The following is a 53,740-nucleotide window of genomic DNA, read 5'->3' as shown; positions in this document are numbered from 1 at the left end:
CTGCGCGCCTTGCGGGATCTCAAGGCCATGCTTGTCCCGCAGGAGTCGGCCCCTGAACTCCAAGCAACAGCCAGGCAGGCGGACAGAAATCGATGAGCTTTCCCAACGGAATCAATAGAAAAAATCGCTTCCTTTAGTAGAATGAAGTTACCACAACAACATCCAAAGGAGCGATTTTTTATGTGCAATTCGAAGACTGAAGAGGATGCCACACATGGCTTTTCCGATAAAGATGGAAGAGATAGCCTGTGAACGGCCGAAACGCAATCAGACGATAAAGTTGCGCAATTCTCAACAAAGTAACGCAATCCCGCCCAAAAGTTGCGCATTGCAGTTTAATCGCATCTGCGGCACTGATTTTAATGCTAGACTAGACGATAAACACAAAAAAAGAGATCCTACCTTCACAAGTAAGATCTCTCCCGAGTTTGTGTTCAATTTCTTTTACTCATCCTGCTGCTTCATTGCTTTCATGTAAAACATAATTTCCTCTAATGATGCTTCTTCTATCATGACATGGTCACCAAATATCTTTTTCACTTCCTCCACCTTATCAGTTAAGGCTTGAAATCCAGTTGAGGAACGATCTATTTTAATAAAGCTCTCTTCCGTATCTCGATCAAGCAAATCGGTGCTTCCTTTCACCAACGCATACTGCTCCCGCAGTTCATAAATTGGTTTATGAAAGAGGATTTCTCCCTGATCAATTAGGACAATATAATCAGCAATCCGTTCTAAATCACTGGTAATATGTGTAGAAAAGAAAATTGTTCTTTTCCCATCTACCATTACTTCTTGAAAAATATCTAATAGCTCCCTGCGAGAAGTCGGGTCCAATCCTGCTGTCGGCTCATCCATCATAATAAACTCTGCATCATGGGATAGGGCAATTGCAAGAGAAGCTTTCATCTGCATTCCTTTGGAGAATTTTTTAATTGGCTTATTGGAGGGTAATTCAAATTGATCTAAATAGGCTTTGAATTGCTTGTGATCCCAGCGTTTATATGCTGGGGCGACAATTCTGCTAATATCCTTCAAGTTCAGCGATCCATATAATACATTGCTATCATAAACAAAGCCGATCCGATCTTTAATCTCTTTTTCATGGTTGGCATAATCCAATCCAAATACACTTATTTCTCCAGCATCTGCTTGTAAGAGGTTCATCATCAGCTTCATCGTTGTCGACTTTCCCGCTCCATTAGCTCCGATAAACCCGGTGACAAAGCCTTGTTTTATCTGTAAATCGATATTATCAATAGAGAATGCCTTTAACTCTTTAGAAACGCCGCGGAGTTCTATCACATTTTCCATCCCCATCACTCCTCGTACAACAACTTCAGTAACTCTTGCAGTTCTTCATAGGATAGGCCAATTTCTCGACTATTTGAGATCACCGCACTTAACTGCTCTTCAATCACTGTTAGTTTTTTCTCGCGAATAACCTCTAAATTTTGCTCTGCCACAAATGATCCCTTTCCAACAATCGAATAGATAAATCCCGACTTCTCTAGTTCTTCGTATGCCCTCTTGGTGGTGATCACACTTATTTTTAACTCCTTAGCCAGCTGTCTAATGGATGGAAGTGCGGTTCCTTCTGCTAACTCACCTGACAAAATAGCCGTTTGAATCTGTTTCATAATTTGTACATAAATGGGCTCTTTCGAACTGTTAGATATAATAATTTGCATTCGAATACCTCTTTTTCATTGTATATCCTCATTATACACATAATAGAAACCGTGAATAACTCTATTCAATAGCCAATTGCTATTACTTTTCTTCATTGTGTATATAACACATAAACATTATATACAACAGTTAAACATCATTATCTCTATATATCAAGTAATTTCCAATAAGAAAAAACAGTGATTACTAGATCACTGAAAAATTAGTCTGGCGGCCTAAATATCACCTCACTGCAAGATATAGTTAAAATATATGGATAGATGGAAATTAATGTAGAACAAAATATCGCTTTAAAATCCCACAATGGAATATGCTCCCCTTACACGGACGGCTAATAAACTTTGCACTCTTGAGTCTGGCATATTCCATTTGCTAGACTTACTTTTCATTTCATATTCCCCCACGATAATCCGAATACCCAAATTTATTAAATAATGAACTAGCAGTATCCCCCTACTTATCATTCGCATTTCATTGGTGATAAACACTCGAAGCTTTTCGGATTGTTAACCAAGGGCGATTTTCTTCCCAACGGATTTTCACTGGCATTTTATATGCTTTTGATAATAATTCGTCTGTCAAAACTTCTTTCTTTGGTCCTGAACCCACTATTTTTCCATCACGAATTAATAATACATGTGATATAACATCAGCAATTTCTTCAATATGGTGAGTCACATAAAGCAAGTGACAATTTTTTTGGTCAATTTTGTTCATTAAATTTAACACTTCTTCACGTGAGAACACATCTAAGCCTGTACAAGGTTCATCAAGTATAAGAATTTCAGGATCACTCATTAACGCTCGAGCAATAAGTACTCTTCTTCTTTCTCCCTGAGACAACATATTATACGTCTTCCCACTCAAATAAGTTAAACGTAATGTAGAAAGTAAAAAATCTGCTTTCTCCCAATCTTCAGCAGAAACATGTTCATATAAACCAAATGAAGCAAATTTACCACTTACAACAACTTCCTCTACAGTTTCTTGTTCTAGAACATTTAAAAATCTCTCTAATGAACTACTGACATATCCAATTTTTCTTCTTAGATCAGGTAAGCTTGTCTTACCAAATTCATTTCCCAACACAGTAACCTTTCCTGTAGTTGGAAAATTATACCCGTTGACAATATTTAATAATGATGTTTTTCCCGACCCATTTAGCCCTAGGATGCACCAATGCTCATATTTCTTTACATTCCAATTAATTTGGTCTAAAATTTCCTGCTTGTTTCTTCTCCATGATACATCCTCAAAGCTAATAACTTTGTCCATGGTTAACCACTCCAATATTCGTATTTGTACAAATCAGCGATTCACAGTTTAAATTGAGATTGTTCATTAATCTTGTTCCCTGCTTCAATTAGTATGTCAAACTCTGTTTTTAACATAGGCAATTGTTCCTCAAAAGAGGACGAGCCTCTGAAATTTTTTAACCCATGAAAAAGAAGTAACAATATCAAAACATCTTATCATCAGATGTTTGTTTATAAAAAAATTTGTTATAATTCAGCGATGGTACCTTCCAAAATAAGAAGCGTATATTTTACAGCAAGTTCAGGATTTTTCTCTTTAATAGACTCATACAATTTTTCATGATGATGTGATTGTGGATCATGTGAACGATATTCTTTATTTAATTTGTGCATAGCGTCAGATACTACTTGAGAAAATGTACGAAATAAATCAATAATAACACCATTTTTACAAGCTATAGCTATGGACATATGAAATTCAATATCTGACTTTGTATATAGTTCTCGATCATCTTTTTCCAATGCTAATTTGCGTGTATCCAAATGAATACGCATAGTCTCTAAATCCTTTGCATCCCGGCGAAGAGCAGCTAATCTCGACATTTCTAACTCCAGCATCTTCCTTGCATCATACACCTCTATTAGTTCCGCACGGTGCAATCGATGTGAAAGAGGTTCTTGAATAATTGGATGTGCTTTTAAATATGTGCCAAATCCTTGTTTTTTCTCAAGTAGGCCTGCGTGCACCAAAACCCGTATGGCTTCCCTAATAGTTGAACGTCCTACTCCAAATAGCTCCATTAATTTTGGTTCAGTAGGAATTTTTTCACCAGGTCGAATCTCCCCAGTAGATATTTTATGTTGTAACTGCTGAACCACATCGTCCACAAGCTTATGTGGTCTTAAAGTTTGAAACGTTAATTTATCATTCATCTGATCATCTCCTGTTTCACCAAGACTAGCATTTCTACTAAAAAATTACAAGACCAATTTTAAGCTACTTCGGGAAAAGCTGTGAAACACAAAAACTCAACCGAGTAAAAGTCAGCTGAGCAGTTGATTATCTAGTCTAATTATCTTACTTAGCAATGAATCATGTCACTTGATACCGTTTCATTCGTAAATACACAACTACATCGAAACCAATTTTCATCACCATTAATACGATCATCGTCAGCACGATATTTTGTGTAAAGGATTGAAGGATAAATTCTTGCTTTGCGGTCATTAGTGTTAAAAAATCCTCAATACGATAATGATTGATCGGAAACAAGTTTAATAGTTTATATACGATACCCCTTTTAATTAGTTGAGTAATGGCTTTGGGCAAAAGGAATAAGCCTAATGCAATGGTTAGAGCACTGAACGGTGAACGGGTAGTAGAGGAAACATATAATGTGATCCCTACAATCGCTAGCAACCCAATAAATTGAAGAGCCTCCGCTAACAAGAATACTTGTAACTGATTGATTTCATCAGGAAAACGAAACAATTCTAATGAAAAATTTGTTTGAATACTCGTATCCCAACCAGTAAAGCCACTATTATACACATAGAAAGCGAACAGTAAAACCCCTTGAACCATGAGAAAGACAAAAGTGGAAATCAGTGTTGCCGCAATGATTTTTGCGATCGTTAATTTGTTTCTGCCAAACCTTGTAGACAATAACAACTGATTCATATTTCTTGAAGTATCACTAGAGAAAACAAGAGAACAGACAAGAATAGTCACAATACTAGTAAGGATGAATAATTGACCCATAACTTTAAATAGGTCATACCATGTTACATAACTGCCAATTTTCAAAGGAATTTCAAATTGGGTAAACCCTATATCTTTGATCGTTTTAGGGTTAATTTGATCAATTGTCATTTTTTTACCTTGTTCCATGGCGTTATTCAATTTTAAATAGTTATCTTCACCTTTTGGAAAAAATGTATCAGCTATTTCATATGAGAACATATCAAAAATTCTATTATTCACATCAACACTTTGATATCGATCGATATAATCTGCAAGAATCTCCCTTACGTTTTGATCTGTAAATTCTCCAGTGCTTTTTTCAACGACCTGATGATAAAGTTCAAGGCCATCGCCTTGCTTCGTGTTGACCTGTGAATAATGAAAACCAATAAGTAATATACTTGCTAAAACAAAACACGATACAATTAGTGCGCCAATAAACGTTTTGTTTTTTCGGATTTTTTCCATTTCATACTTTACTATTGTTCTCATTTCCGGGCGTCCTCTCTAAAATAGTATAGATATAAATCTTCCAATGTTGGTTGCACTTGTTCGGCATTATCAGTAGGTTTTTCTTTTGAAATCATCCTTAATACTGTCCCTCTTGTTTCATGCTTTTGGTTGCTAATGATATGCTTTGCTAGCATTTCATCCAATTTAGCTGGTTTAACAACAGACTCCCATACATAGCCTTGAATGGTATTGACTAGTTCAGAGGAAGCACCTCTGTTTTCAAGTTTTCCTTGATTCAGCACAAGTATTTCGTCTGCAATATACTCAACATCAGAAACAATATGAGTAGAAAGAATGACAATTTTATTTTCGGAAAAAGAGCTTATTAAATTCCTAAATCGAACCCGTTCCTTTGGATCTAACCCAACTGTCGGTTCATCCAAAATTAATATTTCCGGGTCATTAATCATGGCTTGAGCAATCCCCAACCGCTGTTTCATTCCACCAGAGTACTTTTTAATCTTTTTATTCCTCACATCTTCTAATCCAACTAATTTTAACAGCTCAAGGCATCTTTTTTTAGCAACATTTTTATTGAGTCCTTTGAGAGCGGCGATATATAACATAAACTTCATTGCGGTGAAATCAGGATAATAACTGAAATCCTGTGGTAAAAAGCCCAATACTGAGCGAAAAGCATCTGGATTGCTTCGTACATTGTCATGATTATATGTAATTGTGCCCGCAGTTTGTTTCATCACTCCACAGATGATTCTAAATAAAGTCGTTTTTCCTGATCCATTTGAACCTAAAAGGCCGTACACTCCCGGTTTTAAGCGAAATGAAACACGGTCAAGGACAACTGTATCATCATATTTTTTTGTAATATTATCTAGCTCTAATAGCATGAGCAAAACACCTCCCATTTTTTTACATTAAGCATATTCTTGACAATCAAAAGTAAAAAGATGATTGAAAAAATAAACCCTGCTCCCCAATACTTGATCTCGATCTCATAAACATTGAAAAAATTAGCTACAAGTATCCCCCCCATCAGAATGAGCCCTGAGCTTATCCAAAAAACAACAGATGAGAGCGTGTTTCTCCAAATCGTGAAAAGAGAAAATAGCACAATACAAGTAAAATTAAAGGGTACAAGTAAATATAAAATGATCTGCCAAAAGGAAATGGCCATCACGCCCTGAGAAATAAAGGCGAGACAAGTAATGAGTGCTAAATCAGCTAAGCCAAAAATCAGCAATTTGACTACAATATGCTGACGCAGATCATATTTGAGTGTTTGCTCCAATTCCCACATTCCCGATGTAAAACTACGAAATAATTCATCAATAAAGAAAATAACAGAGAAGATCACTGTCACGGTTAAGCATTGCAGGATGAAGCTGGCCGGGTCATCGTTTATCACCTTCGTAATTAAAAAAGTCGTCAAGATCAGGAGAGCAAATTGAATCAGCCACGTTTGAATTCTGGTGAATCGAATGGACGAACGAAAGAGGTCAAAGAGCGAATATTTGCCAAGTTGATGTTTCATGATCTTTTGCTTTCCTAAATCAATGATCGCTTGTCTCTGCATCTCATCACTTTTAATTTCATAATTCCTCATTTTTTTGATCGTTTCATTATCCATTCATAAACTCCTCTTTATCCAATAATCTACTAAGTTTTTTTAAACCTTGTTGAATCCTTGATTGCGTTGTAGGAACGCTTGTCCCAGTAATTTTGGCAATGTCCTTTACTTTTAAATCATAGTAATATTTTAAAATTAGCGCTTCTCTTTGAATATCAGGAAGCTTGTTTAATGCTATTTGGATTTGGTTTACACTCTCTTCCATGATTAAATTCGTCATAATGGTTTCAGCGCTACTATGGATAACATTCTCATCTAATTCCGACTGGGTGAATTTCTTTTTGTTATAGTAGTTGTTACATATATTTACAGTAATCGTGAATAAATAATTAAAGAACTTCCCCGTAAATTTATATGTAGCGATGTTTTCAATGACTTTGAGAAAGATATCCTGGGTTAAATCTGCAGCTAAAACCCGATCGCCGAAACATCTTCGTACACAAAATGAAAAGATTTGATCATAGTACTTATCAACTAGTTTCTCCCAAGCATCCGTATCACCAGATTTAATTTTTCGAATTAAGCTATAGTCTTCGATCGTCCTCACCTATTCATCACAAAAATACTTCTCACTATAAATTAACAAAGATCTTGTAGAAATCATTTAAATAAATCAATTTCGTTAATTCTTTTTTATAGTAAACATCCTGTGCAAAATTGTCATATAGTCTGTAAAACACAATATGCAAGTCTATACACTGCTGATTTCCGTTCTCCAGGGGTGGTAATATTCCTCTTCGCCAGTACTTAACAAATAGGACAAACTATATAAATAGCTTCGGCTTGCACTCAAGGGGAATGGAGGCGTCTGCTCCTCCTTTACATTTGCTCAATATGGCAATTCCCCATCAATAAGCTACTTTTTAATAGGTAATTCATAAAAAGATGACCCTAATTTCAATTTTTGAAATCGGGGTCATCTTTTTTCATAACTATTTAGCTTTGTATTTTCTTTGAAACACACGATTGTGTTTCTCTATCCAATCGAAATCAATTCAGATGGTTTCCCACTATACATAATCGATAAGTGATGGAGCGCTCTTGTGCAACCGACATATAATAATTTTGTTGTTTGCTCTGTGTTTGGATAATCTATCTCATCGACATCGACCATTAGCACGGAATCAAATTCTAATCCTTTTGATACATACACTGGTAATAAGGAGATCCCTCCTTCGTATGTTTGATCTTCGGTTGTCATCATATTTAATTCTGGAAGTTCATTTTTTAGTTGGGAACAAATTTGGTCACATGCCGATTCAGTTCGTAAAATAACGGCAATGGTATTCATGCCTTGCTGTTTCATTTCATTCACCCAGCTTACGATTTTCTCCGCTTTATCTTCTGGTTGTATTTGTTGAATCCGCACATCATCCCCGCTCCGGAATACTGGTTCTGCATATGCAGGTGGGCTTGCGAGATGACTTAGAATCTTATTAGAAAATGCAATAATCTCATAGGTTGAACGATAGCTTTTTGTCATTTGGAAGAATTTCGCACGGGATCGATCGAAAAGTTCAATAAAACGTTCCCATTGGTCAATTCCTTCATCTCTATGAATACCTTGTGCCAAATCTCCTAATATCGTAAATGATGCTTTTTTTGTACGGGCATTTAATACAGAAACTTGATAGGGGGAGAAGTCTTGCGCCTCGTCAATGACAACATGATCAAACCGATCTTCTTTCTCGATACCAAACCAATAATCGTGGATATCCAATAAAGGAGCTAAATCATCCAGAGCTATATTTTTCTTTGGCGGTAAAATGTCTTCTTTTCCCATTCTTTTTAAGATTTCTGCATATAGCTCATAGGGTTTTCTTTTCTTCCATTTACGTAAGTATTTTCTTAGTTGCGCCTTTCCCTCTTTTCGAGCTTGCGCTTGTTCTTTTTTCTCTTCATACATTTTCGCCTCAATTTCAACCCAACGTGTTAATTTTGCTTTAAGCCTGTCGTATTTCTTTGTCACAGGGCTGTCTTTAAAATCGTTTGCTACCCAATGTTTTATTTTCTCTAGGGAAACGCCTTGTTTATTTTCCCAGGGAATAAAATCTTCTTCTGGAAGCCAGTCTTGCTCTAATTGTGATAATTGCTCTTTTATTTTCTGTTGAAATACTAATGTTCCTTTCAAGTTATCCCGCTCAACACAATCTGACTCAAAAAAGGTCTTTCTTCTTTTACTAAGAGATTCCAATTGGAAACTCGGATCATCAATAACCCTCATTGCCCATTTTGGAAAGGTTGTTTGCACAATATCTCCCACGCCCAATTCAGGCAGTACTTGAGAAATATAATCCAGAAAGATCGTGTTAGGGGCAAAGATAATCATGCGATGTGCGCTTAATTGTTCACGGTATTCATATAAAAGGTAAGCAAGCCGATGAAGGGCTACGGTTGTTTTTCCACTCCCAGCAACTCCTTGTATAATGACGGCTTGATTTAAAGGGTAACGAATGATTTCATTTTGCTCGCCCTGAATGGTGGCGACAATATCACGAAGTCGATTATCTTTTTGATCACCTAGTCTATATAATAGAAATTCATCTCCTCCAGATGATTCCTGTTCTCCGCGAATATAGCGGTCTACTACTCTTTGCAGCTCCTGCTCATATGTGACGATATTTCTTTTTAAATTGATTTCACCCTCAACAATGCCATCAGGTGATTGATAATATACAGCATCTTCACTTCCACTAAAACCATAGAATAAACTGGAAATCGGCGCACGCCAGTCGGTAATGACAGCATTCCCATTCTCCTCATCGAAAACACCCGCTTTTCCAATATAAACAACTCTTACCTTATCTTCTTGTGTAAAATCAAGTCGAGCAAAATAAGGGTCTTTTTTAGCACTGATTAATGATTCTAGCATTCTCTTCCTACTGTCATCTAAGGCTATTTCGGTAATATCATCACCAAAATATCCAGATTTTGCGGCTACCTCCTCATATTGTTTGTTAATAATAGCTAATTTTTTGTTTAATTCCTTCTTTTCTTCTTCAAATGGCACACTGACCCCTCCTTATATGAATGTCTCGTTATTTTAGCAAGTAAATATCGAAAAATATAGACTTATAAATATATTTGATGTATACTACTAAATAGAGTATTGCCAAAAATTCACTTAATATAAAATAGTAAAACACATATGAAAAAACCAACATCATTGTTGGCTTTTCATGTGTGTTTTTTAAATTTATGCTGGTCCAAGGTTAGCTTTCTACCACTCTGCAATACTGCCATCTTTATGACGCCAAATAGGATTTTTCCAATCATGCCCAAGCTTTGCTCGTTCCCTTACATAGTCCTCATCTATTTCAATTCCTAATCCTGGACCATCGGGAATTTTCACATAACCATCTTTATAATCAAAAACAGTACGATCCTTAATATAATCAAGAATATCGTTTCCTTTATTATAATGAATACCCAAGCTTTGCTCTTGGATAAAGGCATTATGTGAGGTTGCATCTACTTGCAGGCAAGCCGCTAAAGCGATTGGGCCCAGTGGGCAATGTGGTGCAAGAGCGACATCATAGGCTTCTGCCATCGAAGCAATTTTCTTCACTTCTGTAATTCCTCCAGCATGTGATAAATCTGGCTGAATGATATCAACATATCCCTCTTCGAGTATCGGTTTAAAATCCCATCTTGAGAACATTCTCTCTCCTGTTGCAATGGGAATATGTGTGTGATTAGCGATCTCTTTTAATGCTTCGTTATTTTCAGGCAAAACCGGTTCTTCAATGAACATAGGACGATAAGGCTCGAGTTCTTTCACTAAAGCTTTTGCCATTGGTTTATGTACGCGACCATGGAAGTCAACCCCAATCCCTATATCAGATCCAACAGCCTCTCTAATTGCAGCAATACGCTCGACTGCTTCATCTACCTTCTTATAAGAATCAATATATTGTAGCTCCTCAGTACCGTTCATTTTTACAGCAGTAAATCCGACCTCTACAGCTTTTTTTGCTGCTTCTCCTACATCAGACGGTCGATCACCGCCTATCCATGAATACACCCGAATCGAATCGCGACAAGCTCCGCCCATCAACTGGTAAATAGGTGAATGGAGATACTTACCTTTTATATCCCATAAGGCCTGGTCAATTCCGGCAAGCGCACTCATTAATATCGGTCCTCCGCGATAAAAACCAGATCGGTACAGCATATTCCAGTGATCTTCGATACGTAATGGATCTTTTCCAATTAAATATGTCATTAATTCTTCCACTGCCGCTTTTACAGAGTGTGCTCTTCCCTCAACAACAGGTTCTCCCCATCCAACAATGCCTTCGTCCGTTTCTATTTTCAAAAAATTCCATCTTGGTGGAACGATAAAGCATTCAAAACCTGTAATTTTCATGTGTCAATCTCCTTCACACTTAAATTTTCACTTCATTTTTTTTCAGCAATTTTCTTATCACCCATAATCGCCTTTTTTAAATATGGGCTAAAATCCGCCTTGTTATTTACCGATTATAACCCCCTACAATCTTCACCATTTCTTCAGCTCTTCGTTGGATCTCAGCAAAGTTTTTCTGTTTGACTAGATTTTTATCAACAATCGGTGATCCCACACCTAAGGCAAAACTCCCTGCTTCTAGAAAATCAATGGCCGTATCAGTTGTCACTCCCCCAACAGGAATCATCTCGATTTGTGCGAGTGGTCCTTTTAAGTCCTTTATATATGTTGGACCTAATGTACTGACTGGGAAGATTTTTACCACCTTTGCCCCTAATTCAGAGGCTCTTACCACTTCTGTTGGCGTTAATACACCTGGAATGATCGGTACATTATAACGATTAGCCGTGATAATTGCTGCTTCATTTAGGGTGGGGGCTAATAAAAATGACGCACCCGCAAGAATCGCTAACCTTACCGTTTCCGAATCTAAAACAGTTCCCGCACCTACCAATATATCTGGATAACGCTGTTTTACAGTCTTAATGGCATCCAATGCACCTGGTGTGTTCATCGTAATCTCTAAAATGCGAACGCCTCCTGCATAAAGGCTATCAATAACCTGTTGCAAATCCGCATCAGCATCTGCTCTAATGATTGAGATAATTTTGTGTTCATTTATCGCTTGTAAAACAGAATCCATATGTATATTCTCCTTTTCCTTATATATATCTAAGTTTTTACTTTTTTCTGTAAATGAACCGCTCTCCAGCGACCATCATATGAAATTTTTGAGAGGGGTAATGATGAAAAATATAATCTACAAAATAAGCAGGGTTTTCACTATTATTTGGGAACATATCATAATGCATAGGAATAATTAAATCCGCTCCCACTTCAATACCAAAATCCACAGCTTCACGATAATTCATATTTCCAATTATTCCTCTTGATATTCTTGAATAGTCTGTTCCATTAATAGGAACAAACACAATATCAGGCTGTAATCCAGCGACTTTATCGATTATTTCTTTCGTTGCAATGGTGTCGCCACTATGAAATACTTTAACACCGTTTACTTCAATAAAATAACCAAAATAGTATGGATTTCCATTTTGATCTCTTTCATATTGTGTATGAGCAACTTCAATGGGAATAATGGTAAAGCTCTCAATATGGAAGCTTGAATCATTCGCAACCTGGATTATATTATGAATTCCGATATTGCTAAGCCAAGATGAATGGGAAGCTGGTGCTACAAAGCTAGTCTTTTTAGAGACCTGGGATATTTGTTGTAATGTCTCTAAATTCATATGATCATCATGAAAATGTGTAATAAGCACTCCGTCAATTCCCGCTAATTGTTCAGGTGATAACGGAGGTGGTAGGGCTCTTTTGAATTCAGTATCTGGATTATCCAACTCTATCGAATAGGTCAGATAGGGGTCTATACAGATGAAGCCGTTTCCGCTTTTGAGAATAATTCCCGATTGGCCCAAGCTCCAAATAACAACTTCATCCTTATATGTATTTGTGTTTTTTATTTCGTTTATTAGCTCTTCATCCTGTTTATAGAGCATCGCTTCATCACCACCTACTATTTATTCTGATATTTCTATTCTCATCCCCGAATGAAAGGATTTGATTGCAGCATAAGCAATTTTAAGAGCACGATACCCTGCTTCAGCATGTACAGGAGCTGACTTTCCAGATCCAATCACAGCCACTTTTATTTGATTATTTTCAGGCATGCTCAATAATCACCTTTCCTGTGTTTCCCATAAAAAACAATTCAAAAGCATGCTGTATATCTTTAACATTAAAACAATGTGTGATGATTTGTTGCATGTATGCTAAATTTTCTTTCAGGAGTCTATTATTCCTTTCCAATTCATTATATTGAAAGTATTCACTTCCTAAAACGGCCCGTTCAGTCGCAATTAAATCATGAGAAACTTCTAAATGTAATTCTTGGCCATGTCCGATACAAACGAGTACACCGCGTTGATTAAGTGCATTTAACACAGACTTTCTAGCTACGGTTTTACCACTTGTATCGAAAGCCGCATCTACTCCCATACAATTGACTCGTTTCAGCGCATCCTCCAAAGATGACTCATTTAAATCAATCGGAATCGCACCTAACTTTTCCGCCAAATCAAGACGATAGGATACATAATCCATGATATATACTGGAACCTTTTTACCGAGAAGCAGCTGACACATAGCCAGCACACCGAGACCAATTGGACCCGCTCCAGCAATAAGTACAGACCTAATATCTGAATGTACAAGCTCTGCACGTTTTATTGCATGTCCCCCTGTCCCCATGATATCTAACAGCATCGTTGCTTCAGTCAATGGGATTGATGGATCAATCGGGAAGAAAACACTTTCATTCACAACTATATAAGGGCTATATCCTCCCTCTTTATTAAAGCCATAGTCCCCACGTTTTTCTTGACATTGATTTGTATTACCAGATTTACAGTTTCGACACGCATCACAGTAATCCATCAAAAATATAACTCCAGGAGTTCCAACCACTGTTTTTGTATCTTCTCCGACTGCCATTACCATTCCAGATGCTTCATGCCCCGGGGTCACTTTACTTCCTTCAAAAAATTGATTGCGTTCTGAACCACATAAGGCATTCGCTTTCACCTGAATCAATAATTGTCCTGGACCGGGAACTGGCACTTCTTTTTCTCTAAAATCCACTCTAGAATTACCGATAAATCCAGGGATTTCCATTACTTAGCTAACTTCATCACAAGTCCCCCCCCCAATAGTGTTTATGGATTTTAATATTTTCCCCTCTTTCCCTACTCAGTGCCCTTGCGATGGGGGAAAATTCAGAAAAATTGTTAAAGTACTATAAAATTCCCCTTTAATGTTACTATAAACGTTAACATAAAATGTAGTTTTTTCAATTAAATATTAATATGTTTGTAGAAAGAATCTTTCCATATTGTATGTTTATGAATGATGCAAGTTAAAATTGAGGTAAGAACCGTTGGATTGCTGGATTTTTATAACGCCAATATTACTTTATCTTAGGGAAATAAGAAGTACCGTTAAGACATGCGATAGTAGCTTAGAGGAGGCCTGAACTTCATACAAGGGAAAGCAAATTTCTGAAGCGGCGATACGCACCCTTATCGTTCGTTTTGTGTCCCATACTCATCAGTTACCACAAAAGCTAGCGGCTCGCTAACACTTGGTTCTGGATAGACAGAGTCTATCTTAACTAGATCCTCTTTTGTAAGTTGAATATCTGCAGCCTTTACATTATTGATAACATGTTCCGAATTACTAGATTTGGGGATCGCAATGGTATGCTCATTTCGAATACACCATGCCAATAAAATTTGAAAAATCTCAGCATGATGCTTTTTCGAAATATCTAATAAAACTTTTTGTTTCGTTAAATCAGTCCCTAAACGATCCTCTCTTGCTACGGGAGCATATGCCATTATTGGTATGTTTTTTTCCTTCATCGTAGGGACTAAATCGAAATCAATTCCACGATCTCCTAAATTATAACGAACTTGGTTCGTAGCACAGTAATGACCTTCAGGCAAATTTAATAATTTCATCATATCATTGATATCAAAATTAGAAACTCCCCAGGCTTTGATTTTCCCCTGTATTTTAGCTTTTTCCATTGCTTCTATTGTTTCTTCTATCGGAATACGCCTTTCCAATGGAGTAAGTAAAGATCTACATAATCTGTTTTCAACCGTTTTAAGGAATTTTCTAAGCTGAGGGGAATTTGCTTTTTGGAAGCATTATTAGGAAGAACCTTTGAAACCAGAAATAGATTTTCCCTGTCAAAAGGTTCAATTGCATGACCAACCAAACGTTCAGCATTGCCATTACCATACATTTCAGCAGTATCAATCACCTGAACACCGTGTTCAAGGCCCGCTCTTATTGCTTCTACTTCTTGAGAAAATTTACCTGCTTTGTCTCCCACATTCGAAGTACCTAAGCCTATGGGAAAAACTTCTCTTCCGGCTATTTTTACCTTTTTCAAATTCTTCACTCCCTGTGAATAAAAATTTGGTAGTCACTGCGCACTGGAGCCTATAATAATAACTACCTTATCTTTAATTGCCATACACTATCGTATAGTTGCACTATAAACCCTGAATTCAGCTCTAGAGCAATACTGGGCACTCTTTTAGAGAACAACAGCATTTGTAAATTTGTTTACAGTTGGTGAAAATGATTCTTACACTTCTATTGTTCATCTAATTCCGAAAGCGAAATTTTATATAGCCTATCATCATTCCCTTGAGAAATACCTCGTCCATCTTTATTATTACTAATAAAATAAAGCTCACCATCCTCAATCCGTACGTCTCGAATTCTTCCAAGGTCAGTTACGACTTCACGGTATAAGTTGAATCTCACTATCCATACTTTACGTTATTACGATCGAGAGGGACTCATCCCTTTTGTAGAACGGACTGCTAGTGGAACTAGGATATTTAAAGATTCAGATTTGGACTTATTAAAAATAATTCAATGCCTGAAATCTAGCGGAATGACCATTAAAGATATTAAGCAATTTATTCAATGGTGTTCTGATGGAGATGCCAGCCTGCAACAAAGAGATGATCTTTTTATAAAACAAAAAGCTGTTGTCGAGAAATAAATGGAAGAACTAAAAAAGACATTAGGGATTATTGAACATAAATGTCAATATTACAGGACGGCACTTGATGCAGGAACAGAAGATGTTCATAAAAACAATAAAATCGGAAACACCGTTTTTGAGTAATGTAAAATGAGGGGCTGGGACACAACTAAAATGCTAAACTTCAAAGACGAGCATGGGAGAAAGTATTTGTAGACTCTGTCCGGGAGTATGAGTCGGCAAAGGCCTGGCCATCACTGTATTTCCTGTCCCAATCCACTTTCGCTAAACTAAAGTAGATTAGTGGAACCCAATGATTGATGTTAATATTAAAGGGGTACTAAATGGTATAGTTGCTGTCTTGCCTACTTTTTTAGTACAAAATTCTGGACAGGAAGTGGTGTGTATAACGGGACAAAACTTAGGAGCAGTTCATTTCACATGAACGGGTTGTAGACTTGATTAAAATTACGATCGATTTACCTGAAGGGACAGTAGTTAGTGATATTCTTATAACATCTATTAAACAGTATATTTCACTCTAAATTTGTGATTCAGTTTCCGAAAGTATTAGTATGTCATCGTTATACAGTAAAGCACAGTTGATTTGGGACAGTAAATTTTGAATTAAAAATGAAGTGGTTCATCATTTTCTTACGAAAAACTAAGTTTACTAAAAATTAATATTTTAATAGGATCGGGAGGAAGTATTCATGGAATTTGTTACATTAAGCATGGGCTCGAAATTACCGATTGTTGGTAGTGGTACTAATACCTTTGGGAAAGTAGACCGTAACTATATGGGAGAGATCAATGGTGATACCACCGAATTGAAAGATGCGATCGCCTTAGGATATCGTCATTTTGATACAGCGATTTCTTATCGAAATGAAGCCGTTGTAGGTAAAGCAGTTAAAGAAAGTGGTTTACCTAGAAGTGAATTCTTTTTGACCTCAAAAATTCCTGGTAAAGAAGAATTCACTGCCAATGAAGCTGCGGTACGTCGTGGGGTGGAAGAAAGTTTAGCAGCTTTAGATACATCATATATTGATTTGTATTTAATTCATCATCCATGGGACAATTTGGCAGAGATTCCTGGCGTTTGGCGTGTCTTAGAAGAATATGTCGATCAAGGTATTTTAAAAGAAATTGGTGTGTCAAATTTTGATGAAAAAGAATTAGGCCATCTTTTAGAACATGCTCGCATTCAACCTGCAGTCAACCAAATTGAATCCCATCCTGGAAAATGGAACAATGGCATTATTCGTTATTCATTAGAGAACCAAGTCATTCCAGAAGCATGGGGACCACTAAGTAGAGTCAGTGATGAAGCAAAAGAAACTCTAAGTGCAATCGGAACAAACTACAATAAGACGTGGGCACAAATTATTTTACGTTACCAAATTGAGCGTGGTGTTGTGGTCATTCCTAAATCCCATAACAAAGAGCGTCAAGCCTTGAACTTAGAGATTTTTGATTTTGAATTGACAGAGGATGAACGTAAGATAGTTGCGAGTTTGTAGTGTAGAAGTTAACTTATAAAATGAAACTTCAATCAGTGGGGTTTTCCTTCATCCCCCACTGATTCGTATCAAAGGCTAAATATGCGACAACCCTGCACTAGTACGTCCGGATAAAAAAACACGATAAGCCCTAAGCGGAAGTCTTACAGCCGGTTAATGTGGGATAAACAAATAGCACATAGTAGGACAATATTGCTCATTAATTTTTTTGATGAAGTACTCTCTATTTAGTCAGTTGTAGATACTTATGATTGATTCCTAAAAAAACAAAATATTAATGGGGGTGACCACAATGAATAAACAAGAAAGTATTGAGATAAAATCTTTTAACTTTAAAGATGATGGACATATCCCTAATAATCCCAACTACTCATTACTTCTTTATAAAAACGTTCTAAATTTTCAAGATGATATGAAAGAAATTTTCAGTCAGAAATGATTGGTACGGTGCATGGAATGGAACAGTGGCCACTTACCATCATTATCATAGTAATACTCATGAAGTACTCGCAGTAGTTAGTGGATGGGCAAATCTTCAATTAGGTGGGGAAAAAGGAGTAGAAGTTAAAGTTACAAAAGGAGATGTTATTGTTCTGCCTGCGGGTACAGGACATAAATTAATAGAAAAAAGTCCAGAGTTCGGTGTTGTTGGAGCATATCCAAACGGAAATAAATACGATTTTTGCTATGGAAAAGAAGATGGAAGTTTGGCCCGATTCGTTCAAGACTTCGCCCGTTTTAACATGGAATCCGCCCGATTCAACGCAGGCTTCGCCCGATTATGCCAGAAAAGCACTTTGCTTTCTTAGGGAGGCAATATCCACACACAACTTTACATTGAAGCAGATGACTTGCACACTTGAATAAGCTCTATTATCTCACCATCAGGTCCTTCATAAAAAACAGTCACCCAGCCATTTTTCAGCTTATAGGGACCATCTGACGAAGAGAGTCCCTTTCCTTTCAGTTTTTTCACCCAGCTTTCTATGTCTTCAACTCGCCAGGCTATATGAATTGAATGGCATGGGAGCGGACTGTCTGCTGATTTAATTAATTCGATTCGCACATCTTCGTTTTGTAAGAAAGCAATTTTCTCACCGCTCAATGTAAGGTATTGCTCAATTTTAAAGTTAAACATCCTTTCATAGAATGAAATGGAATCATCTAAATTCCGTACATCAATACCAGCATGATGCCATCTCATCACTTCTCTCCCAGTGATAGGATTAGATTCATATCACCAAATTCATGCCAAAGATATTCGGCCGTCAATGCTTCTTCATAAGCTTTCATAAGCAGTTTTTCATCAATAAAAGCACTAAGCAGATCCAGATGACTTGCCTCTGGTTCATGAAACCCTGTTAAAAGTCCGTCCACTGCTCTCAGCGGGTACCCTTTTTGAATATATAGACGTGTGATTCCTTCCTGTGCTTCAACATGACCAGTATGGTTGACCGCTGTTTCAAGAGCGCGAACAACGGTTGTTCCAACTGCAATAACACGTTCCTTATCTTTCTTCGCTGTGTTTACCAACGCTGCTGTTTCTTCTGGAATGCAAAATGTTTCGGGATGGTTGCTCGGATCAGGCCAGCGGTCATGTCCATAATAACTTAATCCAGCATGCAGCTGCAGGTAAGCAATCTTGACTCCCTTTTGCTGTAATCTATTAAGGAGCTTCCAAGAAAAGGCTCTTCCTGCTGAAGGCATTTCCACTGAACCTGGAACGGAAGCATAAACAGTCTGATACATCTCTAACGGCCACGGTGTTTTAATATATTCATAGTAAACCGGCTCCCCGTATCGATAAATCGCATCAGATAAAGCCAATCCACTCTTTGAAAAGGAAAGAATCATCAAAGGCGCCTCATTTCCCTTTCCTAGAATGGTTGCCGTCAATTCACCAGGTAAATCTATCTTTTCCCCGACATTCAATGTTTCTTCTATAATAAGTGCTTCCCATTCATGATTAGTTAATTTTCGGGATAATCGAATTTCAATTGTTTGCTTCCCTCTTTTTCCTTTTAACACAGGCGGAATAGTGCGGCTATTATTTAGTACAAGCAAATCCCCTGCACGCAAGCTGGAATCCAGCTGATCAAAATAATGATGAAAGGATTCTCCTGTCACTTTATCGAGAGTCATTAAGCGGACATGATCCCTACTTATCCCTCTATATTCCGCGGGGGTACTTGAATCTAAATATTTAGGCACTTGGAAGGAACGGGTAGCCATCATTGAATATCCCCTTTTTCTTCTAAAAAAGATTGTGTCTCAAATCTGATTCCGTTCACTTCTAGGGATTCATTCAAGGCGATCGATACAAATGCTTTTGCGGTATCATTCGGATCATCCAATTCATAATCACAATCTGGAACCGCAATCCAGTGCATCTCTGTATCCATTTCGCCTGGGTCAACCATACATACACTAACCCCTGTATCCTGCAGCTCATCTGCCCATGTTTGTGTTAATCCCTCCACAGCAAACTTGGAAATACCGTAGGCACCCCATTCCGCATATCCCGTATTTCCTGCATCTGATGTGACATTAAGGATTCTTCCTTTATTTTTGGTTAACATGCCCGGCAATACACGCTTCGTGACAAGGAAAGGATTGATCGCATTTACTCGGAGTACTTCCGCAAAATCATGATCCGGATAATCAGCCAACAGTGTAGGTCCTGGTCCAAATATGGATGCATTATTAATTAACACATCAATCCGTCCAAACGCCTCTTCTGCAATCGATACGAACCGCTCAACATCCTTGGCTTTAGAGATATCTGCCGTTACTGCGACAACTTCTGCTCCAAGCTCTTGGGCTTCCATCTCAACCTTACGCAACAGCTCTTCTCCTCTTGCACAAATAGCAAGCCGTACTCCTTGTTTTGCGAATGCCAAGGTCAAAGCTCTCCCAAGGCCTTTAGATGCACCTGTGATCATCACAACCGTTTTCATAAAATTCACTCACTTCCTTATAATTAGTCCTTACTATTACTTTAAAGAAAGTGAGCATTGGACACATCGGGAAGAAGACGGAAAGCTACTACTCAAATAGATGATTCACATATACAACTTTTGAATGAGAATAATTCGTTCATAAAAGGATCGCCAAATACGTGATCCCTCTGACAAAATGTGATATCGTACTTTGTCGTCATAACACTTTGAAATACCTTTTGAAGAAGGGCCCCTTACCAGTTAATGAGAATTACCTTGCTTTTCGAAGTATTCATTTTGCAGAAGTCCCATATGGATAATGTCATGCCATTTTCCTTCCCTAAATAGGCTTTCTCTACTATTTCCTTCCTCGTGAAAACCAATTTTTTTATACAAACGAATAGCCCTATTATTGAATGAAAATACCTGAAGAGAAACTCTATGTAAATTCATTTCATAAAAGGCATAGTCCAACAGTAATTTCAATCCTTCTGAACCGTAACCCTCTCCCCAGTATTTCTTCTCTCCAATATCAATAATGCATTCGGCATTTCGATTCTTATCATCAATATTAATTAAAGCTACGACCCCTATCGATGTTTCATTGCTTTTTTCAACCATGATGTAACTTTTACTGGTATGTGATCCCAGGATAACCTGATCAACAAACTCTTTAGTTTCTTCCAACGGATAAACATCTAATGAAGGATTGGTAGAATACATAACATCCATATCATTTCTCCACTTATGATAAAGTGCTGTATCTTCCATTGTCATCTTTCTTAATCTAACTCTTGATGATTCAAACAACATAATATCCCCTCCTTATTTTGCATGTATTGGATTAATTAATTTTTCTAGAGTGAAAAGGAAGACAGATAATTGATCCTTTACTTTGGTTTGCTCATGCCCAAGCTGAAATGTGTCCAACATTAAACCATTTATAAATGAGACGAGATACCTCGCAATCGAACGAGTAGACTGTTGAGGTTTAAATTCTTCTCTGAGAATACCTTCGTTTAATACTTTTTCAATAGCTTCTACAGTCCGAGCATAGCGTTCAGATATATAAGGAAAATGATCTTTATTCTTTGCATAATTAGATGATAGAAAAAATTCTGCTTTTGCAAGGAGCAAGGTTTGATTAGCTGCTTCAATATAAAATTGTTGTTGCTCAACCCAGTGTTTTAATTGTGGCCATAATCTCTCCTCATCAGGCAGCATAAAATATTGAATATCTTTTTGGTCATCATATTTTAAAACTTCGATAAAAACATGATCAATATTATCGAAATAACTATAAAATGCCCCTCTAGAGATCCCAGCTTCGTCCATAATATCTTGCATTGATGTATGCATATACCCCTTTTCAATAAACACCTTCTTCGCTGCTTTTATCAACTCTCTTTTTCTTTCATTTTTATATTCTTCGCTAACTTTTGGTGTCATAAAACCACCCTCCATTGTGAGTGACAAAAGACATAAATAAAATATACACAAGTGTCGTTTATATTGTTCATTATAACGACACTTGTATATAGTTTCAACCTTCTTGTATTGAAATGTTGATATCGGGATTGGAAAAAGTTCCATCAAGAATAATTGCGCCTTAATGTTCTATCGCCAGCTTCGAATCGTTTCCAATATATTCTCTGTACACCCCCCTGCCCACCTTACAATTGTTCCGGCCAAACGAGGTAACAACAACAATAAAATGATTCCTGCTATGCAAGCTACAATAGCACGCGGTAATGTATCAATCGTAATCATCATGACGGTCATATCAAATAATCTATACAAATAAGGAGATAAAATCATCGCGATTGGCAGTAAATAACAGACAAAAGCAGCAATAAAAGTTAAGAAACCTAGAAGAAATCTTGGGAAAATCATGATGCCCACTGCAAACCAATTTCTTTTGTCTGAAACTTCCTTTGTCACTTTATCTTGTGGGTCCCACTTTAAGGTAGGAATATTGATGTACGCATATTTTTCTGCTGCCTTTCGATCCAAATCCAGCAAAAAAGGAATCGTTCGAAAAACCCCTGCTAAAATCGGGATACCAACAACAGTAAAACTTACTCCAACGGAAAATATTACGCTTATTAAATAAAAAGCGAAGTATAAGAAGCCAATAAAAAACCAGAGGAACAAATAGACAAAATTTTTAATATTTGAGATAAGTAATCCCATATAAAAAACCACCTTTTCTTTTAATAATGGAATAATATTAGATTCCGTATATCCCATGCGTATTTCATTATCCATACTTCACGTCATAAGGCATAGTGACATTTTGTCATTTGTTTTCATGACTGATATTCATAATGCCTTGTAGTAAAATAGTGATGATCACAACACTAAATAAGCGGGGTTCTATTATGTATGACATCATCAAAAAGTGGTACTGGTATGACTGGATGGTATTTGCTGTTCGCTCCATTTGGTTACTCTCTGTCCTAATCGGTTTATGGGAATTTCATAACGTTTTATCATTCCCACTTTGGATTCTGTTTGGATTGCCATTCATTGTCTTTTCAATTCCATTTTTAATCCAGCAATTTTACAGAAGATATTTCATCCTTACAGAGATTATTATTTCGGGTGGTTATTGCATTATTTTGGCTTTCCTTCTTCCTGATTCAATATGGCAGTTTATTCCGATTGCTTTTGTAATAGGTTTTTACAGTATCCAAAGGGTCTATATTTGGTCTGGCCCCTTAACTATTGTAGTCATTCCCTTTACCATTGGGATCGTCACCGATCAATCTTTGACTGACACCGTTCTTCGTTTAATATCAAATTATGGTGTGGCATTTGGACTTGGATATGCTTTTCAGCTACTTGTAACCAATCATAAGCAAGGCTTACTCATACGTAAGCAAAACAGTGTGCTTGAACAATATGTGCACCAGGTGGAGCAACTCACATTACTGGAGGAACGGAATCGTTTATCACGGGAATTACATGATACAGTCGGTCATACCTTTACAACGATGATCATGGGGATGGAGTCGATCCGTTCTTCATTGACAGATGAAAAGGTTATACGTAAGCTAAATGTTTTACTGAATGCGGCACATGACGGTTTAAAAGACATGCGAAAACTTGTACACCAGTTGGAACCGTCGACAGTGGAGCTACCCCTTATTCAAAATGTAAAACAGTTAGTGGACAAATTTATGGAGAGTACGGATATCTCTGTAAAGTTTCGATGTTTTGGAGATGAATATAGCTTATCAAAGGAAGTTAAATTAACAATCATTCGTTGCATTCAGGAAGCATTAACAAACGCTGTTAGACATGGGCGCGCAAGTGAAATCAGAGTATCTCTATATTTCGACAACTTGGAGTTACGCTTACAAGTTGAAGATAATGGCGTATTGAAACGAGAGAAAAAAATTGAGCTCGGTTTTGGCTTAGGTGCGATGAAAGAAAGACTGCAGGCTTTGCAAGGAAATTTATCCATACATACAGACAATATGGAAGAAACGGTGTTGATCTGCACCATTCCAAGAAATAGCGAAGCCAATACCGACACACTCAGGGTAATCCTAGTAGATGATCAACCTGGCATTTTGGATGGGTTGAAGACAAATTTGGAGAGTCACAATCAACTGCAAATTGTCGGTATAGCTGAATCTGGAGAGGATGCCTTATCATTATGTAACCACACCCAGCCCGATATCGTACTTATGGATGTAAATATGGCTAATATGAACGGAATAGAAGCGATGGAAGCAATAAAGGAAAAGAATTCCATGATCAAGTTTGTTATTCTCTCATCTTTTGAGAATATCGATCAAGCGGTAGAGGCACTGCAAAAAGGAGCAAATGGCTATTTACTTAAGTCTATTCAAGCAAAAGAGCTCATTGATACCCTTCATTTCATTCACCGTGGAGATACCATTATCTACCATGAAATTGCTAATCAGGTGTTTGAAAAATTGAAGGAGCAAAATGTTACAGGTGGTAAACATGCCAAAAATGATTATGGCCTGACATCTCGAGAAATTGAAATTATTCGCTATTTAGCCAAGGGTATGCGTTATAAGGCCATTGCCGCCAGACTTTATTTATCGGAGGGTACAGTTAGGAACTATGCGTCCGAAATGTATGCGAAACTTGGTGTAAGCAATCGTGACCAGGCTGTAGAAAAGTGTTTAGAGAATGGATTGATATCTCATTGATTTCTTTCAAATTTTGGTTAGATCGGGAGGGATAGGGGGAATTTGTTATGATCGTGTCGATACGATGGTAAAATTCTCCGAAAAAGTAGTCAATGTATTAGCATATAAATACAACAAAAGAAGATCAATTCACCTTGTCCGATCCGTTGAGAAACTCCTTAACAATCGGACAAGGTAAGAACAAAAGCGCAAGCGCCCGTTTAGCGACGTACAAACTTTCATAGTAAGGATGAACAGCTAAAAATGCGCCGTCCTGGCGGCAGACTCAAACGCGACTTCCTGTCGCTTCGTCTGCACTAGTACCTCCTGTACGTCGCAACGCTGTTCTGACCTACATCCTGTAGCCCTGAGATAAAGGATACACGGCGAAGCATGAGCCGATGTTGACTTACGCAAGCAGAAGCTGAAAGTTTGCTAGTCGCTGGGCGCTGGAGCTGGATGTCAAGCCGCATTGTAAACAGTTATCCACAGCCAAGAATTTTATAGTTTCCTAAACCATAAAAAATGGACAAACGAAAGCACTAGCCAGAACAACCGGCTATTCAATCGATAAGCCTACACTTTTTCTTCAGAAGCCTCAGCCGTGTTGATTCCCGCTGTTCCTCCGCCAATAATGGCGATCAGACGCAATTTCCATGATCACATACGATTTTTTTATCGCTGTTGAAAGGCTACTTTTACACCTAACCAAATATAAATCAAACCTGCAAATTTTCCGCTCCATTGTCCAAGTTCGGCAGTTCGCTTCATCAAACGGCCAATGGGGCGAACACTGATAGCAATCAAGGTTGTGTAAAGACAGCTCATGATCACAAATATCATACCTAGCAATAAAAATTGTACAATCACAGAACCCTTTTCAGGATGGACAAACTGTGGTAGAAAAGCTAAAAAGAAAATAGCCGTTTTTGGATTCAATACCTCTGCCAATACGGCTTGGCTATATGTTTGAAGACTTGATGCCTTTGAAACGGAAGGAAGGACTTGCTTATTAGGCTTTTCTGCAATAGCTTTAAGCCCCATATAAATCAAATAAACTGCCCCAGCATATTTGACAAGGTTAAATGCAGTAGCTGAAGTCATCAAAATGGTAGAAAGCCCCATAGCAGCAAACATTGTATGTATGAAATCACCTGTTGCAATGCCAAAACCTGTCAGTATCCCTGTTTTTCTACCTCCTCGTATCGTGCTGGATGTAGTTAAAAGCACCGCAGGACCAGGTACCAAAAACAAGCCTAAAACCACTACAACAAATGTTCCTAAAGTTGAAAACTCTAGCATTTAAACATCACTCCTTTTCCGGAACATCCATCACTATAACTATATTCCTAATATTTCCCTCTGTGTACAGGTAGCGAGAAGCAATTTCAAACCTGTTCAATCTCTAACCTTCTATGAGCTAGTCTTATTATTAATGTAGTATATTCACGTTCTGTTTGGCATTTGTTCACGAAAGCCAATTGTTTTGACTATATGGACATGATAAAATCCTCGAAACTCATATAATGCCTTACCCCCATTCCATTGTTCTAAATTCGCCAAAGAACGAAGACGAATAGTGCTAATGAGACCAAACTTGAAATGGTCCGAACATGGTTCCAAGCTGTCCATTTTAAATAGTAATCTTCCCATAGCGCCAAACTTTCTGCATCTGTAGCTATTATATTAGCTAATGCATCATTTAGTGGAACATTACATACCGCCGTAACCAGCAAACTTCCCAAAAGATAAAACAAACTACTAGCAAATATATAAATGGCATTGGGCTCTTGCCAATTTAATAATGAAATAATCACCAGTATGATACAAACAAGAGATGTCCCCATAAACACTGTAAAAAATAGCCGATTTAGCACAGCGCTATTTATGGACTGCATTGCTGAAATCCCTTGTTCTGGAGAAAGTCGTTGGAGAGCCTTCATAACAAATGCCGAAAATGCAAAGAACAATCCAGCAATCAACCCGGAGCCCAGTGATGCAATAAAAATTAGCATGGGAGTGAGTTTTTCGATTATATTTCATCCTCTCTTTGCGCATTCTCTTTAAGATTGATTGAAGGACAATTTCTCATCATTTCGTGTACCACTTGTTTAGGATTTTCGCTTTCAAATACAACATGATCAAACTCACATCCTTTTAATTGAAGCATGACTACTTGATCTGCGTGATGATAGGCTAAAAAATATTTCTTATCTTCAATTATAAATATTCCAGCTTTATAGCCAGTTGTTGTGATACCTGTTCTCTTTATAGCCGCTGCCCACGGAAAATGAAATTTCCCCACCCGAATTTCTTCAATTGAGCTATAAGGTATTTTGATCTCTTTCCTCAAGGTCAAAGCCGCTGTCCAACCCGAAATATTTAATCGTAACTCTTGATCTCCAGTCATAATTTGAAAACTCATCTTGTATCTCCTCCAATTTATATAGCTAATCATCGATGGTTTATTTAACCAGTAACCCGATGAAGGAAATCACATAGAAGACAATTCCTTTTAGGTTATTGTATTCCTTATGTTTAAGATACACCCTTTCGTCCTATTAAAGATTACTTTTTATATTGACTCTATAACTATTTCCCCCTCGCATGAAGGCACTTCAAATCCGTTTAAGTAAGAAGTTAAAGTATCTTCCGTGATAGGAAATGCTGCATTTGCATCAAATCTTTTACTCCGTATATCCAACCGTTTGCGAATAATTTCAGGGCTAACTTTCAAATAAATAAGTTTCCACTCACCCCCAGCTTCTTCAATTAGCTGTTTGTATCTATCTCGCTTGGCTTTTTGCCAAAAACTAAAATCAATAACAACCTCTCGTTTATCCTGAATTAGACGTATCAATTGATGTCGAAGCCTTCTTTCAGCTTCAATTTGATAATCTCCATATTTCTCTACAGGATAATCTATTCCATAACGTCCATTAACCTTCCAAATCTCTTCATCAATTGAAAGACGTACAAACCCTTCTGTTTCCATACGTTGTGCGAATGTGGTCTTCCCTGAACCCGCTACACCACACGTCATAATAATGCATGGATTTGAAGTTATTTGTCTTAATATGTCTTTTACATTTTCTTCAAAATTGGACAATACCTCACTCCTTAATAACTTCTCTTTTTTCTTCTATATATTCGGGTTCTTGTTCTTCTAAAGAGTCAAAATCAATATCTGGATGACCGCTTAATCATGAACCACAAATTTTACATATCTTCCATTTTCTCACATGTAAGCTGAATTCGTTTCCATATAATAGAATAAATGAGAGAACCTTTTGTTTGATTAAATGCGAAAGATTCCCCCATTAGTTTTTATTAAATAATTTGTTCTCACGATTTAGATCTTGTTGGTATAAAGGATCTATGTTTCCATGTTAAAAGCACTGTACCAGCCAAAAAGGCTAATACTCCTATTACATAAGGGAAATAAGTGTTAATATCAAATAAAATTCCTCCTAATATAGGCCCTACTACACTTCCTAGGCTTACATATGCATTGTTCATACCCGCAATAAATCCTTGCTCATTATTAGCTAATTTGGATAGCACTGTATTGATAACTGGACGCAGAATGGAAGTTGCTGTATATAGTAAACAAGTCAACAATAAGATAGTCCAAAAGCGTGTGGTGAACAAGAGAAATAAAAAACTAACCCCACCAGCTATCATTGTTCCGTTTATAACCTTCGATTCACCAAAGAGGGAGACCAGTTTATTCGTTAATAACAGTTGCACCATAACACTTACAAATGCTGCAATTGTAATTACCATTGCAATATCCTTTGCCGTATAGCCGAATTGTTTGTCAACAAACAGTCCAAAAATTGCTTCAAAAATGTATAAAGATACACTATAGAGAAATACCAAAAGCAACGGAACAACGTAAGGTACCCGAATGGAGCGTAATATTTGCTGTACCATTGGTTGGGGTGAAACGGTGTCCGCTTTCGTCATCTCCGTCTTTTTTTCTAACGTTTCAGGAAGTAAAAAAAAGGACAGTAAAAAGGAAACAAAGGAGATAACAGCTGCAAAATAAAAAGGTACATATAAACCATACGTTGTTAGAAAACCCCCAATACCAGGACCTATGACAAAACCAAATGATATGGAAGCATTAAGGAAACTTAACCCCTTAGCACGTTCTTCTTCTGTCGTTATATCAATAATACATGCCATAGCACCGGGAATTAACAGGGAGACTGCAATACCAGTTAAAAACCTTCCCAAAAAAAGCAACCAAAAATGAAAAGAAAAAGCAAAGAACAATTGAGATAAAGTAAGACAAATTAAACCAATCTCGATAATTCTTTTTCGGCCATAGCGATCAGCAAACCGTCCAGCAATGGGAGATAAAAATAACTGAATAATACCGTAAGTAGCAACTAATAATCCCATCATTTGTCCATTTGAATTAAATTTCTCCATAAAGGTCGGTAATATTGGGATAAGCAAACCAAATGCAGCCGTAGCGATAAACACACAAATCATTAAAAGAAATAATGTATTTATCTTACTAACCTTAAACATCAGAACATTCTCCTCTTTATGACACTCACCATTGAACTCATTTTAAATTCATTATCATTTTATAAAATGATAATAACATTCTGCATTTATACTGTCAATATGTAATAAAACTTTCTAATGCTCAGGATTTGATTAGTCGGACTTTTTTAGATAGCATATTTGTGATATAAATGTAGCCCCTAACAATCCGCTCCTATGAACCACTTTTCGGATTTTTCATCCTAATTTTTGGTTCATAGACAAGACACTTCTATGAACCACTTTCCTGCTTTTTAATCTGTTTTTTGGGTCGTAGACCCTCTCTACGAACCACTTTTCTGGTTTTTCACCTAAATTTAGGTTCATAGACACCCCTATGAACCACTTTCCTGTGTTTTAATCTGATAAAGACTATTAGGGCGCTAGCCGTAGAGAAGTGGTTCCTTTTATCAGTGGCAAAGTTTTACACTACTTTTTCCATTTCTTCTTCTGTCACTAAACATTGCTTTAACGAATCGATAATATGTTGCTTATCCATATTACTGCCAATAAAAACGAGTTCTGTCATTCGGTCGCCTGTTTCCTCATCCCAGTCTACAAACGAATCTGGATCTTCTGCTTTTAGTTCCTCCTGTTCTTCTTGAGAATAACTGGCTAACCATCTGCCGGCGTCTTCTAGAATTATCATTGATCCTGCTTGGGACAAGAATCCAGCTACATCATTTTTTGTTACTAGCCAGAAGAAGCCTTTTGCCCGCAGTATTGTTGATGGCCAATTCTCCAACCATTGTTGAAATCGCTCTGGGTGAAATGGCTTTCTGCATCTATAGACAAAGGAACTGATCCCGTACTCTTCGGTTTCTGGTATATGCTCCTCATTTAATTCTTTGATCCAGCCTGCTCCTTGACTGGCCTTTTCAAAATCAAACTGGCCGGTATTCAGTACTTGTACTGGATCGATTTGGCCCAATGTGGCCGGAATGATTTTCGCTTCCGGATTTAACGTATAGAGTAAATGCTTTAACTCCGTAATCTCCTCATCCGAAATCTTATCTACTTTATTTAAAACAATCACATTGGCGAATTCAATTTGATCAATTAGTAAATCAACAATCCCTCTTTCGTCGTCCTCAGATACATGCATTTTCCGATCCATTAGCAAATCCTCGGATCGATAGTCCTCCCAGAACTGTTGCCCATTCACAACAGTTACCATAGTATCAATCTGGAAAAGAGTCTGCAGGTCAACTCCTAATTCTTCGTCAGCATATACAAAGCTCTGCGCTACCGGGATCGGTTCCGATACACCACTTGATTCTATTAATACATAATCAATATCCATCCTTGCTAATTTCTCTAACTCTACGATCAAATCTTCCCGTAAGGTGCAGCATATACAGCCGTTTGTCATTTCCACCATATTTTCTTCTGTTCTGATAAAGCCACCTTCTTTTACGAGCCTTGCATCCACATTAATCTCGCTCATATCGTTAACAATAATCGCTATTTTTAACCCTTGCTGATTTTCAAGCAAATGATTAAGCAGTGATGTTTTACCGGCCCCAAGAAAACCACTTAAAACTGTCACTGGAATTTTTTTACTCATCCTTCTTTCTCCTCTCTTTCCCGGTCCAGATAGATGCGACTAGGTGTAGTACCTTTTTGAGATACATATTTCCCACTATACCCTTCCGTCGTCTGATCCACTTGCGCAATAACCAACTGACATACGCGCATACCGGCTTGCAACTGGACAGGCACACGGTTCGCATTAAACAATTCCAAGGTGATTTGACCAGAAAAACCCGGATCAATCCAACCGGCATTTTGAATAAAAACGCCAAGTCTTCCTACTGAGCTCCTTCCCTCTACAAAAGCAGTTAAATGATTAGGTAGACCAATTTGTTCCAATGTGGTTCCTAACATAAAGGTTTGGGGCGGGACCGTTATAACCCCTTCTTTTGTTACTTCTATTTCCTGATAATTTGCTGGTTGCTCAACCGATAAAAAAGGAGTGGATATGTCGTCAACGACTAGAAATTCCTCTCCTAGACACAAGTCAATAGAGGCCGGTTGAATGCTTAATTCTTGAAAAGGAGTGATGGACAACTGGTTGTCAGATACATACTGTTTTATTGTTTTTCCTGATAAAATCATCTGTATTTACTCCTAATTATGATAATTTCCAAGGAAATGGATTTCTAAATTGTGACCAATCCTCACTCATTTCCGACTCACTCAACAGACAACGGTCCAAGTCCTGCGTTATTTGCTAGCGCTCTAAATCCATTCCAATGAAAACAAGCTTTGTGTGGCGGTCTCCATATTGAGGATCCCATAACTCTCTGATTTCCGGATTATTTTCTACTAATTCCTTTTGGCGGGCTTTTGGTAATGAAGCTACCCAGTAAGCCAATGGCTCCACTTCTACAGAAGGACCTGCTTGAGAGAGCAATAATGCTATATCATGATGTGTGGCACACCATATTATCCCTTTTATCCGGACAATCTCTTTCGGTAAATCTTGATACCAGCTGAACAATCGCTCGGTATGAAAGGGTAATCTTGATGTATATACAAATGAACCAATTCCATATTCTTCAGTTTCTGGAGTATGATTTTCAATTCCTTCATTTAGTTCCTTTAACCAACCAGCTGATTCACTCGCCTTTTCAAAATCAAACAAACCGGTATTTAATATTTCTTCTGGCTCTACCTTACTATGTTGTGTACGGATAATATTCGCTTCAGGCTGTAGCTTGCGAATCACCTGCTCCAGCTTCTGTAGATCTTCCTCTTTTACCAAATCGGTTTTATTTAGTACAAGCACATTACAGAATTCGATCTGGTCAATTAATAAATCAGCAATATTTCGTTCATCCACGTCACTGACCGCCTGTTTCCTGTCAAGAAGCGAGTCACCAGATCCGAAATCATGCCAGAAGCGATTTGCATCAACCACTGTGACCATCGTATCCAAACGGCAGTATTTTGTCAGATCAATCCCCATTGTTTCATCAATATAAGAGAAGGTCTGGGCCACTGGAACTGGCTCACTAATTCCAGAGGATTCAATTAGAATATAGTCAACATCGCCTTTTCTTACGAGTTTTTCAACCTCTACTAATAAATCCTCTCGCAACGTACAGCAAATACAGCCATTGGACATTTCGACCAGCTTTTCCTCTGTCCGTGAAAAACCGCCCTGCGATTGAACCAGCTCACTATCAATATTGACCTCACTCATGTCATTGACGATCACCGCTACCTTTAATCCTTTCCGATTATGTAAAATGTGGTTCAATAAAGTTGTTTTACCGGCCCCTAAATAGCCACTTAATACTGTAACAGGTATATTTTTCATTCGTTCGTCCTCCTTTTAAAATAAGAAATACAAGCCAGCAGCTAGTAAAGCTGCACTTATAACACTTGTCAGCATTTGCTTCCCACCGATAGATAAGGCAGTTTTCCAGCCGAGTTCCTTACCAATTGTAAATAATGTCACTAGACATGCAGAAAGTGTAGAAGCTAAGTAAACAAGAATAAATATCTGACTGATTGACATGTTCATTAATAAACTACCCTGTCCCTCATTTAAGACAAGCAAGCCATCCTTTCTGATAAAAGAAAAGATTAAGCCTGATGCTGCCTCTGCAGGAAGGGAAAATAGAGATAATAATGGCATGGCAAGCCAGCCGAACATCGTTATCACATCTATTGCTTGTAGCACAGAAGCAACAAGACAGATGATTAAGAAGATAGGCATTGCCTGCAATAAAAATTTTTTGATCGATCCAGCAACTTTCCAGTAAAATGCCTGCCAATTTATTTTTTGAATATAAGGAAGTGGAGCGATACGTGTCAAATTGTTTGCCGCATTCCGATTCCAAATTCTTGTGTGAAACGCTCCGACTATAAATAACGTCAACAAATAAGGAATAAATAAAATTGGGGCATGAGCTGCATTAAAAATAGACAGTGTAGCTCCTATTTGATAACTACAGGCTGAGCCAAATGCAATCAGTGAAACACAAGATGTACGAGTACAAGCGCTACAGCTTCTGCTTTGAAAAACAGCAACCACATTACAGCCAAATCCAGTAATAACAGGAAGTAAATCCCTGCCTGTCAAACCAATTTTGCGCAGCCATGGATCGAGCGCACTTGTTATATGCTCCTGTATACCAGTTTCTTCAGTGAGGCTCGTCATAATGCTAATCAGCAGCACAACTGGAAAAGCCCATAAAAAAGAATAGGAGCCTAGAGTAATTAGCCCATAATCGCCCACCATAACATCAGCTAGAAAAGAAGGAGCCTGAACCGCCCAAGAAATAATTGGGGTAAGCAGATATTGCTCCGTTATTGGCTCCAGCCAGCTGACAAATAAATAGGCACCAAATACAGGCAAGGCAAATATAGCAAAAATAAATAAGCAAGCCAGCATTGGACCTGCTATTGGTAACCGAAATGCCGGGATTAATTGATTGATAGCATGAGGAGAGGGAGGGAGAAAGTCTAGAATGCTTTTCGTAGCCCCCCAAACCTTGGCCTCCCCAATGCATGCTATCACTTCTTCCTGTGCTGTATCATTCATCTCTCGCGTGTTAATCCAAACAACGGGGAGCTGCAATAATTCCCGCACTCGATTTTGTTCGGCCTGAGTTGGCAAATATAGGCTGGAGAAGTTTTTGGAACAACGGCGTTTAAATCAGTTTGGCCAAATCCTTGCGCAGGAAAAGAAGGCGTAATAAATTTCATTTCCTTAGGCCAACGTAAAAGAGAAGCCCCTACCTCATCTTTTTCCAAGACCAGATAGGATGCTTTCATTTGTTGCAGTAAAGCTGCGACACCGATTCCTGAAGGGCCAGCTCCTACAATAATGACATCATATATTTTATTCACAATACCTCTCCTAAATCATAATAATTACGATTTAAATCCCAGAAAAATTAAGCAAGACAATATTGAAAGCCCTCCTGCAATTCTTGATGATTCAGATGCTTTCCAATAAATACGACCTCGCTTTGCCGTTTTTCATCCTTCACCCACATATCACCTTCTGTACCTGCAAACAGCATGTGTACCCCTTGAAACACAATTTTTTTCTCAAGTTGCTTAATAAAAAGCACACCTTTGTAGCGATATAAACTTTCCCCTTTCACTTGGACTAAATAGGAAAACCATTTATTCACTCTCTCCAAGTCAAGCGGACGATCTTCTCGCAATACAAAAGATGTTACTTGCTGATTATGATGGTGGTGATGTGTTTCCGTTAATAAGCTGGGATCTATTTTCAAAATATTGTCTAAGTCAAAGGATTTATTCCCAATTAATGCCCCCGTTTCTACGTTTGCATATGTAGAATATAGCCGCTTCGCATTTGGATTCATAGCAATCAGCTGTTTTTCCAGCTCCTGCTTCTCAACTTCCGTAATGAGATCCACCTTATTTAAAAGTAAAATATCAGCAAAAGCAATCTGCTCACTTGGCTCCTCTTCGTTTAAATGTTGCTGTATATGACGTGCATCTATCATCGTAATCACGTTGTCAATGTCGAATGACTTCGCTGTTTGCTTATCCATTAGAAAAGTTTGAATAACCGGAGCAGGATTGGCCATGCCTGTTGTCTCAATCACAATCCGATCCAATTTTTCATCTTGTTTGATTAAATTACTTAATAAGTTAATTAAATCGCCACGCACATTACAGCAAATACAGCCGCTGTTTATCTCAATGATTTCTTCCCTTGTTGGGATCACAAGTTGACCATCAATGGATGTGTCGCCAAATTCATTAATGATGACAGCAACTTTTTGTCCAGACATGTCATGTAACAATTTATTTAATAGGGTTGTTTTTCCGGCACCTAAAAAGCCGGTTAAGATGGTTACCGGAATTGTGGTCTCTTGTGACAATCGTTTTTCCTCCTTACCCTGAACAAGAAAAGCGCAAGGCGCCTGCCTATCGGCGACAAGCAAATGTTCTGAGCCAAAGAAAAGCGTTTTTTGCCTTTCTTTGGCTCAGGTTATTTGACCTCGAGCCGATGGCGCCTGGAGCTGGACACCAATCGCAACGTAAACAGTTATCCACAAGCGGCAATTTTATAGTTTCCTTAACAAAGAAAAAACTGCTTTCCCCAAAGGGTGGAAGCATTCTTTTTCTTTCAGATCTTACATGTTTTTGTACCAGAGGGAAAATAGGATGTCGCTATTACCAGCTGGATTTCTTCACACCAGGGATTTGTCCTTTATGAGCGTATTCTCTAAAAGCGATACGGGACATTTTGAATTTCCTCATATATCCACGTGGTCTACCTGTAACCTCACAACGATTTTTCAAGCGTGTTGGAGAAGAATCCCGCGGTAATTTACGAAGTGCCTCATAATCCCCTTTTGCTTTAAGTTCTCTTCTTAGTTCTGCATATTGTTCAACCATTTCCTGGCGCTTTTTCTCTTTTACAATTTTGGACTTCTTAGCCATTTTACTGTTACTCCTTTCGGTTTTAACTCTTTATTTTCAATTATTTAAATAGTAATGATTACGAATTGGGATTCATTATACCTCACTCCCCCCTCTGTTGTAAATAGTAATCATTACGATTTATTTTTTAGTCTCACCTATTCTTAGTTCTTTACTTCTAGAAAATCCGCTTTCCCACAATAAAAGAAAGCTTAAAATGCGTGTTCAAAAAGGAGGATAAAAAGGACCGAGTCGGTTAAAAACGCTGACGTCCTGTCAGCAACACCGACACTAGTACATCCTGTACGTCGAAAGTTCGAGGCGGCGAAGCTTTGAGTACCGGACTTGCACAGGATGTGCTGACTTCTACGTTGCCCACAGGACGTGGGCGGTTTTAGTAGAAGTTCCTTATCCTAGTACATGAGGAGCGAAAAAGCGAGCCAACGAGCTTCCACAGGAGGTGGTGACTTCGACGTTCGACACAGAACGTGTCGATACTTAGTCGAAGATCCTTTATCTCGAAGTGTCATTTTTACCGGACTTTTTGACCATCCTCTTAAAACATTTCATCCACAAAGTCACTGATTACAGCAATCGCAGCCTTGCTTCCTTCACTGGCGGCAATTACAAGCTGAAAGGGGACAAATGTACTATCACCACAGGCGTAAACTCCTTTTAAACTTGTACGGTTATATGAATCTATTTTTATTCCATCCATATCATTCATTTCCAAACCAAGTTGCTCTGCAAAAGGGGCTGCCTGTTGCATATCATTAGCAACAAAACCTGCCTCTCTATGAAGTGAGTTACCATTCTTAAATTGAACACTCTTTAATTGCCCATTCTCTGTTGCTAATCGTAAGATTTCGTCTTCCACTACTTGGAAGTGTTTTTGCGCTAATATATCTTTTTCCTCTGAGGAAAAGATTTCCTTTCCATTTGTACAAATAACAATATCCGTGTTCCAATTTGAGAGCATTCTTATACCATGAAAAGCATGCTTCTGATCTGCAATATAAACAAGTGGGATATCTTTCAATTCCCAACCATCACAAAAAGGACAAACAAATAGGCTGGTTCCAAAGACATCGTGAATTCCTTCGATATCAGGCAGTATATCTTTCATGCCTGTTGCGAGAATAATCTTTTTGGCTTCATACTTCTCCCCGCTCTCCGTTTGAATATGAAAAGAAGATGGATTCTGGATAATATCCAGCACTCGCTCTTTTTGAAAGGATATATCAGGATACTTTTTTAGATCTGCATGTGCAGCCTTTCTAAAATCGGCTGGTTTGATAACATCTCTAGTAATAAAATTATGGGATTCCTGCGTAACCGCATTGCGCGGGGTATTATCGTCAAATAAGAGAACTTCTTTTCTTGCCCTTCCTAATACAAGTGCAGCATTTAATCCAGCAGGACCTCCACCAATTATTGCGCAATCATATAACATCTTCATCCACTCCTTTATTTGGTACAGGATCAAATCTGTATAATCCTTCGCTTACTATATCGTAATCATTACGATTTAACAATATATCTGCTTATTTCCATATTTTTTGAAAATTTGTATATCGAAAACATAAGCTTTTTGATTTACAATTATCACATACAGATAGTTGGTACATACAAAAAATATAATGAAAAATAGTCATTTAGAAAGGAAGTGTAGAAATGCTAATCGCCCTCATACTACTATCCATTGCATTAATAATTCAAACGGCTTACCTGATATACTACAAGAGCCAAGTGAAAGATATTGGAAATCAGTTGGCTTTTATTTCAGAGCATGACTCTTTCAAGTTTATTCAGACGCAAATCAAGCCTAAGGAGATTTATCGACTGATTGATTTATGCAACAGACTTCTTCGCAATCAAAGAAAACAGAATCAGGCATTTATAAAGAAAAGTGAGGAAATCAATGAGACGATCGTTAGTCTGTCTCATGATATACGTACCCCGCTTACATCACTTGATGGTTATTTGCAGCTAGCCGATCGCTCTGAAAATTCTAAAGAAAAAACGCACTATATTACGATGGCTCAGACTAGAATGAAACAAATTATTACGTTGGTAGATGAACTGTTTCTATATACGAAATTGCAAAACCCAGATTATAGTTTGGAGCTTGAATCAATTGACATCATGAATATATTGAAAAAACGCCTGTTCTTTTTTATTGAGGAGTTTTCCAAAAACAGCACTGCCCCTGACTTCGACCTACCAGAATCACCCGTCTATATAATGGGAGATAGAAATGCGTTGGAAAGAGTTTATGAAAATATTATCCGGAACTATTTTTCACATGGGGAAGGGAATTTAATCATTCATTATGAAGAAAATCAGAATGAAGTTCGGTTACGATTTCATAATTTGCTAAACCAGAGACAGTTAATCAATTTCAACAAAATATTTACCCGTTTTTACAAAGAAGATTCATCACGTAGCAACCCTTCTTCCGGACTAGGCCTGTCCATTGTAAAATCACTTGTGGAGAAAATGAATGGCTATGCCCACGCTGACTTGATAGATAATCAGTTTTGTATCAGTGTAGTTTTCAGAAAATAAGCAAAGGAGGATACATATGGAGGATGAGATGAAGCAGCCCCGTATTCTAATTGTCGAGGACGATGAACATATCAATAATATTATATATACCCTCCTCCAAAAGGAGAATTTCCTTTGTACTCAGGCCTATTCTGGCAGTGAAGGGAAAATGAACGTAGCTCGTCAAACCTATGACCTGATAATATTAGATCTCATGCTTCCTGGCTTATCCGGAGAAGCTTTTATGGGTGAATTAAGAACAAATTTAAAATGTGACACACCAGTCATTGTTTTGTCTGCGAAAGAAAAGCTGGATCATAAATTAAACTTATTCGATTTAGGAGCTGACGATTATGTCACCAAACCGTTTGAGGTAGAAGAATTACTCGCCAGAATAAATGTACATATTAAAAGAAGCGCAAAAAGTAAACTCATCACTTTATACAAGCATAAGAATTTAGTTTTAGATTGTAATACAATGAGCGTTACGATTCATAACTCAGAGTTAAATCTTACAAGACAAGAATATAAAATCATCGAACTTTTGCTAAAAAGCCCTACGCGTGTGTTTACAAAACAGGATCTATATGAATTGGCATGGGATGATGTCTACATCGGGGAAGATAAGACAATTACTGTTCACATTAGTAACATCCGCAATAAAATAAGACAATTTGATGAAGAGAATTATATCGACACCGTCTGGGGAATTGGCTTCAGGTTAAATAAATAATGTAAAACGTCAATCATTCCGTCAATGTTGTGCTCAACATTTCTTTGAACTTTCTTAACCTTTTCTTGGCGTTATATTAGCTTTCTTTTATTATATTAATGTCTAGGGAGGGTAGCCAATATGACAAATGAAATTATTGAAGTGAAGCAATTGACTAAACAATTCAAGTCAAAAATAGCTGTGAATAACGTGGATTTCAAAATACGAAAAGGAGAAATATTCGGATTGATTGGTCCGAATGGGGCCGGAAAATCCACCCTATTAAAAATGATTGGCGGGTTGATTTATCCATCTTCTGGAGAAATTCATTTATTTAATCATCATATAAAGGAAAATCATGCTTATTTTGAACGAATGGGTTTATTAATCGAGGATACTGGGGTGTTTCCTCATTATTCTGCCTACAAAAATCTTGATTTGATCGCTATTTCCTATGGACTGAAAAATCGCAAGAAATATATATATGATCTATTGAAGCTTGTTGGTTTGGATCATTCAAATAAGACTAAAGTAAAAAATTATTCTATGGGCATGAAGCAAAGGCTGGGAATTGCGGTTGCATTAATAGGCAGTCCGGATGTTTTGATTTTGGATGAACCAATCAATGGTTTAGACCCGCAAGGCATTTCTGAAATCAGAAAATTGATTTTGCAATTAAATAAAACGGGAATTACCATTATTATTTCTAGTCACATCTTAGAAGAGTTATCGAAAGTAGCAACGAAATATGTCATCCTTCATCATGGCAAGGTTATCGAAAATATTTCTAAGGAAGATTTGCTGCTTCAATGCGAAGATCGTATTGAATTAGAAGTAGACGAAGCAAAAATAGCGGTTCCGATTCTCGAAAATCACTTAGCGATCCATAGATACAAAGTAATCAATAATCGCACCATCTATGTATATGACCCACATGTCGAAAGCCAGCAAATCATTAAAAAATTGGCGGAAAACGAGATATTTGTTCACACCATTACAAAGCATAAACAAAGTTTGGAGCAATACTTTTTGGAACGGACAGGAAGCAGTGGTGATACACATGATTAATCTGCTCAAGATGGACCTTAATCGTTTTTTTTCGAATAAAATTATGTATGTGCTATTGGTTGTCTTCATTGCTTTTCAACTCTTTGGTATCTTTATGTTTAAACAATATGAGCAACCTGTTGAACAAGGAGGAATACTGATTAGCAGCATGAATGAAAGCCAATTTATTCAAATGATCCTGGCTCAAACACCCTCATGGGTATTAATGTACATTGCTGTATTCAGTGTCTACTTCTATATGAGCGAATATAACTCCGGATTTTATAAGAATTTTATTTCTATGAATAACGCACGGAGAAATTCTGTCATTTCCAAAATTCTAATTCTAGGAATATTCACCTTAATTATGTTCTTCGTGATGATTATTGCTGACCTGATTGGAAGATCGCTGTTCTTCGAGAATGGGGCTATCGGTGACTGGGGATACTTTACGAAATTACTGATTGGGCAGTTTTTACTTCATTGGGCATTTTCCATTGTCGTACTATGTACAGCCATGATAATCAAAAATGTAATCCCTAGCATCATAACTGGACTAATTCTAGGATTGAATGTTCTGGGATTGATGGCAAGTGCATTTGAGTCCATTATCAGTGATACAAATCTATCTTCCTACCTGTTGGTGAACACAATTGTCAGTATAAAAGATTTTAATCAAATAAACGATGTTATGCATGTAGCTGTTGTGGCAATCATTTTCTTCTTATTATTTTCTATTATCGCGGTCAAATATAAAATGAAAGAAGATTTGCGATAGTGTGACGATGGATACTAAATGTCCAATCGTGAACAGGTCTAGTCATGGCAAACAGAGAACCAGCAGACAGTGTTCCGATTCGGTATTTGCAGAAAAAAGAAAACATTATGTGGCCTATTCGCCGTCATGCTACTTTTATTCGCCGTCGCACCCTTTTTATTCGTCGTTAAGGCTTTCACAGCTGAGAGAGGTGTTTTTCTCTTCTTAGTTTTAGCAAAAATATCATTCAAGAGCGCGGTGTCTTAGCGGCAGATTCAAACAGCAACTTTCTGCCGCTTCATTCTGTGAGCTTCTCAGATCTCAATCTCGATTGTCGTTCCTCTGCCTTTGGCACTCGTTAATTGAACGATGCCTCCATGTGCTTCAATAATATCGCGGGCGATCGCCATACCAAGGCCTGTCCCATAAATATTGCTAGTGTTGGTTCCGCGATAAAAACGTTCAAATATTTGTTCTTGCTCCTCCTTAGCGATTCCTTTTCCATTATCCTTAATTATAATGCTATAACCTGTGACGATCACATCAACCTCGACATCGTCATCGTTATGAAGCAGAGCATTGTAGATAAAATTCAGTAAGGCACGTTTCATTAAGTGTTGATCAATATTCCAGTTAATCGTCGTAGCTGTACTATCATATTCAATATGCCCCGAACTAAATTGTGGATCATTTAATAAATCAATCACGATCTCACGGACAAAGTGTTCCATATTGGTCGGTTGCCGGTGAAGTCGTAATTCCTGATTTCGTAAGCGCATCGTTAAATTAAAGTCGTCAAGAAGATCTCTCATATAAAGAGACTGACGTTCGATCACCTCTGCATACTCTAGCCGTTCCATATCAGATAGATCTTCACTTCGTAATAATTCCGCATAGCCTCGAATGGAAGATAGCGGTGTTTTAATATCATGTGAGACATTGCTAATCCATTCATTACGCATTTTTTCTAGTTTTTGACGTTCCTGCTCGTGAGCCTGCATTGTTTCCGCCACATCATTCAAATTGGCAAAGACATGCTTATAAATTCCTGGTTTTTTCATTTTTTTCGTTATGAACACACGTTCCTTTAAGGAATGGATTCGATCAATCATCCGATTAACAGGCTTGGTTAAAATCGCGCTGAATAAAAAGCCTACAAGAGTAGCAATTAATAAATTGACAATAATAACCGCTCCAAGGAAACGAGGAATATAGGTTAGCATCCTTTCTCGATTAACCATCATAACATGGCGTTCATCTTGGGAGTTAGGAACAATCACCAAATAGTTGTAATCCTCGTATTCTCCGATAAAATACGTATTTAAGTCATCATCCATATACTTATATTTATGAATAAGCTCCATGGGGCTATAGTGTTCCGGCGCATCCTCAGGTGCTTGATAAGAATCAATCACATTACCATTTAGATCGAGAATTTGTAACCAAGCACCAAATTGGGTTAAAGCTTCTTGGCCAGTAGATGAAACAACTAGTTCATCGCCATTCAATTGTAAATATTTCTCAAAAGACCGGGTGAAATCTTCCCCAGAATTACGATCAAAATCAGTGTTCCTATATTCACTCTGATAAATGAGAAATCCAAACAAAATGATTGTATTTACAACAAATACAATTAAAACAATACTAAGCACAGATAATAAATATCGCAGCGTAAATTTCCATTTCAATCTATCTCACCTGCTTCCATCCTCTTATTCTCGGCTGTCCATTATTGTGGGATAAAACGATAACCTAGCCCCTTAACTGTGAGAATATGCTTTGGTTTCGATGGAGAATCTTCCACTTTTTCTCGAAGTCGCCGAATATGTACCATTAAGGTATTATCAGCGCCAAAGAAATCCTCTCCCCAAACGGTGCTGAATAATGTTTCTTTGCTTAAAATTTGATTAGGATGACGAAGAAAGCAGGCCATTAATCCGACTTCTTTTGCTGTTAACTCTAATCGTTGTCCATTCTTAGTAATTTCCGTTTCTTCTGTGTTCATCTTAAATATCCCAACAGTTTTCTCCGTTTTTTCTGTAGTTTGAACACTAGATTCCATTGTATACATCCCTGCACGTCGAAGCTGAGCTTTTACACGGTAAGCCATTTCTTTTGGACTGAAGGGTTTGGTAATGTAATCATCCCCGCCGATCGCCAGTCCAAGTATCTTATCCACTTCATCTGACTTCGCAGAGAGAAATAAAATAGGAATCCGAGATGTCTCCCTAATCTTACGACAAAGATCGTACCCCTCCCCATCTGGAAGCATGATATCTAAAATAGCGATGCTAGGGGCAAACTGCTCGAATTTCTCCCACCCCTCTTGTAAAGTGCCAGCTGTTTCTACTTCAGCAAAACCTTCCTTCTTTAAAGCAGTCTTCATCAACTGACATAAATCCCTTTCGTCATCGACAATTAATATACGTGGTGCCTCCATATTTCTCATCCTTTCACGATACACATCCTATTTAACTCTTATCATAACAGCTTTTTATCGAGGAATACCTGATTTAAGAATTTTGTAAGGTAGACGTGAATTTTATGTAAGGGTGGCGAAGTATAGTGAAAGTATCAGAAAGAGGTGCATAACAAATGGAATATGTATTAAAAGTAAACAATGTCGAAAAAATTTATGGAAAAGGCACGAATACCTTTAAAGCCCTTGAAAATATCTCATTTACCATTGAACCGGGTGAATTTGTTGGAGTAATGGGACCATCTGGTGCTGGGAAGTCGACTTTATTAAATGTATTGGCAACCATTGACTCCCCGACCCATGGAGATATCTTTATTGAGGAAGATAATATTGCCAAGATGAAGGAAAACAAGCTGGCAGACTTTCGTCGAGATCATTTAGGGTTTATTTTTCAAGATTATAACTTATTAGATTCTCTAACAGTAAGAGAAAATATCCTATTACCACTTGCGATTGCCAAGCAGCCTGCAAACGAAATTAAAGAAAAAGTAATTGCTGTGGCTAAAACATTTGGTATTGAAAATTTATTAGATAAATATCCTTATCAAATTTCAGGTGGACAAAAGCAACGAACTGCTTCATGTCGTGCGTTAGTAACAAAGCCAAAATTATTATTTGCAGATGAGCCTACAGGAGCACTTGATTCCAAGTCAGCAACTGATTTATTAGAGAATCTAAGTTCCTTAAATTCAGAACAGGAAGCAACGATCATGATGGTCACACACGATGCCTACGCAGCTAGCTTCTGTCGCCGAATACTTTTTATTAAAGATGGCCAATTATCGAAAGAAATGATTCGGGGGAATCATACACGCAAGGAATTTTTTCAATTCATTTTAGACGAATTGGCGGAATTAGGCGGTGATGGACATGACGTTGTTTGAGTTGGCCGCAAAAAATATCAAACGCAATATCAAACATTATGCACTTTATATTGGGGCAACGGTGTTTTCAATCATTATTTACTTTACTTTTGCTACTTTAAAGTATAGCGATAATATCAGTGGTTTAGCAGAAACATCAAGACAAACTAAAAGTATTATGAGTGCTTCCGCCTTTGTACTAATGATCTTTGTGGCTATTTTCATCCTATATTCCAATACATTTTTTATGAAAAAAAGGAAAAAAGAAGTGGCGCTCTATTCTTTATTAGGGGTCAGAAAAAGAACAATCGGCTTCTTGCTTTTCTTTGAGAATATGATGATTGGAATTATTTCATTAGTTATTGGTGTAGTACTGGGATTCTTTTTATCGCAATTACTTTTGCAGATTTTATTGAAGTTAATGGGAATGGAGATGACACTTGGGCTGACTATCTCTGCTAGTGCTATTCTCAATACAGTGGGTGTATTTTTTGCCATATTCCTAGTTACGTCATTACTGGGCTATCGTGTTATTTATCAATTTAAGTTGATTGATTTGTTTCAGGCAGCTAAAAAGGGTGAGGAACAGCCTAAAGCTCAGATAATTGCTGTATTGACTGGTGTGTTAGCTTTAATTTTGGCTTATTGGATCGCATTACAGGATTTTGTAACCTCAGAGGTGTGGCGGGTCTTGGGTATTGCAACACCACTTGTGGTTATAGCATTAACGATTATTGGGTCTTACCTGTTATTCAATAGCGTGTTCGTTTACGTATTAAATAAAATGAAGAAAAGAGAAATTTGGGCATGGAAAGGTCTCAATTTGATGACAGCTTCACAGCTCCTCTATCGCATTCGCGGAAATGCAAAGACATTAACGATTATCGCTACCTTAAGTGCGACAACGATTACTGCTGGTGGAGCAGTGTTCGGCATGTATTATAACACAGATAAGAATATCGAAGCTTATGCGCCATTTTCCTTTATGTGGCAAGGACCACAATATGAAATACAAGATGAATCGGTAGAAGCAAATATTGAATTTGAAACAAAAAATATTCGCGTGCCTGGTGAGGAAATGGATAAAGAATACTATATCATTGATCAATCCACATTTACTCAACTTGCCAAAGCATTAGAGTGGGATGATATTGAGCAAATTCATCAGAAACAGACAGAGGCACTGTTGATTGAGCCTTTCTATGATGAACGCTGGTCAGTGAAAACTGAAGAAGTAGCACTGGGTGATGACCAGTATCAGATTCAAAAAATGTATCCCAAGTCTATTTTTAATGTAGAAGTACTACCAGGAAGCGTGCTTGTCTTAGGTGATGAACAATATCAAGCGCTCGCTGGAGGAGCAACAAAATTCCATGCTGTTCAATTGGATAATTATAAGAAACATGCCGATTTATCTAAACAATTAGCTTCTTCACTTGATACCGAGAACTTTTCAAGTGCACTTAGGGATTATCAAGAGTCATTAAAAGCTTCAGGTAGCCAATTGTTTGTCGGTAGTTTCCTAGGGTTAGTGTTCTTATTAGCAACAGGAAGCATTATTTTCTTCAAGATGATGACAGAGGCAGAAGAGGATAAAAGTAAATACGAGATTCTTTATAAAATTGGCGTATCAAAACAAGAAATGAAGCGGACAATCCGTTATCAAATGGGATTGGTTTTTATCGCCCCATTATCCCTTGGAATAATGCATGGCGCTGTCGCTTTAACTGCCTTTTCAAACTTATTGCACATGAACTTATGGGAACCAGTCCTATGGTGGATGCTCGCTTATACATTTGTCTATATCATTTATTATTTTATTACTGTTCAAGGGTTTTATCGAACAACGATTCAGGAGGGGAATTAATTTGAAAAAGATAATTACTGTAATTGGTGTGTTAGTTTTATTAGTCGGAGCTGCAGTGGTGTTGCTAACAGTTGATTTCAATCGCTTGGGGAAAGAGCATGTATATGTAGAAGTAATTGAACCAACAGACATAGCAGAAGATAAGCTAGACAACGGAGATATTATGACTAGGTATTGGTACAATCAAACGGCGTATAATGAAAAAGGGAAAGCAGTAACAGTAGAATTCTCTGCTCCCAAGGAATTACGTCAAGGTGCTTATTTAATGCTCTATTTAAAGAAAGGCAGTGAAGTCACTTCTTTTGATGAAGTGCAATGGAAAGAGATTCCAAGCGAAACACAAACAAAGATAAAAGAAGAGAATGCTTAATTATCGTAAGGAATTCATCAGGAGCTTAAGAAAAGCTCCTGATGAATTTATGCTTGAGCATAGGTATTGGCCATCTTCTCTGAATTTTAAATACATCCAAAACACAAACCTCCTCATTTGTTTTATTTCAAGACAAATGAGGAGGTTTTTATAATCATATTTTTAATTTATTATGAATTCATTCCGTATTTGAACAATAACTTCCGACAAAATCCGGGGCGTGCCAGGCACTCATACATACCTATTTCTACCAGCACCAAGACCCGCCAGTATCATCAGTAAACAAACAATAATAATGGCAATGAGCGCTGAGTTCCATGTATGAGTGATATCAAACAACAACCCGATAAGTAAAGGTCCGATCGCAGCAAAAATATAGCCAATAGATTGTGCCATGCCGGACAGAGCACCTGCTTGCTGACCATTACGTGCACGCATACCAAGCATCGCAAGTGACAAGCTGATAGCTCCTCCAAAGACAACTCCAATCAATGTTACCCAGACGAAAATCAGTGGCAACGGTCCGCCGATCAAGAGACCGATAAATCCAATCGTTGCGCCCCCGCCAATTCCTAGTACGATTCCCTGCTGGTTGGAGAATTTTTCTGCAAGCACCGGTGCCAAAAAGGTGGCTGGCAGTCCGACAAACTGAATATAAGCTACCAGCCAGCCGGCTGCTGATACAGAAAAGCCATAACTCTGCATTATTTCTGGCAGCCACGATACAATCACATAGAATATAAACGATTGCAAGCCCATAAATAAAGTGACCTGCCAAGCCAGCGGAGATTTCCATAAGTTGCCGTCATTAAAAGATCTGCTACTTAACTCCACTTGGTCTTCTTTAGGAGTTTGACTTTGCCTAAGAACAAAAATCCAAACAATGATTCCAATAATAGCCAGCACTGCCCAAGATAATAAAGCTAATTCCCAGCCCAAGCCTGCACCCTGTGCAAGTGGAACAGAAAGCCCTGATGCAGTGGATGCGAATATTGCCATCGATGTCGAATACACACTGGTCATTCGGCCAACTCTATGGGGGAATTTTTCCTTAATGACCGCTGGCAGCAGCACATTCATCACTGCGATGCCAACCCCAATAATTGCTGTACCGATAAATAAGGTCGGTGTATACGGAATGGATCTAATGCCAATTCCGACGAATAGCAGGATCAAACCAAGGAAAACAGCTCCTTCATTCCCCAACCGCCGACCAAATTTCGGGGCAAGCGGTGACACAACAGCAAACGCTATGAGCGGTAAACTAGTAATCGTCCCTGCACTCCAATGTTCCAGTCCAATCTGATCACGAATCGTCCCTAACAGCGGTCCAACGGAAGTAATTGCCGGTCTCAGATTAAAACCAATAACAATAATCGCAACCAAGTATAGCATTCTCTCGCTGGAGGATGCTTCCTTGGCCATGCTGCTTTTTGCGTTAACTCTATTTTTCTCCATCTAATACCTTCTTTTCGACTTTCCATCCCCCTCATGGAGGTGTATTGAGTCATTTTTAACATTACACTATATGCTATTGTAATCAGCATCCTATTGTCAAGACACAGGATTTAATAGATTAAGATGGAAGATTTGATCAATCATTAATTCTTCCTTAAATTAAGGGGTCTTTAAAAAGCGAGTTAAGATTTAATTACTAGTACGATCTTAGACCCTGTCCCAAAATCGTCACTCTTTTCCTTTCAGTCTAATACAAATCCTCCCGTAAAGGCAGAGAGATTCCCAATGTGGAGTTTAAACCAACATCATGATTTTCCTCTTTTTCTATTTCACAACTAAAAAAAGTTTGACATCAAAAGAAAGATATTCTATACTTTCGAAAACCGACCGACCGGTTTTTATCGAAAGGAGTATGAACGATGCCAAAAAGATATGATGCACAGGCTACGATCGAAAATATATTGACTGTTTCTGCAGAACTGTTTTTGGAAAAAGGATTTGAAAAAACGAGCATGCGCGATATTGCTGAAACAGCCGGCATATCCAAAGGGGCAATTTATCATCATTTTCAATCCAAAGATGAAATTATTAACGCTGTTACAGAGAAACAAGAAGAGATCAACGCGACTCTACTGCAAAATTGGCTTGCGGAAATCGAAACTTTAACAGGAAAAGAAAAGCTGACTGTCATTTTAGAAAAAAACCTGGAAAGTCAGGAAGCACATTATTTAGACAATCTCATGAGCTTTCGCATCAAAAGTGCAGAATTTGTTGTAGCTTATATGCAGGATTGTGTAAATAAAGATTCCTTGTTTATTGCTAACATTATTAAAGAAGGCATTGCCGATGGTTCACTTGAGACGGACTATCCGGACGAAAGTGCAGAGATTTTTTTATTGCTTATAAACGTATGGTGTGATCCTGCTGTATTTCAAGGAGATGCGGAGAAATTATCAATGCGTTTAAAGTTTTTACAGCATTTGATGAAGTCGATTGGAATAGATGTATTGAACGATACCCTGCTCAGAGAATATTTGGAATTACTACAGAAATTATACCCAGAGGAGGGCTAATCCATTGAGTACAAACTGCGTTGATAAAGCAGAGAGTCTAACAAAGACATTTTCCGGAAAAGAAGTGATAAAAAATTGCCATATATGTGTTGAATCGGGTACCATCTATGGCTTTTTGGGAGCAAATGGAGCGGGTAAAACAACAGTCTTCAAACTGCTTTCGGGGTTACTTGTGCCAACCATGGGAAAAGCGGAGATTTTAGGGATGGACATTCTCTTGGAGCGTGATACGATTTTGGCGGAAATTGGCACCTTAATTGAGACTCCTCTATTTTACGAGCATTTATCCGCAACAGAAAATCTGGAAATACATCTTGCCTATATGGGAATAAATGACAAGGACATTGATTATACGTTATCCAAAGTCGGGCTGAATAACACAGGCAATCAACCCGTTTCCAAGTTTTCATTAGGTATGAAACAGCGGTTGGCTATTGCCAGAGCGATTATCCATAAGCCAAAGCTGCTGATTTTAGATGAGCCGATTAACGGATTGGACCCAATGGGGATCCGGGAAATGCGAGAGTTGTTTCTTGAGCTTGTAAAGAAGCATCATATGACCATACTTATTTCCAGTCATATTTTAAGTGAAATCGAGAATATTGCGGACACGATTAGCCGCTTCTTCATCACTTACATTAATTGCTTTCCGATTTCTATCAGCTTCTTCTCTCTTCATTATTAACTGCTTCAATGTTTCCATCGCTTCTGCTTGCTTATTAACCGGTTAACAATAAGCATTTTACTATTCATATTTCATTTGTCAACAATAGTTTTCCGGTTAACAAAAGCTGTATCATCTGGATTTTTTGACGTTCCTTTATCTCTATTTCCAATACATTGCTGTCTCACTATGCATTCCCAATTCTTAATTCTTGACCAATAAATAAAGAAGGAGAATAAACCAAAGGATAGTCACAGCAAACTATACCAAGATAATAGGAACGTGCACTCGCAACAAGCACACCAAGGACAATAAGCATTAGTCGATAAAGAATACTTTCTATCCTCCCAAACAAGCCACCGAGGGGACAAACTCAAAAAATCAGTGAGGTGCAGATTTGAAATAAAGTTTAACCGTTTATAAAAAGGTTGCACCGTTTTATCCCTTTGGATATGATGTGTCCAAAGGATGCATTTATGGGAATTAATATGCCTCAATCAGGAAAAATTGTTACAAAAACAAGGGGGAAGATTTATGGATATGGGAAGTGAATACTTAAAGATTGTACAAACAAGATTTGAAAACGTTAAAAGTCTCGGGGATAAAACAATAAGCCAATTATCAGAGGAAGACATACACTGGAAATTAAATGATGCTTCAAATAGTATTGCAATCATTGCAAAACATTTAAGTGGAAATATGATATCGAGATGGTCCGACTTTTTAACATCAGATGGAGAAAAACCTTTCAGAAATCGTGATCAGGAATTTGAAGATGATATTTCATCGAAACAGAAAATGATCATTATTTGGGAAAAAGGATGGGACACGCTTTTTAATACATTGAATGGATTAGAAAATCACGATTTATTAAAAAATATAACCATTCGGGGTGAGGAACACACGGTGCTAGAAGCGATCGAAAGACAAATGGCTCATTACGCCTATCATGTTGGTCAAATTGTTTATATTGGTAAGCAATTAAGGGATAAAAGCTGGGAAACTCTTAGTATCCCTAAAGGAAAATCGGAAGAATATTTACAGCAGAAGTTAAAAAAACATCAGTCTTAGCACATCAGAGGTTGTTCCGTAAACGGGCACGGTTATGGATGATCAAAGGCAGAATATGATCAAACCTTCTTTTGCATTCATATACAATATACAACATAAAATAAACCCCGGAAAACAGTGAGCTAACCTACAGAGAAGCGCCGCCTTAGAGGGACTATGGGCGGCGTTTTTGCGTGGATAGCCCCACTCCGGGACAAATTGACTTGCAATGTAAAGGAGGAATTGACCGTATCTCCGTTAGGGCTTGATTAAATAATCAGGCCTTTTTTAGTGACTAAACTGACAAGGAGGTTCAGTGCATGGCAGAAAATGAGCCAAATAAACCGAACAGCGTAAAAACTCCAGTGAAAAAGCAAACAGCTTCCATTCAAGCGACTGAGGTTGTCAGCAATGCCACCGCTCACCGCTTTTTCTATTTCCAACTATCAAAAAATAACTTTCTAGCAATTTAAGAGAAACCGGGCCCGCTTTGGATGATAAAATGTAGATGAGGAGGCTATATATTCGGCACGAAGTTGCCATTGCGCTAGGGCGATTCGTAAACTGGATGCGCTACCATTTGCACAGGTTTACCCCGTATTTAGAAATGATGAAAAAAGGAGATATGAACATGGCAAAAGTTATTATTCACGCAACCATGACACTGGATGGATACATGGCCGACAAAGACGGTGGCATTGATTGGATGTTCGATGTTGAAGCTACAGACCAAGGGTTTTGTTGTTTCTATCTTTTGTATACGATAAAAAAATAGTGACCTTCCACTCGCAAGTGGTGAGAGTCACTATTTTTCATTCTGGCTGGGATTTTCCCCCAGTCTCCGTCTATACTGCCCTGGTGTTAACCCTTCTTCTTTTTTAAATTTCCTAGTAAAGTTGGCAACGTCTATATAACCAATATCGGTGACAATGTCTTTTATTGCATGATTTGTTTCCCTCAATTGATTTTTGAACTCTTCATTACGTAATCTCCATACAAATTGGGTAAAAGTGCTTCCTGTTTGTTCTTTTATAAACCGGCTAAGATAGGAAACAGATATCTGAAAAGCTTCAGCTACATGCTCCAAACTTAAATCATGCAATTTATAGTGGCTTTGAATATAGTCCAAGATATTATCACGCATCAGGTTATTATGACTCTTTTTTCTTTTTTCAATCTCTTCACAAATATTTACTATAAGCACATTGATCTTTTTTTCTAAATCATCGATTGACTGAAATTCAACAAGGGCTTCCAGATCCCCCACACTATGATTTAATCTTAATTCTAAAATATTTTTTATAACAGTATTCATAATATCAAAACACATACATCTTAGCATATGAATAGACGTTTCTTGCTCTCTTAAGTTGTTTGTAATATTTTTCAGCGTTTCTTTCGCAACTACTTGATCCCCTAGCTTTAAACTTTGAATAAATTTCATTTGTTCTTCAAATGGAAACCAAACATCTATATTACTTTCTTTCGTAATTTTTTCAAAATACACTGTCGTAGATTTATTGCTAATGATTGAGTGCTCTGCTGAGGCTAGAGCTTCAATATACGATCTATTTATTTTATCAATTCCTTCATAAATTCCACCTACACCTATTATTGGTGTTGGGAATCCATGATCCCCCACTAATTCTATCAGGCTTACAATAATTTGTTCCCGTTCCTTCCCCTCCATATCTGCTCGCAAGTTAATGATTAAGCCCATCGTATTATCTTCAATCAAATCAATACCATATGCCATATTCTCAGAAAAGGATAAATCCCTTAATAGGGTTAACATTTTGTCTTTTTTCTTTATTGAATCTAATTGATTGCAAGAAATCACAGCAACAAAGAATTTATTACTATGAAATGTAACATGTATCTACGGACAAGCGGTCCTCCACGCTTGTCCGTGTCGGAACGACATTCGGCGGTCAAACCATTGCTATAGTTTCCTTAACAACAAGAAAAGCGCAAGCGCCTTGATTTAATGTAGAACAGCTAAAGATACGCCCTCATAGCAGCAGACTCAAACCGCTGTCATCTGCACAGTACATCCTATACGCCGCAACGCCGATGGCGCCTAAGCTAGATCAAGCATTAGCCGAAATTTATACTTTCTTACCTTTGGACAAAAACGCTTACACATTTTAGTTCAAATAAAAAGAACTTAAATGATCGTATTCTAAAACACCCATCCGTCATTCCCCTCTAATGGAATGCCCCTACAATAATATAAACTAAATCTATCGTACGGTAAGTTGTCGTGTCAACCCATATTAAGTTTAGTAATATTTCTTTTTTTAGATGAAAAACTTAGCCGATGACAAGCTCCATCAATACCTTACACCCATAAGAAATAAGCCGTTCCCTTCTAGTTCTAGGGAACGACCTGTTGCATTTCGACATTGCTTTATTCTTTTTCCACAGAGTATCTAACTTGTTTAAAGGTGACAATATCTCCTGATTCTTCGTCGTTGCTTGTTTGCAGTAATTGAACTTTTGGTTCATAATCTGTTCTTAGTGCGTCATTGATATCGCCGATCTCTAACGTGTATACTTCATCATTTTTAATTTTACCTTCAAAGACGGTCTCATTTGCTACAGAGATAAAAGTCGTCTTGTTTTCGTCGATATTTGTCATCTTGATTTTAATTTCATTATCTTTATCAGTGATAGTTGGAGTCACTAATTCAAGCGATCCTTCACCCGTATCATTGTTCACTGCAACTTCCAAGTCCTTTCGATCTTCTTCATCCAAAAGATCCTCTGAATCAAGAATCTGCGCACAGCCCGCTAATCCAATGAACACAGTGAAAATAAATAAAAATCTTCCTGCATATTTCATGTTAATTCCTCTTTTCTACGTACTATGTATACCCTCATTTTATCGTATGAAAAAAAACTAGACAATAAGCCCCCCGACGTATTTCTCAGATGAAGTTTCATAAATCTGTAGAGATAGATCATACAAGAGGAGTGATTTCACAACAAAAAATATTTGCATCCTGCTATAGCATAACAAGATGCAAATGGATTATATCTATTGAATTTGCTGTAAAAATCATTTGAAGTTTTTAGCAATCTCCTCTTTTCATTGCTTAACTGTCCCTCCGTAGAAATGACAACAAGTAAGCCGTAGTGCATATCAACCCCCAAACTAAAAGTGTAAAGAAAGCAATCCATGGAGGCAACTCGTGCACTTCATAGGCTGGTGTTCCAAGCAGACTCAAACTCGCTTGATCCGGCAGGAATCGTAATCCTTCCGGCCATTGTAAGACGCCTGTTCCAATAAATATAGGAATCATAATTAAAATGGAAAGCGGTACAATCGTGCTGCGTGTTAACCCGGCAATACCAAAAGCAATCATAGACATTAAGAAGTAGACTGCTGTCCAA

Annotated in this window: 58 protein-coding genes and 3 pseudogenes (1 of these 61 running past the window's edge); 19 read left to right on the top strand and 42 right to left on the bottom strand. The window is 37.7% G+C overall.

Annotated elements, in window-relative coordinates:
• Positions 1-444: 444 nt before the first annotated feature.
• The 17 genes from IPU53_RS15760 to IPU53_RS15685 all read right to left on the bottom strand — a co-directional run bounded on the left by IPU53_RS15760 (position 445) and on the right by IPU53_RS15685 (position 15,620).
• Positions 445-1,314 (bottom strand): ABC transporter ATP-binding protein, encoded by an 870-nt coding sequence (locus IPU53_RS15760; RefSeq protein WP_207451971.1) that lies wholly within the window; start codon positions 1,312-1,314, stop codon positions 445-447.
• Between the two features lie 5 nt (positions 1,315-1,319).
• Positions 1,320-1,691 (bottom strand): GntR family transcriptional regulator, encoded by a 372-nt coding sequence (locus IPU53_RS15755; RefSeq protein WP_158324420.1) that lies wholly within the window; start codon positions 1,689-1,691, stop codon positions 1,320-1,322.
• A gap of 472 nt (positions 1,692-2,163) precedes the next feature.
• Positions 2,164-2,967, bottom strand: coding sequence for an ABC transporter ATP-binding protein (locus IPU53_RS15750; protein WP_207451970.1), 804 nt, complete (start codon positions 2,965-2,967; stop codon positions 2,164-2,166).
• Between the two features lie 227 nt (positions 2,968-3,194).
• Complete coding sequence (locus tag IPU53_RS15745) at positions 3,195-3,881, bottom strand: FadR/GntR family transcriptional regulator (protein WP_207451969.1); 687 nt, start codon at positions 3,879-3,881, stop codon at positions 3,195-3,197.
• A gap of 160 nt (positions 3,882-4,041) precedes the next feature.
• Positions 4,042-5,184 carry an ABC transporter permease subunit gene (locus IPU53_RS15740; protein ID WP_207451968.1) on the bottom strand — a complete coding sequence of 381 codons (1,143 nt, stop codon included), beginning with the start codon at positions 5,182-5,184 and terminating at the stop codon, positions 4,042-4,044.
• Positions 5,181-6,053: an ABC transporter ATP-binding protein gene (locus tag IPU53_RS15735; protein ID WP_207451967.1), complete on the bottom strand. Its 873-nt coding sequence runs from the start codon at positions 6,051-6,053 to the stop codon at positions 5,181-5,183. The genes IPU53_RS15740 and IPU53_RS15735 overlap by 4 nt, the downstream gene beginning before the upstream one ends.
• Positions 6,044-6,793, bottom strand: a complete 750-nt coding sequence (locus IPU53_RS15730; protein ID WP_207451966.1) for a hypothetical protein — start codon at positions 6,791-6,793, stop codon at positions 6,044-6,046. The genes IPU53_RS15735 and IPU53_RS15730 overlap by 10 nt, the downstream gene beginning before the upstream one ends.
• Positions 6,786-7,340, bottom strand: coding sequence for an RNA polymerase sigma factor (locus IPU53_RS15725; protein WP_207451965.1), 555 nt, complete (start codon positions 7,338-7,340; stop codon positions 6,786-6,788). Before IPU53_RS15725 ends, IPU53_RS15730 begins: the two co-directional genes overlap by 8 nt.
• Positions 7,341-7,769: 429 nt before the next feature.
• A complete protein-coding gene (locus IPU53_RS15720) occupies positions 7,770-9,803 on the bottom strand; it encodes a HelD family protein (RefSeq protein WP_207451964.1) in 2,034 nt (677 codons plus the stop codon).
• Positions 9,804-10,013: 210 nt separating this feature from the next.
• Positions 10,014-11,162, bottom strand: a complete 1,149-nt coding sequence (gene dgoD, locus IPU53_RS15715) for a galactonate dehydratase (RefSeq protein ID WP_207451963.1) — start codon at positions 11,160-11,162, stop codon at positions 10,014-10,016.
• A 106-nt stretch (positions 11,163-11,268) separates the two neighbouring features.
• Positions 11,269-11,904 carry a bifunctional 4-hydroxy-2-oxoglutarate aldolase/2-dehydro-3-deoxy-phosphogluconate aldolase gene (locus IPU53_RS15710; protein WP_207451962.1) on the bottom strand — a complete coding sequence of 212 codons (636 nt, stop codon included), beginning with the start codon at positions 11,902-11,904 and terminating at the stop codon, positions 11,269-11,271.
• A gap of 37 nt (positions 11,905-11,941) precedes the next feature.
• On the bottom strand, positions 11,942-12,781 hold the full coding sequence (locus IPU53_RS15705; protein ID WP_207451961.1) for an MBL fold metallo-hydrolase: 840 nt from the start codon (positions 12,779-12,781) through the stop codon (positions 11,942-11,944).
• 21 nt (positions 12,782-12,802) lie between these two features.
• Entirely contained in the window at positions 12,803-12,952 is a 150-nt protein-coding gene (locus IPU53_RS15700; RefSeq protein ID WP_207451960.1) for a hypothetical protein, read from the bottom strand.
• Positions 12,945-13,955 carry an alcohol dehydrogenase catalytic domain-containing protein gene (locus IPU53_RS15695; protein ID WP_207451959.1) on the bottom strand — a complete coding sequence of 337 codons (1,011 nt, stop codon included), beginning with the start codon at positions 13,953-13,955 and terminating at the stop codon, positions 12,945-12,947. Before IPU53_RS15695 ends, IPU53_RS15700 begins: the two co-directional genes overlap by 8 nt.
• A 404-nt stretch (positions 13,956-14,359) precedes the next feature.
• Positions 14,360-14,869: an aldo/keto reductase gene (locus tag IPU53_RS25655; protein WP_396019955.1), complete on the bottom strand. Its 510-nt coding sequence runs from the start codon at positions 14,867-14,869 to the stop codon at positions 14,360-14,362.
• 17 nt (positions 14,870-14,886) lie between these two features.
• A complete protein-coding gene (locus tag IPU53_RS25650) occupies positions 14,887-15,240 on the bottom strand; it encodes an aldo/keto reductase (RefSeq protein WP_396019954.1) in 354 nt (117 codons plus the stop codon).
• A 206-nt stretch (positions 15,241-15,446) separates the two neighbouring features.
• Positions 15,447-15,620, bottom strand: a complete 174-nt coding sequence (locus IPU53_RS15685) for a hypothetical protein (protein WP_313886503.1) — start codon at positions 15,618-15,620, stop codon at positions 15,447-15,449.
• Between IPU53_RS15685 and IPU53_RS15680 the strand changes: the two are divergent.
• The 5 genes and pseudogenes from IPU53_RS15680 (at position 15,574) to IPU53_RS15660 (ending at position 18,178) form a co-directional block, all read left to right on the top strand.
• A pseudogene (locus tag IPU53_RS15680) lies at positions 15,574-15,990 on the top strand (MerR family transcriptional regulator). The gene IPU53_RS15685 and the pseudogene IPU53_RS15680 sit on opposite strands and share 47 nt — an antisense overlap.
• Positions 15,991-16,150: 160 nt before the next feature.
• A pseudogene (locus tag IPU53_RS15675) lies at positions 16,151-16,237 on the top strand (oxidoreductase); the annotation flags it as partial.
• 322 nt (positions 16,238-16,559) lie between these two features.
• A complete protein-coding gene (locus IPU53_RS15670) occupies positions 16,560-17,369 on the top strand; it encodes an aldo/keto reductase family protein (RefSeq protein ID WP_207451958.1) in 810 nt (269 codons plus the stop codon).
• 292 nt (positions 17,370-17,661) lie between these two features.
• The gene (locus IPU53_RS15665; protein ID WP_207451957.1) at positions 17,662-17,808 is read left to right on the top strand and encodes a hypothetical protein; all 147 of its coding nucleotides are present in this window, start codon (positions 17,662-17,664) and stop codon (positions 17,806-17,808) included.
• Between the two features lie 25 nt (positions 17,809-17,833).
• Entirely contained in the window at positions 17,834-18,178 is a 345-nt protein-coding gene (locus IPU53_RS15660) for a cupin domain-containing protein (RefSeq protein WP_207451956.1), read from the top strand.
• Positions 18,179-18,201: 23 nt separating this feature from the next.
• Here IPU53_RS15660 and IPU53_RS15655 read toward each other — a convergent pair whose 3' ends face one another.
• The 6 genes from IPU53_RS15655 to IPU53_RS15630 form a co-directional block, all read right to left on the bottom strand.
• Entirely contained in the window at positions 18,202-18,573 is a 372-nt protein-coding gene (locus IPU53_RS15655) for a VOC family protein (RefSeq protein WP_207451955.1), read from the bottom strand.
• The gene (locus IPU53_RS15650) at positions 18,573-19,604 is read right to left on the bottom strand and encodes an S-adenosylmethionine:tRNA ribosyltransferase-isomerase (RefSeq protein WP_207451954.1); all 1,032 of its coding nucleotides are present in this window, start codon (positions 19,602-19,604) and stop codon (positions 18,573-18,575) included. The genes IPU53_RS15655 and IPU53_RS15650 overlap by 1 nt, the downstream gene beginning before the upstream one ends.
• Positions 19,601-20,326: an SDR family NAD(P)-dependent oxidoreductase gene (locus tag IPU53_RS15645; RefSeq protein ID WP_207451953.1), complete on the bottom strand. Its 726-nt coding sequence runs from the start codon at positions 20,324-20,326 to the stop codon at positions 19,601-19,603. The genes IPU53_RS15650 and IPU53_RS15645 overlap by 4 nt, the downstream gene beginning before the upstream one ends.
• Before the next feature lie 243 nt (positions 20,327-20,569).
• Positions 20,570-21,121 (bottom strand): GNAT family N-acetyltransferase, encoded by a 552-nt coding sequence (locus IPU53_RS15640; RefSeq protein ID WP_207451952.1) that lies wholly within the window; start codon positions 21,119-21,121, stop codon positions 20,570-20,572.
• Positions 21,122-21,133: 12 nt separating this feature from the next.
• The gene (locus IPU53_RS15635; RefSeq protein ID WP_207451951.1) at positions 21,134-21,757 is read right to left on the bottom strand and encodes a TetR family transcriptional regulator; all 624 of its coding nucleotides are present in this window, start codon (positions 21,755-21,757) and stop codon (positions 21,134-21,136) included.
• Between the two features lie 168 nt (positions 21,758-21,925).
• Positions 21,926-22,576 carry a sensor domain-containing protein gene (locus IPU53_RS15630; RefSeq protein ID WP_207451950.1) on the bottom strand — a complete coding sequence of 217 codons (651 nt, stop codon included), beginning with the start codon at positions 22,574-22,576 and terminating at the stop codon, positions 21,926-21,928.
• Between the two features lie 113 nt (positions 22,577-22,689).
• Between IPU53_RS15630 and IPU53_RS15625 the strand changes: the two genes are divergently transcribed.
• A complete protein-coding gene (locus IPU53_RS15625) occupies positions 22,690-24,498 on the top strand; it encodes a helix-turn-helix transcriptional regulator (protein ID WP_207451949.1) in 1,809 nt (602 codons plus the stop codon).
• 654 nt (positions 24,499-25,152) lie between these two features.
• On the opposite strand, the gene IPU53_RS15620 is transcribed toward IPU53_RS15625, so the two are convergent.
• From IPU53_RS15620 to IPU53_RS15560, 13 genes and pseudogenes are all read right to left on the bottom strand, one after another.
• Entirely contained in the window at positions 25,153-25,779 is a 627-nt protein-coding gene (locus tag IPU53_RS15620; RefSeq protein ID WP_207451948.1) for a LysE family translocator, read from the bottom strand.
• Positions 25,780-26,027: 248 nt separating this feature from the next.
• Positions 26,028-26,447: an anthrone oxygenase family protein gene (locus IPU53_RS15615; protein WP_242698336.1), complete on the bottom strand. Its 420-nt coding sequence runs from the start codon at positions 26,445-26,447 to the stop codon at positions 26,028-26,030.
• Between the two features lie 62 nt (positions 26,448-26,509).
• Positions 26,510-26,902 carry a PH domain-containing protein gene (locus tag IPU53_RS15610; RefSeq protein ID WP_207451946.1) on the bottom strand — a complete coding sequence of 131 codons (393 nt, stop codon included), beginning with the start codon at positions 26,900-26,902 and terminating at the stop codon, positions 26,510-26,512.
• A gap of 150 nt (positions 26,903-27,052) precedes the next feature.
• On the bottom strand, positions 27,053-27,586 hold the full coding sequence (locus IPU53_RS15605; protein WP_278253295.1) for an AAA family ATPase: 534 nt from the start codon (positions 27,584-27,586) through the stop codon (positions 27,053-27,055).
• Between the two features lie 236 nt (positions 27,587-27,822).
• Positions 27,823-29,019 carry an MFS transporter gene (locus tag IPU53_RS15600; RefSeq protein ID WP_207451945.1) on the bottom strand — a complete coding sequence of 399 codons (1,197 nt, stop codon included), beginning with the start codon at positions 29,017-29,019 and terminating at the stop codon, positions 27,823-27,825.
• Positions 29,020-29,461: 442 nt separating this feature from the next.
• Positions 29,462-30,604, bottom strand: coding sequence for a GTP-binding protein (locus IPU53_RS15595; protein WP_207451944.1), 1,143 nt, complete (start codon positions 30,602-30,604; stop codon positions 29,462-29,464).
• Complete coding sequence (gene dcd / locus IPU53_RS15590) at positions 30,601-31,155, bottom strand: dCTP deaminase (protein ID WP_207451943.1); 555 nt, start codon at positions 31,153-31,155, stop codon at positions 30,601-30,603. Before dcd ends, IPU53_RS15595 begins: the two co-directional genes overlap by 4 nt.
• A 16-nt stretch (positions 31,156-31,171) precedes the next feature.
• A pseudogene (locus tag IPU53_RS15585) lies at positions 31,172-32,362 on the bottom strand (GTP-binding protein).
• 15 nt (positions 32,363-32,377) lie between these two features.
• Positions 32,378-33,592, bottom strand: coding sequence for a nucleoside recognition domain-containing protein (locus IPU53_RS15580; protein WP_242698335.1), 1,215 nt, complete (start codon positions 33,590-33,592; stop codon positions 32,378-32,380).
• The gene (locus IPU53_RS15575; protein ID WP_313886502.1) at positions 33,589-33,900 is read right to left on the bottom strand and encodes an NAD(P)-binding domain-containing protein; all 312 of its coding nucleotides are present in this window, start codon (positions 33,898-33,900) and stop codon (positions 33,589-33,591) included. Before IPU53_RS15575 ends, IPU53_RS15580 begins: the two co-directional genes overlap by 4 nt.
• A gap of 47 nt (positions 33,901-33,947) precedes the next feature.
• Positions 33,948-34,913, bottom strand: coding sequence for a CobW family GTP-binding protein (locus IPU53_RS15570; protein ID WP_207451942.1), 966 nt, complete (start codon positions 34,911-34,913; stop codon positions 33,948-33,950).
• Positions 34,914-35,208: 295 nt separating this feature from the next.
• Positions 35,209-35,478 (bottom strand): 30S ribosomal protein S14, encoded by a 270-nt coding sequence (gene rpsN, locus IPU53_RS15565; RefSeq protein ID WP_207451941.1) that lies wholly within the window; start codon positions 35,476-35,478, stop codon positions 35,209-35,211.
• 535 nt (positions 35,479-36,013) lie between these two features.
• Positions 36,014-36,910 carry an NAD(P)/FAD-dependent oxidoreductase gene (locus IPU53_RS15560; RefSeq protein ID WP_207451940.1) on the bottom strand — a complete coding sequence of 299 codons (897 nt, stop codon included), beginning with the start codon at positions 36,908-36,910 and terminating at the stop codon, positions 36,014-36,016.
• Positions 36,911-37,131: 221 nt separating this feature from the next.
• On the opposite strand from IPU53_RS15560, the gene IPU53_RS15555 reads away from it, so the two are divergent.
• The 5 genes from IPU53_RS15555 to IPU53_RS25300 all read left to right on the top strand — a co-directional run bounded on the left by IPU53_RS15555 (position 37,132) and on the right by IPU53_RS25300 (position 40,711).
• Complete coding sequence (locus tag IPU53_RS15555) at positions 37,132-38,025, top strand: sensor histidine kinase (RefSeq protein ID WP_207451939.1); 894 nt, start codon at positions 37,132-37,134, stop codon at positions 38,023-38,025.
• Between the two features lie 16 nt (positions 38,026-38,041).
• Entirely contained in the window at positions 38,042-38,737 is a 696-nt protein-coding gene (locus tag IPU53_RS15550; protein WP_242698334.1) for a response regulator transcription factor, read from the top strand.
• Positions 38,738-38,857: 120 nt separating this feature from the next.
• The gene (locus IPU53_RS15545) at positions 38,858-39,784 is read left to right on the top strand and encodes an ABC transporter ATP-binding protein (protein ID WP_207451938.1); all 927 of its coding nucleotides are present in this window, start codon (positions 38,858-38,860) and stop codon (positions 39,782-39,784) included.
• Complete coding sequence (locus IPU53_RS15540; protein WP_242698338.1) at positions 39,777-40,541, top strand: ABC transporter permease; 765 nt, start codon at positions 39,777-39,779, stop codon at positions 40,539-40,541. Before IPU53_RS15545 ends, IPU53_RS15540 begins: the two co-directional genes overlap by 8 nt.
• 44 nt (positions 40,542-40,585) lie before the next feature.
• On the top strand, positions 40,586-40,711 hold the full coding sequence (locus IPU53_RS25300) for a hypothetical protein (protein WP_278253294.1): 126 nt from the start codon (positions 40,586-40,588) through the stop codon (positions 40,709-40,711).
• A 123-nt stretch (positions 40,712-40,834) separates the two neighbouring features.
• On the opposite strand, the gene IPU53_RS15535 is transcribed toward IPU53_RS25300, so the two are convergent.
• Together IPU53_RS15535 and IPU53_RS15530 are read right to left on the bottom strand one after the other, a co-directional pair.
• Positions 40,835-42,208 carry a sensor histidine kinase gene (locus tag IPU53_RS15535; RefSeq protein ID WP_207451936.1) on the bottom strand — a complete coding sequence of 458 codons (1,374 nt, stop codon included), beginning with the start codon at positions 42,206-42,208 and terminating at the stop codon, positions 40,835-40,837.
• A 41-nt stretch (positions 42,209-42,249) separates the two neighbouring features.
• On the bottom strand, positions 42,250-42,960 hold the full coding sequence (locus tag IPU53_RS15530) for a response regulator transcription factor (protein ID WP_207451935.1): 711 nt from the start codon (positions 42,958-42,960) through the stop codon (positions 42,250-42,252).
• 155 nt (positions 42,961-43,115) lie between these two features.
• Between IPU53_RS15530 and IPU53_RS15525 the strand changes: the two genes are divergently transcribed.
• Genes IPU53_RS15525 through IPU53_RS15515 form a run of 3 tightly spaced genes read left to right on the top strand, consistent with a single transcriptional unit; the run spans position 43,116 to position 46,099 of the window.
• Positions 43,116-43,883 (top strand): ABC transporter ATP-binding protein, encoded by a 768-nt coding sequence (locus IPU53_RS15525; protein WP_207451934.1) that lies wholly within the window; start codon positions 43,116-43,118, stop codon positions 43,881-43,883.
• Positions 43,870-45,729: an FtsX-like permease family protein gene (locus tag IPU53_RS15520; RefSeq protein WP_207451933.1), complete on the top strand. Its 1,860-nt coding sequence runs from the start codon at positions 43,870-43,872 to the stop codon at positions 45,727-45,729. Before IPU53_RS15525 ends, IPU53_RS15520 begins: the two co-directional genes overlap by 14 nt.
• Position 45,730: 1 nt before the next feature.
• Complete coding sequence (locus tag IPU53_RS15515; protein WP_207451932.1) at positions 45,731-46,099, top strand: YxeA family protein; 369 nt, start codon at positions 45,731-45,733, stop codon at positions 46,097-46,099.
• A gap of 231 nt (positions 46,100-46,330) precedes the next feature.
• Here the strand turns inward: IPU53_RS15515 and IPU53_RS15510 are convergent, their stop codons facing one another.
• Positions 46,331-47,524, bottom strand: coding sequence for a CynX/NimT family MFS transporter (locus IPU53_RS15510; protein ID WP_207451977.1), 1,194 nt, complete (start codon positions 47,522-47,524; stop codon positions 46,331-46,333).
• A 452-nt stretch (positions 47,525-47,976) separates the two neighbouring features.
• Here IPU53_RS15510 and IPU53_RS15505 point away from each other — a divergent pair, with 452 nt between their 5' ends.
• The 5 genes from IPU53_RS15505 to IPU53_RS15485 all read left to right on the top strand — a co-directional run bounded on the left by IPU53_RS15505 (position 47,977) and on the right by IPU53_RS15485 (position 51,119).
• A complete protein-coding gene (locus IPU53_RS15505; protein WP_207451931.1) occupies positions 47,977-48,630 on the top strand; it encodes a TetR/AcrR family transcriptional regulator in 654 nt (217 codons plus the stop codon).
• Positions 48,631-48,634: 4 nt separating this feature from the next.
• Positions 48,635-49,315: an ABC transporter ATP-binding protein gene (locus tag IPU53_RS15500; RefSeq protein ID WP_207451930.1), complete on the top strand. Its 681-nt coding sequence runs from the start codon at positions 48,635-48,637 to the stop codon at positions 49,313-49,315.
• Positions 49,316-49,828: 513 nt separating this feature from the next.
• Complete coding sequence (locus IPU53_RS15495) at positions 49,829-50,365, top strand: DUF1572 domain-containing protein (protein ID WP_207451929.1); 537 nt, start codon at positions 49,829-49,831, stop codon at positions 50,363-50,365.
• 299 nt (positions 50,366-50,664) lie between these two features.
• On the top strand, positions 50,665-50,817 hold the full coding sequence (locus tag IPU53_RS15490) for a hypothetical protein (RefSeq protein WP_207451928.1): 153 nt from the start codon (positions 50,665-50,667) through the stop codon (positions 50,815-50,817).
• 158 nt (positions 50,818-50,975) lie between these two features.
• Entirely contained in the window at positions 50,976-51,119 is a 144-nt protein-coding gene (locus IPU53_RS15485) for a hypothetical protein (protein ID WP_207451927.1), read from the top strand.
• A 30-nt stretch (positions 51,120-51,149) separates the two neighbouring features.
• On the opposite strand, the gene IPU53_RS15480 is transcribed toward IPU53_RS15485, so the two are convergent.
• The 3 genes from IPU53_RS15480 to IPU53_RS15470 all read right to left on the bottom strand — a co-directional run.
• A complete protein-coding gene (locus tag IPU53_RS15480) occupies positions 51,150-52,139 on the bottom strand; it encodes a helix-turn-helix domain-containing protein (protein ID WP_207451926.1) in 990 nt (329 codons plus the stop codon).
• Between the two features lie 615 nt (positions 52,140-52,754).
• Complete coding sequence (locus IPU53_RS15475) at positions 52,755-53,189, bottom strand: hypothetical protein (RefSeq protein ID WP_207451925.1); 435 nt, start codon at positions 53,187-53,189, stop codon at positions 52,755-52,757.
• 253 nt (positions 53,190-53,442) lie between these two features.
• Positions 53,443-53,740 carry the 3' end of a hypothetical protein gene (locus tag IPU53_RS15470; protein ID WP_207451924.1) on the bottom strand. It continues 458 nt past the right edge of the window, so 298 of the gene's 756 nt are visible here — the last part of the coding sequence; its start codon lies beyond the right edge, outside the window — the gene reads right to left on this strand; its stop codon occupies positions 53,443-53,445.

The organism is Bacillus sp. SD088, from assembly GCF_017355205.1.
In the GTDB taxonomy this organism is placed as follows: domain Bacteria; phylum Bacillota; class Bacilli; order Bacillales; family Bacillaceae_C; genus Lederbergia.
This window is presented reverse-complemented; position numbering and strand designations above follow the sequence as displayed.

Coding starts and splice junctions, on each gene's coding strand:
- IPU53_RS15710 (WP_207451962.1), bottom strand. CDS start 11,904: ATGGATTCTGTTTTACAAGCGATAAATGAACACAAAATTATCTCAATC.
- IPU53_RS25300 (WP_278253294.1), top strand. CDS start 40,586: ATGGCAAACAGAGAACCAGCAGACAGTGTTCCGATTCGGTATTTGCAG.
- IPU53_RS15755 (WP_158324420.1), bottom strand. CDS start 1,691: ATGCAAATTATTATATCTAACAGTTCGAAAGAGCCCATTTATGTACAA.
- IPU53_RS15545 (WP_207451938.1), top strand. CDS start 38,858: ATGACAAATGAAATTATTGAAGTGAAGCAATTGACTAAACAATTCAAG.
- IPU53_RS15705 (WP_207451961.1), bottom strand. CDS start 12,781: ATGCTCTATAAACAGGATGAAGAGCTAATAAACGAAATAAAAAACACA.
- IPU53_RS15505 (WP_207451931.1), top strand. CDS start 47,977: ATGCCAAAAAGATATGATGCACAGGCTACGATCGAAAATATATTGACT.
- IPU53_RS15740 (WP_207451968.1), bottom strand. CDS start 5,184: ATGAGAACAATAGTAAAGTATGAAATGGAAAAAATCCGAAAAAACAAA.
- IPU53_RS15670 (WP_207451958.1), top strand. CDS start 16,560: ATGGAATTTGTTACATTAAGCATGGGCTCGAAATTACCGATTGTTGGT.
- IPU53_RS15560 (WP_207451940.1), bottom strand. CDS start 36,910: ATGTTATATGATTGCGCAATAATTGGTGGAGGTCCTGCTGGATTAAAT.
- IPU53_RS15580 (WP_242698335.1), bottom strand. CDS start 33,592: ATGAATGATACAGCACAGGAAGAAGTGATAGCATGCATTGGGGAGGCC.
- IPU53_RS15620 (WP_207451948.1), bottom strand. CDS start 25,779: ATGCTAGAGTTTTCAACTTTAGGAACATTTGTTGTAGTGGTTTTAGGC.
- IPU53_RS15480 (WP_207451926.1), bottom strand. CDS start 52,139: ATGTTAACCCTATTAAGGGATTTATCCTTTTCTGAGAATATGGCATAT.
- IPU53_RS15495 (WP_207451929.1), top strand. CDS start 49,829: ATGGATATGGGAAGTGAATACTTAAAGATTGTACAAACAAGATTTGAA.
- IPU53_RS15745 (WP_207451969.1), bottom strand. CDS start 3,881: ATGAATGATAAATTAACGTTTCAAACTTTAAGACCACATAAGCTTGTG.
- IPU53_RS15630 (WP_207451950.1), bottom strand. CDS start 22,576: ATGGATAATGAAATACGCATGGGATATACGGAATCTAATATTATTCCA.
- IPU53_RS15655 (WP_207451955.1), bottom strand. CDS start 18,573: ATGAGATGGCATCATGCTGGTATTGATGTACGGAATTTAGATGATTCC.
- IPU53_RS15525 (WP_207451934.1), top strand. CDS start 43,116: ATGGAATATGTATTAAAAGTAAACAATGTCGAAAAAATTTATGGAAAA.
- IPU53_RS15645 (WP_207451953.1), bottom strand. CDS start 20,326: ATGAAAACGGTTGTGATGATCACAGGTGCATCTAAAGGCCTTGGGAGA.
- dgoD (WP_207451963.1), bottom strand. CDS start 11,162: ATGAAAATTACAGGTTTTGAATGCTTTATCGTTCCACCAAGATGGAAT.
- IPU53_RS15595 (WP_207451944.1), bottom strand. CDS start 30,604: ATGAGTAAAAAAATTCCAGTGACAGTTTTAAGTGGTTTTCTTGGGGCC.
- IPU53_RS15550 (WP_242698334.1), top strand. CDS start 38,042: ATGGAGGATGAGATGAAGCAGCCCCGTATTCTAATTGTCGAGGACGAT.
- IPU53_RS15625 (WP_207451949.1), top strand. CDS start 22,690: ATGTATGACATCATCAAAAAGTGGTACTGGTATGACTGGATGGTATTT.
- IPU53_RS15760 (WP_207451971.1), bottom strand. CDS start 1,314: ATGGAAAATGTGATAGAACTCCGCGGCGTTTCTAAAGAGTTAAAGGCA.
- IPU53_RS15665 (WP_207451957.1), top strand. CDS start 17,662: ATGAATAAACAAGAAAGTATTGAGATAAAATCTTTTAACTTTAAAGAT.
- IPU53_RS15485 (WP_207451927.1), top strand. CDS start 50,976: ATGGCAAAAGTTATTATTCACGCAACCATGACACTGGATGGATACATG.
- IPU53_RS15610 (WP_207451946.1), bottom strand. CDS start 26,902: ATGAGTTTTCAAATTATGACTGGAGATCAAGAGTTACGATTAAATATT.
- IPU53_RS25655 (WP_396019955.1), bottom strand. CDS start 14,869: ATGGAAAAAGCTAAAATACAGGGGAAAATCAAAGCCTGGGGAGTTTCT.
- IPU53_RS15490 (WP_207451928.1), top strand. CDS start 50,665: ATGGCAGAAAATGAGCCAAATAAACCGAACAGCGTAAAAACTCCAGTG.
- IPU53_RS15750 (WP_207451970.1), bottom strand. CDS start 2,967: ATGGACAAAGTTATTAGCTTTGAGGATGTATCATGGAGAAGAAACAAG.
- IPU53_RS15635 (WP_207451951.1), bottom strand. CDS start 21,757: ATGACACCAAAAGTTAGCGAAGAATATAAAAATGAAAGAAAAAGAGAG.
- IPU53_RS15695 (WP_207451959.1), bottom strand. CDS start 13,955: ATGGAAATCCCTGGATTTATCGGTAATTCTAGAGTGGATTTTAGAGAA.
- dcd (WP_207451943.1), bottom strand. CDS start 31,155: ATGATTTTATCAGGAAAAACAATAAAACAGTATGTATCTGACAACCAG.
- IPU53_RS15730 (WP_207451966.1), bottom strand. CDS start 6,793: ATGGATAATGAAACGATCAAAAAAATGAGGAATTATGAAATTAAAAGT.
- IPU53_RS15555 (WP_207451939.1), top strand. CDS start 37,132: ATGCTAATCGCCCTCATACTACTATCCATTGCATTAATAATTCAAACG.
- IPU53_RS15650 (WP_207451954.1), bottom strand. CDS start 19,604: ATGATGGCTACCCGTTCCTTCCAAGTGCCTAAATATTTAGATTCAAGT.
- IPU53_RS15475 (WP_207451925.1), bottom strand. CDS start 53,189: ATGAAATATGCAGGAAGATTTTTATTTATTTTCACTGTGTTCATTGGA.
- IPU53_RS15510 (WP_207451977.1), bottom strand. CDS start 47,524: ATGGCCAAGGAAGCATCCTCCAGCGAGAGAATGCTATACTTGGTTGCG.
- IPU53_RS15600 (WP_207451945.1), bottom strand. CDS start 29,019: ATGTTTAAGGTTAGTAAGATAAATACATTATTTCTTTTAATGATTTGT.
- IPU53_RS15640 (WP_207451952.1), bottom strand. CDS start 21,121: ATGTTGTTTGAATCATCAAGAGTTAGATTAAGAAAGATGACAATGGAA.
- IPU53_RS15540 (WP_242698338.1), top strand. CDS start 39,777: ATGATTAATCTGCTCAAGATGGACCTTAATCGTTTTTTTTCGAATAAA.
- IPU53_RS15520 (WP_207451933.1), top strand. CDS start 43,870: ATGACGTTGTTTGAGTTGGCCGCAAAAAATATCAAACGCAATATCAAA.
- rpsN (WP_207451941.1), bottom strand. CDS start 35,478: ATGGCTAAGAAGTCCAAAATTGTAAAAGAGAAAAAGCGCCAGGAAATG.
- IPU53_RS15735 (WP_207451967.1), bottom strand. CDS start 6,053: ATGCTATTAGAGCTAGATAATATTACAAAAAAATATGATGATACAGTT.
- IPU53_RS15700 (WP_207451960.1), bottom strand. CDS start 12,952: ATGCCTGAAAATAATCAAATAAAAGTGGCTGTGATTGGATCTGGAAAG.
- IPU53_RS15530 (WP_207451935.1), bottom strand. CDS start 42,960: ATGGAGGCACCACGTATATTAATTGTCGATGACGAAAGGGATTTATGT.